Annotated in this window: 49 protein-coding genes and 10 pseudogenes (2 of these 59 cut by a window edge); 21 read left to right on the top strand and 38 right to left on the bottom strand. The window is 61.6% G+C overall.

Features of this window, described 5'->3' with window-relative positions; all coding sequences use genetic code 11:
• Window positions 1-925 carry the 5' portion of a phosphotransferase gene (locus OKW30_RS25295; RefSeq protein ID WP_429347920.1) on the bottom strand. Its footprint begins 323 nt before the window's first position, so the window shows 925 of its 1,248 coding nt (coding positions 1-925); it begins with the start codon at window positions 923-925; its stop codon lies off the left edge, out of view.
• A 237-nt stretch (window positions 926-1,162) separates the two neighbouring features.
• Between OKW30_RS25295 and OKW30_RS25290 the strand changes: the two genes are divergently transcribed.
• Complete coding sequence (locus OKW30_RS25290) at window positions 1,163-1,966, top strand: SDR family NAD(P)-dependent oxidoreductase (RefSeq protein ID WP_429347919.1); 804 nt, start codon at window positions 1,163-1,165, stop codon at window positions 1,964-1,966.
• A gap of 129 nt (window positions 1,967-2,095) precedes the next feature.
• The gene (locus OKW30_RS25285; protein ID WP_184064972.1) at window positions 2,096-2,899 is read left to right on the top strand and encodes an SDR family oxidoreductase; all 804 of its coding nucleotides are present in this window, start codon (window positions 2,096-2,098) and stop codon (window positions 2,897-2,899) included.
• Window positions 2,900-3,037: 138 nt separating this feature from the next.
• On the opposite strand, the gene OKW30_RS25280 is transcribed toward OKW30_RS25285, so the two are convergent.
• The gene (locus tag OKW30_RS25280) at window positions 3,038-3,826 is read right to left on the bottom strand and encodes a DUF72 domain-containing protein (RefSeq protein ID WP_429347918.1); all 789 of its coding nucleotides are present in this window, start codon (window positions 3,824-3,826) and stop codon (window positions 3,038-3,040) included.
• 174 nt (window positions 3,827-4,000) lie between these two features.
• On the opposite strand from OKW30_RS25280, the gene OKW30_RS25275 reads away from it, so the two are divergent.
• Entirely contained in the window at window positions 4,001-4,153 is a 153-nt protein-coding gene (locus OKW30_RS25275) for a hypothetical protein (RefSeq protein WP_429347917.1), read from the top strand.
• A 75-nt stretch (window positions 4,154-4,228) separates the two neighbouring features.
• On the opposite strand, the gene OKW30_RS25270 is transcribed toward OKW30_RS25275, so the two are convergent.
• The gene (locus OKW30_RS25270; RefSeq protein ID WP_429347916.1) at window positions 4,229-6,700 is read right to left on the bottom strand and encodes a glucose/quinate/shikimate family membrane-bound PQQ-dependent dehydrogenase; all 2,472 of its coding nucleotides are present in this window, start codon (window positions 6,698-6,700) and stop codon (window positions 4,229-4,231) included.
• Window positions 6,701-7,067: 367 nt separating this feature from the next.
• Window positions 7,068-7,223, bottom strand: a complete 156-nt coding sequence (locus tag OKW30_RS25265) for a hypothetical protein (RefSeq protein WP_184065046.1) — start codon at window positions 7,221-7,223, stop codon at window positions 7,068-7,070.
• Between the two features lie 37 nt (window positions 7,224-7,260).
• On the opposite strand from OKW30_RS25265, the pseudogene OKW30_RS25260 reads away from it, so the two are divergent.
• Window positions 7,261-8,347 (top strand): annotated as a pseudogene (locus tag OKW30_RS25260) (MFS transporter); the annotation flags it as partial.
• 67 nt (window positions 8,348-8,414) lie between these two features.
• Here OKW30_RS25260 and OKW30_RS25255 read toward each other — a convergent pair.
• A complete protein-coding gene (locus tag OKW30_RS25255) occupies window positions 8,415-8,780 on the bottom strand; it encodes a hypothetical protein (RefSeq protein ID WP_187630642.1) in 366 nt (121 codons plus the stop codon).
• Between the two features lie 55 nt (window positions 8,781-8,835).
• On the bottom strand, window positions 8,836-9,834 hold the full coding sequence (locus tag OKW30_RS25250) for a class I SAM-dependent methyltransferase (protein ID WP_187630672.1): 999 nt from the start codon (window positions 9,832-9,834) through the stop codon (window positions 8,836-8,838).
• 511 nt (window positions 9,835-10,345) lie between these two features.
• Between OKW30_RS25250 and OKW30_RS25245 the strand changes: the two genes are divergently transcribed.
• Window positions 10,346-10,534, top strand: a complete 189-nt coding sequence (locus OKW30_RS25245) for a hypothetical protein (protein WP_429347915.1) — start codon at window positions 10,346-10,348, stop codon at window positions 10,532-10,534.
• Window positions 10,535-10,541: 7 nt separating this feature from the next.
• On the opposite strand, the gene OKW30_RS25240 is transcribed toward OKW30_RS25245, so the two are convergent.
• Window positions 10,542-10,850 carry a DUF4148 domain-containing protein gene (locus OKW30_RS25240; protein ID WP_429347914.1) on the bottom strand — a complete coding sequence of 103 codons (309 nt, stop codon included), beginning with the start codon at window positions 10,848-10,850 and terminating at the stop codon, window positions 10,542-10,544.
• 365 nt (window positions 10,851-11,215) lie between these two features.
• Between OKW30_RS25240 and OKW30_RS25235 the strand changes: the two genes are divergently transcribed.
• A complete protein-coding gene (locus tag OKW30_RS25235) occupies window positions 11,216-12,943 on the top strand; it encodes a methyl-accepting chemotaxis protein (protein WP_429347913.1) in 1,728 nt (575 codons plus the stop codon).
• 13 nt (window positions 12,944-12,956) lie between these two features.
• Window positions 12,957-13,253 (top strand): hypothetical protein, encoded by a 297-nt coding sequence (locus tag OKW30_RS25230; RefSeq protein WP_184064207.1) that lies wholly within the window; start codon window positions 12,957-12,959, stop codon window positions 13,251-13,253.
• A gap of 139 nt (window positions 13,254-13,392) precedes the next feature.
• On the opposite strand, the gene OKW30_RS25225 is transcribed toward OKW30_RS25230, so the two are convergent.
• The 4 genes from OKW30_RS25225 to OKW30_RS25210 all read right to left on the bottom strand — a co-directional run bounded on the left by OKW30_RS25225 (window position 13,393) and on the right by OKW30_RS25210 (window position 16,821).
• The gene (locus OKW30_RS25225; protein WP_429292094.1) at window positions 13,393-13,797 is read right to left on the bottom strand and encodes a DUF3331 domain-containing protein; all 405 of its coding nucleotides are present in this window, start codon (window positions 13,795-13,797) and stop codon (window positions 13,393-13,395) included.
• Between the two features lie 31 nt (window positions 13,798-13,828).
• A complete protein-coding gene (locus tag OKW30_RS25220; RefSeq protein ID WP_429347912.1) occupies window positions 13,829-15,142 on the bottom strand; it encodes an NAD(P)/FAD-dependent oxidoreductase in 1,314 nt (437 codons plus the stop codon).
• Window positions 15,143-15,408: 266 nt separating this feature from the next.
• Complete coding sequence (locus OKW30_RS25215) at window positions 15,409-15,666, bottom strand: hypothetical protein (RefSeq protein ID WP_429347911.1); 258 nt, start codon at window positions 15,664-15,666, stop codon at window positions 15,409-15,411.
• 177 nt (window positions 15,667-15,843) lie between these two features.
• On the bottom strand, window positions 15,844-16,821 hold the full coding sequence (locus OKW30_RS25210; protein WP_429347910.1) for a LysR family transcriptional regulator: 978 nt from the start codon (window positions 16,819-16,821) through the stop codon (window positions 15,844-15,846).
• Between the two features lie 1,093 nt (window positions 16,822-17,914).
• On the opposite strand from OKW30_RS25210, the pseudogene OKW30_RS25205 reads away from it, so the two are divergent.
• The 4 genes and pseudogenes from OKW30_RS25205 to OKW30_RS25190 form a co-directional block, all read left to right on the top strand.
• Window positions 17,915-21,076: pseudogene (locus tag OKW30_RS25205) on the top strand (autotransporter-associated beta strand repeat-containing protein); the annotation flags it as partial.
• A gap of 682 nt (window positions 21,077-21,758) precedes the next feature.
• A complete protein-coding gene (locus OKW30_RS25200) occupies window positions 21,759-22,325 on the top strand; it encodes an autotransporter outer membrane beta-barrel domain-containing protein (protein ID WP_429347909.1) in 567 nt (188 codons plus the stop codon).
• Entirely contained in the window at window positions 22,319-22,633 is a 315-nt protein-coding gene (locus OKW30_RS25195; protein ID WP_184074544.1) for a tetratricopeptide repeat protein, read from the top strand. The genes OKW30_RS25200 and OKW30_RS25195 overlap by 7 nt, the downstream gene beginning before the upstream one ends.
• A gap of 355 nt (window positions 22,634-22,988) precedes the next feature.
• Window positions 22,989-23,459: a polymorphic toxin type 4 domain-containing protein gene (locus OKW30_RS25190; RefSeq protein ID WP_429347908.1), complete on the top strand. Its 471-nt coding sequence runs from the start codon at window positions 22,989-22,991 to the stop codon at window positions 23,457-23,459.
• Window positions 23,460-23,780: 321 nt separating this feature from the next.
• On the opposite strand, the pseudogene OKW30_RS25185 reads toward OKW30_RS25190, so the two are convergent.
• A pseudogene (locus OKW30_RS25185) lies at window positions 23,781-24,592 on the bottom strand (IS5 family transposase).
• A 297-nt stretch (window positions 24,593-24,889) separates the two neighbouring features.
• Entirely contained in the window at window positions 24,890-26,020 is a 1,131-nt protein-coding gene (locus OKW30_RS25180; RefSeq protein ID WP_429345856.1) for an IS110 family transposase, read from the bottom strand.
• A gap of 222 nt (window positions 26,021-26,242) precedes the next feature.
• On the opposite strand from OKW30_RS25180, the gene OKW30_RS25175 reads away from it, so the two are divergent.
• The gene (locus OKW30_RS25175; RefSeq protein ID WP_187631261.1) at window positions 26,243-26,614 is read left to right on the top strand and encodes a BON domain-containing protein; all 372 of its coding nucleotides are present in this window, start codon (window positions 26,243-26,245) and stop codon (window positions 26,612-26,614) included.
• Window positions 26,615-27,098: 484 nt separating this feature from the next.
• Here OKW30_RS25175 and OKW30_RS25170 read toward each other — a convergent pair.
• The 3 genes and pseudogenes from OKW30_RS25170 to OKW30_RS25160 form a co-directional block, all read right to left on the bottom strand.
• Window positions 27,099-27,284: pseudogene (locus OKW30_RS25170) on the bottom strand (IS110 family transposase); the annotation flags it as partial.
• Window positions 27,275-27,781, bottom strand: a complete 507-nt coding sequence (locus tag OKW30_RS25165; protein WP_260336721.1) for a DUF3331 domain-containing protein — start codon at window positions 27,779-27,781, stop codon at window positions 27,275-27,277. The gene OKW30_RS25165 and the pseudogene OKW30_RS25170, both read right to left, overlap by 10 nt.
• Window positions 27,782-27,824: 43 nt before the next feature.
• Complete coding sequence (locus OKW30_RS25160) at window positions 27,825-28,766, bottom strand: MBL fold metallo-hydrolase (protein WP_429349167.1); 942 nt, start codon at window positions 28,764-28,766, stop codon at window positions 27,825-27,827.
• A gap of 249 nt (window positions 28,767-29,015) precedes the next feature.
• On the opposite strand from OKW30_RS25160, the gene OKW30_RS25155 reads away from it, so the two are divergent.
• From OKW30_RS25155 to OKW30_RS25140, 4 genes are all read left to right on the top strand, one after another.
• A complete protein-coding gene (locus OKW30_RS25155; RefSeq protein WP_429347907.1) occupies window positions 29,016-30,143 on the top strand; it encodes an FAD-dependent monooxygenase in 1,128 nt (375 codons plus the stop codon).
• Between the two features lie 323 nt (window positions 30,144-30,466).
• Window positions 30,467-31,381, top strand: coding sequence for a helix-turn-helix transcriptional regulator (locus OKW30_RS25150; protein ID WP_184074445.1), 915 nt, complete (start codon window positions 30,467-30,469; stop codon window positions 31,379-31,381).
• Between the two features lie 231 nt (window positions 31,382-31,612).
• Window positions 31,613-34,162 (top strand): ATP-binding protein, encoded by a 2,550-nt coding sequence (locus tag OKW30_RS25145; protein ID WP_429347906.1) that lies wholly within the window; start codon window positions 31,613-31,615, stop codon window positions 34,160-34,162.
• A gap of 135 nt (window positions 34,163-34,297) precedes the next feature.
• Window positions 34,298-34,537, top strand: a complete 240-nt coding sequence (locus OKW30_RS25140) for a hypothetical protein (RefSeq protein WP_429347905.1) — start codon at window positions 34,298-34,300, stop codon at window positions 34,535-34,537.
• On the opposite strand, the gene OKW30_RS25135 is transcribed toward OKW30_RS25140, so the two are convergent.
• Window positions 34,528-35,349, bottom strand: a complete 822-nt coding sequence (locus OKW30_RS25135) for an alpha/beta fold hydrolase (RefSeq protein WP_184074441.1) — start codon at window positions 35,347-35,349, stop codon at window positions 34,528-34,530. The two genes, OKW30_RS25140 and OKW30_RS25135, sit on opposite strands and share 10 nt — an antisense overlap.
• Window positions 35,350-35,435: 86 nt before the next feature.
• On the bottom strand, window positions 35,436-37,157 hold the full coding sequence (locus tag OKW30_RS25130) for an FAD-dependent oxidoreductase (protein ID WP_429347904.1): 1,722 nt from the start codon (window positions 37,155-37,157) through the stop codon (window positions 35,436-35,438).
• Window positions 37,158-37,196: 39 nt separating this feature from the next.
• Here OKW30_RS25130 and OKW30_RS25125 point away from each other — a divergent pair.
• Window positions 37,197-37,677 (top strand): annotated as a pseudogene (locus OKW30_RS25125) (IS5 family transposase); the annotation flags it as partial.
• Window positions 37,678-37,807: 130 nt separating this feature from the next.
• On the opposite strand, the pseudogene OKW30_RS25120 reads toward OKW30_RS25125, so the two are convergent.
• From OKW30_RS25120 to OKW30_RS25110, 3 genes and pseudogenes are all read right to left on the bottom strand, one after another.
• A pseudogene (locus tag OKW30_RS25120) lies at window positions 37,808-37,870 on the bottom strand (DUF1427 family protein); the annotation flags it as partial.
• Between the two features lie 27 nt (window positions 37,871-37,897).
• Complete coding sequence (locus OKW30_RS25115; protein ID WP_184074437.1) at window positions 37,898-38,539, bottom strand: phosphohydrolase; 642 nt, start codon at window positions 38,537-38,539, stop codon at window positions 37,898-37,900.
• A gap of 223 nt (window positions 38,540-38,762) precedes the next feature.
• Window positions 38,763-39,009: pseudogene (locus OKW30_RS25110) on the bottom strand (glyoxalase); the annotation flags it as partial.
• Here OKW30_RS25110 and OKW30_RS25105 point away from each other — a divergent pair.
• Window positions 39,000-39,308 (top strand): annotated as a pseudogene (locus tag OKW30_RS25105) (IS30 family transposase); the annotation flags it as partial. The pseudogenes OKW30_RS25110 and OKW30_RS25105 overlap by 10 nt on opposite strands.
• A gap of 226 nt (window positions 39,309-39,534) precedes the next feature.
• Here the strand turns inward: OKW30_RS25105 and OKW30_RS25100 are convergent.
• The 4 genes from OKW30_RS25100 to OKW30_RS25085 all read right to left on the bottom strand — a co-directional run bounded on the left by OKW30_RS25100 (window position 39,535) and on the right by OKW30_RS25085 (window position 43,134).
• Window positions 39,535-40,089, bottom strand: coding sequence for a porin (locus tag OKW30_RS25100; RefSeq protein WP_429347903.1), 555 nt, complete (start codon window positions 40,087-40,089; stop codon window positions 39,535-39,537).
• Window positions 40,090-40,456: 367 nt separating this feature from the next.
• A complete protein-coding gene (locus tag OKW30_RS25095; protein WP_184073677.1) occupies window positions 40,457-40,831 on the bottom strand; it encodes a response regulator transcription factor in 375 nt (124 codons plus the stop codon).
• Window positions 40,832-40,907: 76 nt separating this feature from the next.
• Window positions 40,908-41,573: a response regulator transcription factor gene (locus OKW30_RS25090; protein WP_429347902.1), complete on the bottom strand. Its 666-nt coding sequence runs from the start codon at window positions 41,571-41,573 to the stop codon at window positions 40,908-40,910.
• Between the two features lie 55 nt (window positions 41,574-41,628).
• The gene (locus OKW30_RS25085) at window positions 41,629-43,134 is read right to left on the bottom strand and encodes an ATP-binding protein (RefSeq protein WP_184073678.1); all 1,506 of its coding nucleotides are present in this window, start codon (window positions 43,132-43,134) and stop codon (window positions 41,629-41,631) included.
• 473 nt (window positions 43,135-43,607) lie between these two features.
• Here OKW30_RS25085 and OKW30_RS25080 point away from each other — a divergent pair, with 473 nt between their 5' ends.
• Together OKW30_RS25080 and OKW30_RS25075 are read left to right on the top strand one after the other, a co-directional pair.
• Complete coding sequence (locus tag OKW30_RS25080; protein ID WP_184073680.1) at window positions 43,608-43,985, top strand: hypothetical protein; 378 nt, start codon at window positions 43,608-43,610, stop codon at window positions 43,983-43,985.
• A gap of 51 nt (window positions 43,986-44,036) precedes the next feature.
• The gene (locus tag OKW30_RS25075; RefSeq protein ID WP_184073682.1) at window positions 44,037-44,312 is read left to right on the top strand and encodes a hypothetical protein; all 276 of its coding nucleotides are present in this window, start codon (window positions 44,037-44,039) and stop codon (window positions 44,310-44,312) included.
• An 83-nt stretch (window positions 44,313-44,395) separates the two neighbouring features.
• Here OKW30_RS25075 and OKW30_RS25070 read toward each other — a convergent pair whose 3' ends face one another.
• Window positions 44,396-44,893: a hypothetical protein gene (locus OKW30_RS25070; protein WP_184073684.1), complete on the bottom strand. Its 498-nt coding sequence runs from the start codon at window positions 44,891-44,893 to the stop codon at window positions 44,396-44,398.
• A gap of 308 nt (window positions 44,894-45,201) precedes the next feature.
• On the opposite strand from OKW30_RS25070, the pseudogene OKW30_RS25065 reads away from it, so the two are divergent.
• Window positions 45,202-46,014 (top strand): annotated as a pseudogene (locus OKW30_RS25065) (molybdopterin-dependent oxidoreductase); the annotation flags it as partial.
• Window positions 46,015-46,113: 99 nt separating this feature from the next.
• Here OKW30_RS25065 and tnpC read toward each other — a convergent pair.
• The 12 genes and pseudogenes from tnpC to OKW30_RS25005 all read right to left on the bottom strand — a co-directional run.
• Window positions 46,114-47,694 (bottom strand): IS66 family transposase, encoded by a 1,581-nt coding sequence (gene tnpC / locus OKW30_RS25060; RefSeq protein WP_429346844.1) that lies wholly within the window; start codon window positions 47,692-47,694, stop codon window positions 46,114-46,116.
• Window positions 47,695-47,724: 30 nt separating this feature from the next.
• Window positions 47,725-48,081: an IS66 family insertion sequence element accessory protein TnpB gene (gene tnpB / locus OKW30_RS25055; RefSeq protein ID WP_090812713.1), complete on the bottom strand. Its 357-nt coding sequence runs from the start codon at window positions 48,079-48,081 to the stop codon at window positions 47,725-47,727.
• Window positions 48,057-48,644 carry a transposase gene (locus OKW30_RS25050; protein ID WP_429346843.1) on the bottom strand — a complete coding sequence of 196 codons (588 nt, stop codon included), beginning with the start codon at window positions 48,642-48,644 and terminating at the stop codon, window positions 48,057-48,059. Before OKW30_RS25050 ends, tnpB begins: the two co-directional genes overlap by 25 nt.
• Window positions 48,645-48,896: 252 nt before the next feature.
• On the bottom strand, window positions 48,897-49,310 hold the full coding sequence (locus OKW30_RS25045) for a DUF3331 domain-containing protein (RefSeq protein WP_429347901.1): 414 nt from the start codon (window positions 49,308-49,310) through the stop codon (window positions 48,897-48,899).
• 97 nt (window positions 49,311-49,407) lie between these two features.
• The gene (locus tag OKW30_RS25040; RefSeq protein WP_184073688.1) at window positions 49,408-49,599 is read right to left on the bottom strand and encodes a hypothetical protein; all 192 of its coding nucleotides are present in this window, start codon (window positions 49,597-49,599) and stop codon (window positions 49,408-49,410) included.
• Window positions 49,586-50,542: a helix-turn-helix transcriptional regulator gene (locus OKW30_RS25035; RefSeq protein WP_429347900.1), complete on the bottom strand. Its 957-nt coding sequence runs from the start codon at window positions 50,540-50,542 to the stop codon at window positions 49,586-49,588. The genes OKW30_RS25040 and OKW30_RS25035 overlap by 14 nt, the downstream gene beginning before the upstream one ends.
• Before the next feature lie 337 nt (window positions 50,543-50,879).
• Window positions 50,880-51,578, bottom strand: a complete 699-nt coding sequence (locus tag OKW30_RS25030) for a response regulator transcription factor (protein WP_184073691.1) — start codon at window positions 51,576-51,578, stop codon at window positions 50,880-50,882.
• Window positions 51,568-53,393: pseudogene (locus OKW30_RS25025) on the bottom strand (PAS domain-containing sensor histidine kinase). The gene OKW30_RS25030 and the pseudogene OKW30_RS25025 overlap by 11 nt, the downstream one beginning before the upstream one ends.
• Before the next feature lie 290 nt (window positions 53,394-53,683).
• Window positions 53,684-54,121 carry a PRC-barrel domain-containing protein gene (locus tag OKW30_RS25020; RefSeq protein ID WP_184073693.1) on the bottom strand — a complete coding sequence of 146 codons (438 nt, stop codon included), beginning with the start codon at window positions 54,119-54,121 and terminating at the stop codon, window positions 53,684-53,686.
• A 187-nt stretch (window positions 54,122-54,308) separates the two neighbouring features.
• A complete protein-coding gene (locus tag OKW30_RS25015; protein ID WP_184073694.1) occupies window positions 54,309-55,268 on the bottom strand; it encodes a biotin/lipoyl-binding protein in 960 nt (319 codons plus the stop codon).
• A gap of 63 nt (window positions 55,269-55,331) precedes the next feature.
• Window positions 55,332-55,532 (bottom strand): DUF1656 domain-containing protein, encoded by a 201-nt coding sequence (locus OKW30_RS25010; protein ID WP_184073695.1) that lies wholly within the window; start codon window positions 55,530-55,532, stop codon window positions 55,332-55,334.
• A protein-coding gene (locus tag OKW30_RS25005; protein ID WP_429347899.1) for an efflux transporter outer membrane subunit crosses the window boundary here: on the bottom strand, window positions 55,516-56,735 show its 3' portion. 286 nt of this gene lie beyond the right edge of the window; only the last 1,220 of its 1,506 coding nucleotides appear in the window; the start codon falls outside the window, past its right edge; it ends in the stop codon at window positions 55,516-55,518. Before OKW30_RS25005 ends, OKW30_RS25010 begins: the two co-directional genes overlap by 17 nt.

The following is a 56,735-nucleotide window of genomic DNA, read 5'->3' as shown; positions in this document are numbered from 1 at the left end:
GAAAGCCGGGCGTGCCGTCGCGGTCGAAATACAGGTTTCCGAGGTGAACATCGCCATGGAGAAACGTCATCGGCCCGATGCGGTCGAAAACGCGCAGATCGAGGAGCGCCCGCTCCATCCAGTCACGATCGTGAAACCGCTTTGGCACGGCGGCCCCGCGCGGCAACTGTGTATAGCTGGCGAACACCTCGGGTTTCAACTGGCCCCAGTGATAGGTGCCGGACTCGCCATCGGGCAGCGGGTCTTGCGACGCGAGCCACGCCAGTTCGCCATCGCTTTCGAGCGCAGGCGATTGCCAGAACTGCGCGTGCCACCGCGCTTGCGCGTCCAGGTTTGCCGCCGCCTGCGCAAACGTCAGCGTCCGCTGCACGCGACAGAATTCCACTTCCCGTGAACGTAGATCCTCGAGGATCACGATCGACTGCCCGCTTTGACTGTCGGTCTCTGCATAGAAGCAGGCAGGCACATTTGCACGCAAGCAGGGATGGACTTCCTTGAAGAACTTCGCCTCGTATTCGTATATGTAGGCGTTCAAGTTCCGGTACTCGGGTACGAAACCGCCCTTGACGATCAGAGACTCCGGCAAGCGAAGCTCGCGCCCTGTTGCGTTGTAAGCAAGACGCACCCTGACTTTGGTAGCCGTGCCGTACATCACCTCGTCGATGGCCAGTGATTCGACGGCTACCCCTTCATGGCTGCGCGCGAGCGCCGACGTCAGCCACGAAGAGGTGATGTCCTCAACCTGCAAAGGAAGCGTGCCGGTACCTGGCTGCGGTCGGTGCGATTCCATCCGGGCGGGGCTTCTTTTCGCAACATTCATCTTGGCCCCTTCCTGTGAGGTTGTATGTGCGTTCGTGCCGACATCATCATTGCCGGACCGACGTTCTCCACGCGCATGTTGTGCGGCACGTCTGAAGACCCGCAACGAGGGAAATCCCGGCTGGTATTATCGTTGCGTTTTTGGAACGATGTGCGTATTTTCGCTCACCGTTTCGACGAGGCCCGCTAGCACCGCGCTGAGTCGCTTCATTCCTGCCGTTCGTTAGAGCGCGGGATTAGTGAAACCAGCTCACTCTAATTGTTCCCCACGGTAACCATTGCGCGTCGGACGTTGTCGCTAGAATTCGTAAAAAACGACACGCAGCCCCCTGGAGATAACTCGATGACCACATCCTTGCTTGAGCGGCTATTCGGCATCAGCGGAAAAATCGCTGTCGTGACTGACAAGGGATGCAATTCCAGCATCGATATCGCCCCTGTGCTGGCCGAGGCTGGCGCACGGGTCGTAGTCGCCGATCACAGCGCAGCGCACATGCAATCGGTCGTCGACAAGATCGTTTCGGCGGGCGGCGAAGCAATCGCTATCGAGGCAGACGTGGAACGTGAAGCCTCCGTGATTGCGTTGTTCAATCAGGTCAGCGCAGCCTGGGGTAGCCCGGACATCGTGGTCAATTGCGCGGCCATGACCAATAACGGGCCGCTTACGGAGTTCTCCGAAGCCGCCTGGGACGAAGTGATGGCGATCGACCTGAAGTCTGTGTTCTTTTGCATGCGAGAAGCGATCAGGCACATGCTCGCCGCAGGCCGGGGTGGACGCATCGTGAACGTGACTACCATGGGAGCCACGCATGCCGTACTGAATGGCAATGGCGCCTACGGTGCCGCGCGAGCAGGCGTAGCGGGTTTAGTGCGCTCCGCAGCGCTGGACTATGCCCGCGACCAGATTCTCGTCAACTGCGTGCTTCCCGGTGCAGTGCCCGGCAAGGTTCAGTTTCATCCGGATATGCAGGCTCGCCTGAAAACAGGAAAGCTCACGGGACCCGGTACGGATGTGGAGCGACGTCTGCCGCCTGGATGGGGCGATCCCGCCGATATTGCCGCCGCGGTGCTGTACCTCGCAGGGCCGTCAGGCCGCTACATGACGGGCCAATCGATTACGCTCGACGGCGGATTTCTGCTTAGCTGAAGACGTCCGCACCCAATCATCTTCACTGTCTGGTGAATTCCGATGAACTACAAACGATTGGGCCAGAGCGGCAAGACTGAAGCGAACCGAACAGCGCGACCTTCATCGACACTCGAAACGGAGCATTCCATGTTTAGTGAAACCCAGATCGGCGCGCACCTCGCGCAGAGGTTCAATCTCACGGGCAAGACCGCCGTTGTTACCGGCTCTGCGCAAGGTCTCGGTCGCGAGACTGCGCGACTGCTCGCCGAGGCCGGCGCCAAGGTCGTGATTGCCGACTTGAACCCCGATGCGGCGTCTGCAACAGCGTCGGATATCGATGCGGACGGCGGCATTGCGATGCCATGCAAAGTCGACGTGGCCGACGAAGCATCCGTCAAGGCACTATTCGCAGCCGTCGATACGAAGTTTGGCGGTGTCGACATTCTGATCAACAACGCGGCGCACCGTTCGAAGGCCGAATTCTTTGAAATGTCCGTCGAACAATGGGACCAGATGCAAGACGTCACGCTGCGGGGCACGTTCCTGTGTTGCCGAGAGGCTATCACGCGCATGAAGGCGAACGGCGGCGGCTCGATCGTCAACATCTCCTCCGTTGGCGCGCTTCGACCCACGCTGTGGGGCGTCAACGCCCATTACGACGCCGCCAAGGCCGGCGTGGACAGCATCACGCGATCACTGGCCAGCGAGTTCGCGGCCGACGGAATCCGCGTCAATTCAATCCTTCCAGGCGGCATGGCCAGCGAGGGCGGCAAGAACATCAGCGCGACGTTCAAGATTCGAGGGCCGATCGTAGGCGCAGGACGGATTCCGATGGGACGAATGGCCGCCCCGATCGAAATTGCACAGAGCGTATTCTTTCTCGCAAGCCCTGCCGCAAGCTATGTCACCGGGCAGATCATCGCCGCGGACGGCGGCTTCACGGTCAGCTAGGCGGACTCCACGACCATCGCGGATCGCCCTCTATCCACGACCCGACCCATAGTTCGCTCGCGATCGACTGCTACCGATACAGATTGCTATTCGTGCGCAAAGACACGCGCTTGTCACGATCTCTTCGAAAGGCTTATCTCAGCAAGGGGTCTTCTCTAATTTTTCCATCAGTGTCAGAGCGTTAGGTACCGCCTCACCGCGCGCGGTATTGTCGAAAATACACCAGACCTCGGAGTTGGAGTTTCGAGCGTCCAAAATCCGCGCAGCCACCGCTTCGATGAACGGCTCGTCGTATGCCGAATAATAGATCTCCGGCGAGCCATGCAAACGGATGTACAGCGTACCCGGATCACTCACCGGTTCGACGCCGGCGATCGGCGACGGATGCGCGCGCACGCAAGCGATCCCCGCATTTTTCAGCGTTTGCGCGCCCTCCTCGGTAAACCACGTTGCGTGGCGCGGTTCGCAGACGATATGCGCTGCCGTGAGGCCGCGCAGCAGCGAAAAAAAATCTCGCGCCGGGACCGTATCCAACGCCAGGCGGGGCGGCATCTGAAGCAACAGGCACCCCAGTTTTTCACCCAACGGCGTGACCTCACGCACGAATTCTTTAACGGTGGCATCCGCGTCGCGCAACCTGAGCTCGTGCGAAATCCTCCGTGGAACCTTGACAGAGAACCGGAATGCATCGGGCACGCTTGCAGCCCACCGAGCATACGTCTTCGGCTGGTGCGAACGATAGAACGACGAATTGATTTCAACCGCAGAAAAGATCCGGGCATACCGCTCGAGATGGCTTCCGTGCGCAGGAAACCGCGCCGCTACCCTGGCCGACAGTCCCCATCCTGCACAACCGATTCGTATCGGCGATGCCGTGCAACGGTTCTCGCGAGGCGTCGCATGATTCGGGGGGGTTTTATCCGGCAAGGTCGGAGCCCATATTGGGTTTCTCAGTACGCGGAGTGACCGACAGATTCTCGCACTGACGTGAATTCAAGGTAGCGGGAACAGGAGATGCATAGCTCTGCAGGATAGCCCGACGAGTGCTGTCCGATTGCGTCGCAAGTATTGATCGGATGCCACCCAACCACAGGAGATGTCATGAAACCCATCCTCTACCGCCGGCTTCTCGCGAGCGCGATCACGATAGCTATCGCCGCGATGTGCGCGGGCTGCAAGCCCGCCGATAAGTCGGGTGGAACAGCCAACGCGGATTCGGCGGCGAGCAGTTCGCCGTCCGCCGCAAGTCAGTGACAAACAGATGACCGCATTGCCGTGGGTGGACGTGGCAGTCCTGTCCACGCACGTCCACCCTGCTTCACCGCTTTGCTATTGCGGCAACGCATAGGCAATCACGTAGTCGCCGAGCTTCGTACCGAATGAGCCGTGACCGCCTGCCGCAATCACCACGAACTGACGTCCGTTGACCGAATAGCTCATCGGCGTTGCCTGCCCGCCGGCGGGCAGACGCGCCTGCCAGAGCTGCCTGCCGTTGTTCACGTCGAAGCCGCGAATGTAGTTGTCGGCCGTCGCGCCGATGAACGCCACGCCGCCCGCCGTGATGATGGGGCCGCCGAGCATCGGCATCCCCATCTTGAACGGCAACGGAATCGGCGAGCTGTCCCGCACCGTTCCGATCCGCTTCTTCCATACGATCTGGTTGGTCTTCAGATCGATCGCCGAAATGAAGCCCCAGGCAGGTTGCTTGCAAGGAAGACCCAACGGTGACATGAACGCATTCAGTGTCACGCCGAACGGAACGCCGTATTGCGGCTGAATTCCGGTCTCCGTCCCCGAACCTTTCGCGCCCGGTACCGGCTGAATCGGATTGCCCGGGCCACGCGGAATCAGCCGCGAAACGAACGGCAGCGCAATCGGATTGGCGATCGCAATCTGGCGATCCGTATCGACCGCCATGCCGCCCCACTCGAACATGCCGAGATTGCCGGGAAAGACCAGCGTCCCCTGCACCGACGGAGGTGTGAAGGTGCCTTCATAGCGCAGCTTGTGGAACATGATCCGGCATACCAGCTGGTCGTACATCGTGGCGCCCCACATGTCGGCATCGGTGAGATCCTTCGATGGCCGGAATGTCAGTCCGGAGAACGGCTGGGTAGGCGAAACATGGTCGCCGGGCGCCGCACCCTGCGGCACCGGACGCTCCGGAGCCGGCACCACCGGCACGCCCGTGCGCCGGTCGAGCACGAACAGGTTGCCGGTTTTGGCCGGCGCATACACGACAGGCACGGTATTGCCCTTGACGTCGGTAATGTCCGCGAGCGTGGGCTGCGATGGCAGGTCCATGTCCCACAGGTCGTGGTGGACCGTCTGATAGAACCACGCGAGCTTGCCCGTCGACGCGTGCAGCGCGAGCAGGCCGCTCGCGAAACGCTCCTGCTCCGCCGTCCGGTTGCCGCCCCAGATGTCCGGTGTGGTCACGCCCATCGGCAGATAGACGATGTCCAGCTTGGGATCGTATGCAGCGGGCGCCCACGAGTTCGGGGACGTGAGCGTGTAGTGACCGCCGGCGGGAGGATTCTGATTCGGGTCCTTCGCGCCCGGGTCGAACACCCACAGCAGTTCGCCGGAACGCACATCGAAGCCGCGGATCACGCCCGACGGCTCGCGCGTCGAATAGTTGTCCTCGACCGCGCCCGCGACGACGATCACGTCGTTCGTGATGACCGACGGCGAGGTCGGCTCATACATGCCGGGGGTCGTCACCGGCTGGTTGTGCTGGAGATCGAGATCGCCGCCGTTGGCAAAGGTTTTGCACAGCGCCCCTGTCTCCGCGTCGAGCGCATACAGGTGGCCATCGTTGACGGGCAGATAGATGCGGCGCATGCAGGCCCCGGCGGTCGCGGCAGTCGCAGCGGGCGCAGACGCTGGTTGCTGCTGAGCGGGCGCCGCGGCCGATGCTGCCTGCTGATCCGGCGCAGCGGCCGATGCGCCCGAGGGCTGATCAGCCGTCGGCGCGGGACCGGCCGCGGAAAGATCGACGTAAGACACACCACGGCAGGTCACGTGCTGGAACGACGGATCGGCCTTCAGTTGCGGATCGAATTTCCATTTCAACTTGCCGGTCCGCGCATCCAACGCCCATAGGATCTGATGCGGCGAGCATAGAAACAAGGTCTCGCCGATCTTGATCGGCGTGACTTCGTCCGTAATCTCGACGGGGTCGTTGGGGCCTTTGCTATCCCCGGTCCGGAAGGTCCACGCGACCTGTAAGTCCTTGACGTTTGCAGGCGTGATTTGAGTCAGCGGGGAATAGCGGGTACCGGCCTGGGTGCGCGCGTAGGCCGGCCAGTCGGCGGCGCTATCACCGGTCTCTGCGGGGGCCGCCGATGCCGCACTGAAGCTCCCGTTGACCGTTTGCGGGTCGTTGAAGTTCGCGTAGATGAGCACGCCTGCCCAGACAGCCAATGCAACGACGAGCGAACCAATGCCGAGCCCGCGTGCGCCCTCCATCCGCCAGCTCACGAGCAGCAGTAGCCACACGCCGAAAATGACCAGCACCCCGGAGCGCGGAGCCAATGCCCAGAAGTCCGTGCCGGACTCCCACAGCGCCCAGACCGCCGTCGCAATCATCACGAGCGCATAGAGAACGAGCGCAGCGGGCTTGCGCCGGTAAAGCAACCACGTCACTACTGCGAGCAGCAGGCCCGTGATCAGGTAGTACCACGACCCGCCTACGGCAATCAGCCATGCTCCGCCGATCACGAGGTAAAGCGAAGTGAGCGCGAGAAACACAAGTGTGATGGCACCGATGACGACTGACCAACCGGGCTGTCTCGACATGATGATCTTCCACCCTAATCAAGAACGACGTGCGCGCGCAGACCGCAAAAGATGGGCCTGGTCTGTCCTGTTGTTCGATGCAGGCGCTTGACTTCTCGCGGGTTATCGCGCGTGCAGCGATGAGATCGAACCTGCCGCGGACATGCAACCGATACCTCGCTATCTGACCTGTTGGCCCAGGTGGTCGAGAGCGTAGCGTCGGCAATGCTCAAGATATGCCGCTTCGTTGGCGACGGTCAATTGAATCATGCTGCGCCACAGCGATGATGACGCATCGAGCGATCCGGGCCCCTTGCCTGTCAGCCCCGCATAAAAGCCCTTGGCGCCCGCTGGGCAGGAGGCGGGAGATCTTTTGAGGGCGCCTTTTTCACCCTTCGAATACGGCGCCGATGATCGCCAGACTGCTGGGCACGAAGAGCGCCGCGCCAATGCCCTGCACCGCGCGGGCGGCGATCAGCGAACCCGCGTTCGGCGCAAGCCCGCAAGCGGCCGACGCCAGCGTGAAGACCCCGATGTCTCGCACGGGCTCGCTTGCGCAGCGACGATGTGCGCGGTCTTCGCTGTCGTGGCGCGCGATCTTCTTCCTCAACGTCCCGCTTGCAGCGGTGACGATTGCGCTCGCGATTTTGTCGGTGCCGAACAGCCACAAGCTCGATGCGCCTCAACAGTCGGACTGGCCCGGCGCGCTGAGCGCGGCAGCGGGGCTCGCCGCTCTCACCGATGGCCTGACCCAGGCGTTGGCGCATGGCTTCGGGCATCCGCTCGTACTGTGCGCGATCGGCGTCGGCGTGTTTGTGCTGGCCGCATTCGTGATGATCGAAGCGAACAGCCGTCACCCCATGATGCCGCTCGACGTGTTCCGCTCGCGCGATTTCACCAGCGCCAGCCTCGTGACGTTGCTGCTCCACTTCGGTCTGGGCGGCGTACTGTTCTTCCTGCCGTTCACGCTGATCCGCGCACATGGCTACACCGCAACCGAAGCGGGCGCGGCGCTGCTGCCAGTGCCGGTCATCATCGGCTCGTTGTCGCGCTTCACCGGCAACCTGACGAGCCGCTTCGGTTCACGGGCGCTGTTGAGCGCTGCCCCGGGCGTCGCCGGAATCGGGTTCGTGATGCTCGCGCTGCCTTTCGTGCGCGGTAGCTAGTGGGCCGGATTCCCCTGCGCTTGCCGTGCTCGGACTCGGCATGACCATCACGGTCGTGCCACTCACGACGACAGTGATGGAGTCGGTGCCGGCCGACCGCGCAGGCGTCGCATCCGGCATCAACAACGCGGTTGCACGCGTAGCCAGCCTGCTGGCGATCGCGGTGCTCGGCATCGTGTTCGTGTGGTCACACCACGCGGAACTGTCGGCGCGGCTCGACGAACTGCACGTTCCTCAGGGCGCACGCCAGACCGGGCGGTTGCTGGAGCCGGACGCGCAAACCGGGGCGGCAGCCGGCGATGCTCATACGGCGCCGCAGACACCCGTGGCGCAGGCGGAAGCCGACGCCATCACTGACGCGCTGCGCGCCGTCGCGCTGGTGTCCGCCGCGTGCGCATTCGCAGGAGCGGGTCTCGCGGTGGCGACCATCCAGCCCGCAAGTGATGTGCTTGGCGTCGCCGGACGCGCCTGCTTTCGGCATCCATACTTCGATGTCCGCTGAAACGTACCGCCTTCAGGCAGGCAACGATTATGCGCGGCCCGCTGACGGATCGCCGTGTACACGTTTGCTACCAATCGCGCCGCAACCATGTGCAGGGACTGAGCCGTGGACAAGGTGCGGAACCCTTCCTGAAAATCCCGTAAAGCAATGAGGGGGGTGGCCGAGTCCTGACGAATGCTCTGCGCATTCTTTCGGTATCGCCAAATCCGGTCTCTCTGGCGATCACTGCAAGTGAGAGTTCTCCGGTATCGACGAGGCTGCGAGCGGCATCGACCCGCAGGATGAGCAAGATCGACCAGGTTTTGTACGCCAGCAAGACGCGTACGTCGTCGGGCGGCCGCGACGGCGAAAGATAGCCGCCCACGCCCGTGCCGAGCTCCAGCTCGGCGTCGACCGTCAGGTCGGCCGGCAGCGCAACCTTCAACATTGACATCGTCTGAACGCCGTCTCCATGACGAAATGCGGTGCCTGGAGCGCGCGGGTTTGCGCTACTCGAATGCAACGAGGGCTTGCGGCGAAGGTGGCAGCGGCGTCACCGTTACGTTGGAAAAGCCGGCTTCGCGGCCCATTTGCTCGAGTTCGCGCGCGGTGTACGCGTCGCCTTGCGGCGTGGACGCAAGCATCATAAAGGAAAACGCGGCTGCGAACGGCGGCGACACGCGATCCTCGTCGGGAACAAATTCCACCGCGAGCGCTCGCCCTGCGGGACTGAGGCTCCTGCGGACTTTGGAGAGTAATTCCACGCAGGTTGGCGGATCGAAGTGGTGCAGGAAGTTCGTGACCAGCGCCAGATCGAAATTCGTACCCCAATCGACTTCGAACGCACTGCCGGCGACCGTGCGGTAACGCGAACTGACACCGGCCGCTGCGGCGTTCTCCGTCGCGACCTCGAGAACCGGTTGCCAGTCGGTCGCCACGATTTCCGCGCCGGGGATCGCTTCGGCGATCGCGATTCCGAACAGCCCATGCCCGGCTGCAATGTCCAGCACGCGCTTCGGTGCCTGAGGCCGCGCACTCACGTGTTGCGCGATGCTCTGTGCGGTTTGTGTCACGAACGGTGCCATCGCACGCGCGAACTTCACCCAGACGGGATGCTCGGGCGCGATGTTGCCCAGCCCCACGGCTCCTCCGTTGCGAACGAACGCGGCGGGGTCGTCCAGCCACAGTGCCGTCATTTCAGGAGCCGCCAGGAAATCCACGATGCTCCCCATCCAGGCCGGCGAGGAAGTCGTCAGGAATGCGGTGGTCGACGGCGTCAATCGGTACTGTCCCGTTTCCTTCTGCAGAAACCCGTGCACGGTCAGAAAGTCGCAGAGTATGCGCACACCGCGCTCGGCGGCCTTTACCCGCTCGGCTATACGCTTAACGTCGCCGTGCTCGTCCGCTATCGCGGTGAACAGATCGAGCTCGACGGCGGCTTTCACCGCGGCAGTCTTCTGATAGGCGATCGCGGCATCGACGAAGGCCTGCGGAGAAATGTCGTCCATGGGTCGGTAGCTTATCGTGAGATAGCCTGCAATCAGGTGTTTGAATCGAATCTTTCCTGGCGGGTTTTCAACGCGTTTGTGCAGCATGGGGCTTCTGATAAGCCTAGTCGAATAATGGCTACGTGTCGAACCTCTGGTTGGAGCGGGGGCGAGCGGCCACTCCGCAGGCCTGCTCGCACTCGGCGGAATCCCGAATTGGTGGCGCTGGCGCGCTCCGTTACTCTCGGCCGGAACCCGAATTTCCGGGTTGGGCCGCAGCGGTCTTCTGCAAACGCATGACGAACGTCTCTTGATGAGACGCGACCCGCCATTCGGCCAAGGGACCTCGAAAAACGATTCCTAAGTCGAGGCAGTTTATTTTTCAAGCGTCGTGTTAGGCGGCTTAGACTTCGATTGCCAGGCTGATCTATGACGCCTTCGGGCAATTCGTCCCCTGTGCTGCTCGCCCAATTTCTGGCGCATGCGTTCGATGTAGTCGTTAGCACCGCTGAAACCCTCGGCGTTCAGTGCGTTGGTCGACGCCATCAACGATGAAGCCGCCAGCTTCTACAAAAAGTACGGCTTCGTGCCGCTTACCGATGAATCGCTCGCGCTGTTCCTGCCGGTAACGGGCCGCATCGGCGAACCCACAAGCCGCGACGATGCCGCTCGCCGTGTGTCACCGGGCCGGGCGGTTGAAAGCGCCCGGCCACCCGGCTGATCGCCAATCAACTTCCTTTGTAGATCGCTTGATCCGAGGCCCACTGGGTCGGTCGCCCCGAAGCGGCCGAACCCGATTTCACGCCACCGTAGCCACTGGACGCCTGCTGCTGGCCCGCCACGCTCGCCAGCGCTGCCTGGATGTTTGCCGGGTAGTGCGCGTCACTGTGGTTGCGGTCGTAGCCCGCTTTCTGCAGCTGGACGAGTTCCGCGCGCACCTGCTCGCGCGTCAGGGGACCGTTGTTGTGAGCGGACGCAACCGTGGGCAGAGCGAGGACCGACACGAGCGCGAGAACGGGGATGAGTGCTTTAGCCATGATGAAATCTCCAATTGTGAGCGTCAGAAACAGAAAGAAAAGACTGGTTAGCGAAACAACGACCGCCGGGGCGGAAGCCTGTGCTAAGTCGTTGAAGCCAGTTTATCTGCTTACTATCTCATTACACTCACCTTTCACCCAACAGAGCGTTTCCGCGTCTGCAACGTCGCTAGGCTTCTATCCGCACAAAAAACGCTTGAACGGAATGGCGGTTAGCAGTTCGGCATCAAGTTTGACGGCTTAATGCCGTATACAAACATCATGTGTGATTTGTTTATCAACCGTGTGTTGGCGCTTGCGCTGCCCGCTTCCTTCGTCTTGCGCCTTGCGCACGCCTCGTCATCGGCTTCCCATTTAATTTATCCATGTTCAAGAATCTAAGTATCCGTGCTCGCCTAGCGCTGGTAATGGCTTTTCTCGCCGTGCTGCTGATCCTCGGCGGCGTCATGGGGATCGTCGGCGTGTCGATGGCCAACAACGATGTGCAAGAGCTTTATTCCAACAACCTGGCCTCTTCGGAGGCGCTCGGTCGGGCGAGCGTTTCACTAGCGAGAGCGCGCATCTGGACGTTCTGCATCGCACTGGATCCGACCGCTTCCGTCGTACCGCAACAAGCGCAGGACGCGCGGGATCTGCTCGCCGCGTCGAAGCAGGCGTGGGACGCGTATCGCGCGCTGCCGTTCTCCGGACCCGAGGAGGCGAGCCGCGCGGCTGACGTGAATTCGAAGCTTGAAAAGCTCCTCGCGGATGGCTTCGAGCCGATGTTCAGCGCGATTGCCGCTCACGATGTGGCGAAGCTCTCCGACCTTACCTTGCACCAACCACCATCCCTGTTCACCGATGTGACCAACGGCATGGACGCACTTGGCCAGACCCAGGTCACGGCTGCCCGCGCGACGTTTGAGGCTGCGCGGGCCCGCTTCCACGCGTTCGTCTGGGTAGCCCTCGCCGGTATGCTGATGGCGCTCGGTGCGGCGGCACTGGCCTGGCGGTCGCTGCAGCGGGCAATCGGCACGCCCCTTGCCCAGGCACTGGGCCATTTCAGGGCGATTGCCGACGGCGACCTGACGACGCAGGTCGAGGTCCGCACGCGCGACGAGATGGGGCAGCTGATGAGCGGCCTGCAGGCGATGCAAGGCAAGCTGGTGCAGACCATCAGTGTCGTGCGGGACGGCTCCCGGTCGATCGACACCGCCGCGCAGGAAATCTCGGCCGGCAACCTGGACCTATCGCAACGGACCGAAGAGCAGGCCGCGTCGCTGGAGGAAACCGCCTCGTCCATGGAGGAACTGACCTCGACGGTGCGCCAGAACGCCGACAACGCGAGGCAGGCGACCACGCTGGCCAGTACGGCTTCGGGCGTCGCGCAACGCGGCGGGGAAGTGATCGGACGCGTGGTCGAGACGATGCACGGAATCTCCGATAGCTCAGCCAGGGTGGCCGAGATCATCAGCGTGATTGAAGGCATCGCGTTCCAGACCAACATCCTCGCGCTCAATGCCGCGGTCGAGGCGGCCCGCGCTGGTGAACAGGGTCGCGGCTTCGCGGTCGTGGCGGGCGAGGTCCGCACGCTCGCCCAGCGCAGCGCCACGGCGGCCAAAGAGATCAAGGACCTGATTGGCGAGTCGGTGACCCGGGTTGACGCCGGCTCGAAGCTGGTCGAGGAAGCCGGCAGCACGATTAGCGAAATTGTCCAGTCGGTGAAGCGCGTGACCGACATCATGAGCGAGATCGCTGCAGCATCGCAAGAGCAGAGCATCGGCATCGGACAGGTCAACACGGCCGTCACCCAGATGGACGAGGTGACCCAGCAGAATGCGGCGCTGGTCGAGCAAGCCTCGGCGGCAGCACAGTCGCTGGCCCAGCAGGCCCAGGGATTGCGTGACGCGGTGGCCGTCTTCAAGGTCGACAACCGGGGCACTTCCCCGTCACGGGTGATTGCCGCGAGGAGCGAACCGCAGCGGCCTGCACCGAAAGCCCGCACGTCCCGTCCCGCCACGTTGACAAGGCTAGAGACGGCGCCCCTGGTTACCCCGGACAGGCCTGCAGTGGTTGCGGCCGGCACCGGTGCTGCAGACTGGCAGTCATTCTGAGCGGAACTGAAAATTGAACCAAACCAACGACGCACTTGAACAGATGGCCAAGCTCGTGACCGCCAACACGAAGGCAATGAGCGCGCTTGGCGCGCGGGCGATGGTGCTGGGCAAGTTTCGTGATGCCGCCTTGCCCCACCTGACGGCGTTACAGCGCGCCGGGATTGCCAGAGCATTCCGGCAGGGCATTGAAGAAACCATGTCACTGATGGACGACGTGCCCCTGCCCGCGGAATATCATTCGGCGATGCTCGAACTCACCAATGTCATCCTCGCCACACTCGGCCCAAGCCGGGCCTCGCCCCTTTGAGCGAGCCGGAACGGCCGCTTTTGAATGGCGGATTCAACCGGTCGATGCAATAGTTTGCTGGAATCGGTCGCGGGCAGCAACTGCGCTGTCGCACAGTGTTGATCCGGGAAGGATCAACAGCGAAACACGCCCGCGAAAATCAACAGGATGGATCGCTAAAGGCGAGCTCGACTAATGGTGCGAGCATCATGGCAGCCGCGTTTGCGGGAGGCGGCTCGACCTTTGCGGGGCGGTAGATTACATCGCCTGCGGCGATGCCTTGTCCGCTCAAAGCGCATATACCCGATCGTTTCGCTGTAGCAAGGCGCCAAAGCTGCTCGCCGTACTTGCAACCTCGAGGGTCGCTCCACGATACGGTGGCTGTTCGTGGACTGGGTCGATCGAGCAGCGCGATCGCAACGTCGCCATTCTTGACCGGCAGACTGCTCGATCCACGCGAATCGACTATATGCCTGACCCGAGCCGCCAATTGTTGCGCGCATCCCCAATCGAGTTGGCCCACTGCGCGCTGCCATGCAGTGTCGGCCGTCACGCATTGATCCATGGCAGTACTCCCGTCAAAAGTGAGGTGGCGTTCAGCTCAGCCGTATCTTTGGCTGCACGAAGCCGTTAATCCGTTCGGCAGTCCACAGCATCATGGCCTTGCCGAAACCGTGCAAAGCCTGCTGATGTTGTCGATAGAGCATGGCGTGACTGAGCTGCGCGAATCGGCCCTTGATAAACCCGCCGCGGAAGAATCCGAACTGCCCGAGCGTCCCAAAAGCGTTGTAGTCGCTCAGCGACACGAGCGCGCCGAAGTCGTGAAATGCAAAGTCGGGCAATGAACCACCGCCGAGCCAGTCCGGCAAGTGCTTTGCGAGGTGTTGTGCCTGTTGCGTGGCGACCTGCGCCGTGGGCGCGAGAGGACGTTCACTGCCGGCGAGCGTCAACGTCGAGCAGTCGCCGAGGGCGAATAGTGCGTCGTCGTCCTGCGCCTGCAGGGTTGGCCTGACGATGATCTGGTTGGAACGATTGCTCCCGATGCCATCCAGTTTGCCTAGAAAATCAGAGGCCTTGACGCCCGCCGCCCATACCATCAGATCCGCCGGTTGCTTGCTGCCGTCGGCCAGCCGGAATCCATCGGGTTCGGCGGCGGTCACTCGCGTGCCCGTTCGTACCGTGAAACCGATATGCCGTAACTGTGCCTCGCTGGACTCCGACACCGCCGGCGGAAATGCCGCCAGTACGCGCGGTGCGCTTTCATAAAGGGTGAGGTTCAGACGTGAGCGGATGCCGGGGTCGCCGTAACTCGACGCCACTTCGAGTAAGCGGCTCAATTCCGCTGCCAGTTCGACGCCGGTCGCTCCGGCGCCGACGATAGACACGCGCAACGGGCTATTCGTCACAACGCTCCGGAATATACGGATTCGCAATGCTTCGTTGAAGACTTCAGCCTGTGCCTGGCTGTCAATGAAATGGCAATGATCAAGTACGCCTGGTGTGCCGAAGTCGTTGGCGCGACTGCCTAACGCAAGAATCAGCACATCGTATTCGACCGTGCGCGGCCCGATCACGACCTCCCCCGACGGCGAACGCAGCGCAGCCAGCTTGACGATACGCGCATTGCGGTCCAGGCCTTCCATTTCGCCCGGCTGATAGTTGAAGCCGTGGTCGCGGGCGTGGGCGAGATAGATGACCTGCTGTTGCTGGACATCGCGAGTGCCTGCCGCGATGGTGTGCAGCATGGGCTTCCAGATATGGGTTGCACTTTTGTCGATCAACGTGACCTGACCGCGGCCGCTGCGGCCAAGCGTGTTGCCCAGCCTGGTCGCGAGCAGAAGTCCAGCGATGCCGCCGCCGACGATGACGATCCGGGTGGTCTGGCGCGTTGTCAAATATCTCTCTTGCATGATCTCCTACTCCCTTTCGCGTTTTACAATACTGGTCCGTATAGTTATCAAGGTCACCGCCCACGTCAACGAAAATAAACTGTACGGTTTATGTATGGCAAGATCGCAGCATTGAGAGTCGTAGGCCAGCGGCTTGGACGGGATGCTCATCGACATGGCTTGTTCGTGCGTGATCGTCATCGGGGCGAGTCTCCACCTCAGAAATTCAGCCCGATCGCGACCGCTTGTGTATCGATGAGAACGGGTGAATGAAGTGCGCGGTGAGTCTACGTCCAGTACTTGAAACTGGTGACGCTTCGCTCGTAGCCGGTCATGCTACGGCGCTCGCGTCGAATGCGCACGGGAGAGTTGTATTCTTCTAGCATTTGCGTGGCGGGGCGGCCTTGCGTCGGGACATGCGCCTTCCGTTCGGAACGGTCGGCGACGGTAGCAACAGGCGAGGGCTCGGCGTTCTCTGGACTCTCTGCGGCCAGGCTTTCGAGCGGCAATTGCGCATTCGCACCGACGACGAGAATGGCCTGCATCAGACCGGGCGTTCGAGACTCACACATTGCGGCAATTGCCACAATACACGCGGCAACGACATACCTTGCCCGAATGCGAGGTAGTCTGATCGTATACATCTTGCGTTCTCCATCACGCGCGAAAGAAAGTCACACAGCGCGTTTTTAATTGACCAACGACGATAAATATCTGACGGTTCAGGTTGTATTGCGTACATCAGAAAGGCCCGAAGCCAATCGAATCTGCGCAACGCGATTGAGCGCTTCACTGGCGGGCACGCTCCCGAAACTGCTATCGAGCGTTTCCCTCAGGTGCGACGTCATAAAGTCGACGTAGGTTTTGATCTTCGCGTCGATATGATGTCTACATGAATAGACGACGAACACTCTCGTGCGTTGAAGACGACACTCAGGGAATAACTGAATGAGCTTTCCATTCCGGATGTCGTCAATCACGCAATGGACCGGCAATGCCGCGATGCCTGCGCCTGCCAGCGTCGCGAGACGGGTCGCCTCGGTGTCGTTGATGACGAACTGGCTGCCCGCTTCAGGTTCCGCGGACCTGACGAGGCTCAACCTGATGGGATGGTCATCGGGTTTGGCGTTGAAGGGGATCGGCGTCAGCGCATGATCTTCGAGGTCGCTCGCTCTTTCGATCCGATGCGTCTGAAGAAAAGCGGACGCGGCCACCAGTACACGTTCGCATTGCCAGATCAGCTTGCATACGTTGCGCGAGTCGGGCAGCGTCGGCGCGGACACGATGGAGACGTCCACCTCGTCTGCGATCAGGTTCGCCATAGGCGGCAGGAACTTAAGATGCACTGAAACGGCAGGAAAACGCCTGCGATATTCGATGATCGAGTGCGTCAACTGTCCGAGGCCGAGATCGGTTACGCAGTGAACGCAGAGTTTTCCGCGCGCGCGGGTGTGGGCGTCGCGTGCTTCGGCTTCGGCATCGTCGAGGTCGGCCAGGATCCTCTTGCACTTCTGGTAGTAGCGCTTGCCGGGTTCCGTCAGCGATACCCGAGGTGTCGTGCGTTGCAGGAGCCGCGCCTGCAGCTGGTCTTCGAGTGACAAGACGGCACGCGATACGTTCCCCTTGCTGCAACTCATATGCTCCGCAACGACGCTGAAGCTTCCCGCCTCGACTACTCGGGAGAAGATGCGCATGCTCATGAACTTGTCCATGGAACCGTTCACCTCGTGCTGTCTGATTCGGGTCGCTCTTCAGCGGAATGAGACTTTCCCGCTTGGAAGAACGATAGACCGAGGCGAACGATTGAACCATCCCTACATTGGGATCGTCGCTTAATCCATGTGGTCAGCCGGCGATACGTTGGTATAGGTGTCGATCTTGCTGCGCAGACTGTCGCCAGCCAGCGGCATTTCGCCGGCTCGGTAGCCTGTCGCGTCGAACAGGTCCAGTCATGGCAGAGAGAGGATATCAATGCCACCGCGCCTTTCCGACCATGCGGCGCGTTTATCAACCGAGGATCAAACATGACTGTCAAACACTACGTCATTGCCTTGCAACAGGCGTTCGTGACTGGAGAAGGGCCCGCAGAAGCCGGCACGGTCATTTCGTCGCGTAGCGAGCGTTGCGGAACAGCGGGCTCGCGTCGACGCGGAGCGCAACGACCTCGTCGCTCATGCGACGTTCATTGTGTTGCATCGACCGGTTGAATCCGCCAATGGGGAACGGACGGTCGCAGGTTGGGTTCCGGCGGCTGCTTATGGCCGACAGTACTCATCCACAGAAGCCGCCCGAAAGCGGCCGTCGACGATTTTCAACGGTCGCTCTACAGGACCTTCATTGAACTGGTGCTCTCGGCCACCTTCTGCCATTCGCCGGCGTGTCCCCCAGACACTCAAACGCCCGCTCCGGTCAGGGTAGCCGACATTCACGGCTATGTGGCAGGCGCGACGGTATGACGTTAAAGCCGTTCACGGGCTGCAGTTCCTGGAAACATGGCAGGCACACCTGCAAGCGTGTCGCTGATTAATCGCAGCTTGCTCGGTGCGTCTTGCCGATCCCTCCATAGCGGAAGGCATTTTAATGTTCGCTAACCTTGGGACCAGCGAGAATTTGCGTCCCGATAGTTTCACGATGGGTCTCACGTCGCAATCACATATTCGCGCCCCGCTCCCCGTTGAAAGTGTCTATATTTGTTGAGTGATTTTTTCGCCAGCTTTTCGAACTGTCGGTGGCATATCGCCGACGTCCCGCGCATTCCCGTTTCGACAGAAGTCGACCTGGTCTAAGGGGGAAATGGTGAAGCATAGGCAACTGAAAAGAATCCCGTTCGTACCGAGCAGGCGAATCCGGTGCACAGGCGCTTCGTCAGATATTCCAGTCCTATTGCCAATAACATCGTTCCTGAATGTCGCGATAAGGCAACCCGGCCAGTTGCCGGGACTGGCTGCGCTGCCTCTCGCTACATGGCTTGCGCTGGAAGCCCCCCATTGCGCGCCCTCCTGCGATCTGGCTAGCCGACCTGGCCCGGCGCGCCGTGGCAGGCCGGTCGCTCCAGGCCGGAGGCTTCACGCATCCGCGCTCATTCTGCTGAACCTCGCCGTGCTCGCCGCCCTGCAACCGTCGGAACGCGCGATGGCGCAGCCTCCCTGCATTGACTCAACCGGCGCCTTTGTTGCGGAGGAGATCGACGGCTGCGGTGGCTATGGCGGGGGTGCCACGACGGGTAATACGCCAAGCACCGGCGGTGCCAGCAATCCGCTTGGAGCAGGCACGAACGGCTCTGGTGCTGCGACCACGAGCGGCGGTTCCGGAGGCGGAGGCGGCGCCGGCGCCGGAACCGCCGGTGCCACTGGTGCCACTGGTGCCACTGGTGCCACTGGTGGCGCTGGTGGCGCTGGTGGCGGAACTGCCGGCGGCAGCGGCGGAAGCCAGGGTGCCAACGGCAACAACGGCGGCCCCAACAGTGGTGGCGGCGGCGGTGGCGCCGGCGCCCATGGGGTCCTGCCGTCGTCACTGGAGAACCCCGCAGGCGGCGTGATCGCCGGTGGAAACGGCGGTAATGGTGGCGTGCCGAGCGGGGCAGCGTCGATCGGCGGCGGCGGCGCCGGCGCTGGCGGTTATGGCCTCGTGATCAACAGCGGAGTCAGTCTCACCAACAACGGGCAGATCAACGGCGGAGCCGGCGGGACCGGCGGAAACGGCGGGGTGACCGGAAGCGGCAGCATTCAGGGATCGGCTGGCGAAGGCGGCGACGGCGGTTTTGGCGTTTTCGTCAATCTCAACGCCACCGGGGTCGGGCTAACCAATACCGGCACGATCCAGGGAGGCCGCGGCGGAAACAGCGGAAACGGAAATTTTACGGAGGGCGGTAACGGCAGCGCCGGCATCAGGGCAACCGCGGTGAACGCCACCCCGATCAATACCTTCAGCATCGAGAACAGCGGCACGATTCGCGGCGGCAATGGCGGCGACGCATCCCTGCCGACGCCAGGCGCTATCACCATTGGCGGCAATGGCGGCGCTGGCATCAGCGGCTCCAGTCTCACCATCACCAACAACAGCGGCGGCACGATTCAAGGCGGCAACGGCGGCGCCACGTTACGTGCCGGCAGCAGCGCGACGAGCAGCGGTGGGGTTGGGATCGTCGGCGACAATCTGACGATCTATAACAGCGGGAATATTATTGGCGGGTTCACCGGAGGGAACGTGCCGGGCGGTGTCAGCCCGTCGCAGGTCAATGCCATCACCTTCACCGGCGGCGCCAATTATCTGGAGCTACGTCAGGGTTTCGTTATCGGCGGAAATGTGGTCGTCCAATCGAGCGCATCAGGCACGCTGGCGCTTGGCGGCAGCAACAATGGAAGCTTCAGTGCGTCGAGCGTTGGCGCCCCTGCGCAGTACCAGGGCTTCACCGAGTTCGTGAAAACTGGCTCCAGCGTCTGGACGCTTACCGGCACGCCTGTGCAGGCTGGTACACCGTGGACATTGCTCGGCGGTGAGCTGTCGGTCGCAAGCGGCGTTAGTCTCGGCACCCCAGCGAACAGCGGACTGACTTTCAACGGCGGCATCCTCCAGGTTACAGGCACAGGCTACATAGCGATCGAGCCTACGCGAGGGATTACCTGGGCCGCGAACGGTGGCGGGTTCGACGTCGCAGACGGTGCCAATGTATTCACGGTCTCCCAGAACCTCGAGAATGGCGGCCAGCTAACCAAGCTCGGCCTCGGCACACTGGTTTTGACCGGCAGCAACACCTATGTTGGCGATACGCTTCTTGGCGAAGGAACGATCAGCGTCGGCAACGACTCGGCGCTCGGCAATGCATCTCAGTCCACCTTAAGGATGGCCAACGGGACGACGCTGTCCTTCACCAACGGCAACTTCACGGTCGCCAACAACATTGCTATCACCGGCACTGGCAACTTCACGCCACCCTCGGGCACAGTGCAGACGCTGTCAGGCACCATCTCCGACGGCACCTCGGCTGGCACGCTCGCGATGCAGGCCCCAGGTACGTTGGTGCTGGCTGCGGACAACAGCTACTCCGGTGGCACGACGATCTCCGCCGGCACGCTACAGGTTGGCGATGGTGGCTCGACCGGCAGCGTCGGCAGCGGCGCGATTCTCGACAACGGTGCGCTGGTCTTCCATCGCAGCGATACGGTGCTTGTTCCAGGAGCGATCACTGGCAGAGGAAACCTCACGCAGGACGGCGTGGATGGCGGCACGATAGTGCTCACAGGCGGCAACACTTACACCGGCGGCACCACGATCAGCGCCGGTACGCTGCAACTCGGTAACGGGGGCACCAGTGGTGGCATCGTGGGCAACGTCACCGACAACGGCACATTGGCCTTCAACCGCAGCGATACGGTCACCTTTGCCGGCAAGATTTCGGGCACCGGTGACCTCGCGCAGATCGGCTCCGGCACGACAATCCTGACCAACAGCAATCCCTACGCAGGTGGCACCACGGTCAACGCCGGCACGCTCGTCGTCGGCGACCCCGCACATCCGTCTGCGGCGCTGTCGGGGGGCGGGCCGGTCGTGGTGGAATCGGGCGCCACGCTGGGCGGTTTCGGTACTGTCACCGGGGCGGTGACCAATGACGGTATGGTAGCGGCCGGCAACGGCACGCCAGGGTTTGGCACGTCACCGGCGGGCACCTTCACCGTCATCGGCAACCTGCTCAATCGAGGAACGGTCAACCTGGCTTCGGATCCGATCGTCGGCAACGTACTGTCAGTGTCGAATGGCAACTATGCCGGGGCTGGCGGCAGGATGAACATCAATACGGTGCTCGCGGGCGATAATTCTCCGTCGGACAAGCTGGTGATCATAGGTGGCACCGCGACCGGCAATACACTGGTGCATGTCACCAACGCCGGCGGCGCCGGTGCGCTGACCGTCGCGAACGGCATTCCGGTGGTGGAAGCGATCGATGGGGGAACCACCGCGGCCGGGGCCTTCGGGCTAGCTGGCGAGGTGCGCGGCGGGGCATTTACTTACGACCTGTTCCGGGGCGGACACAACGGCAGCAACCCCGATGACTGGTTCCTGCGCTCGGATTTCCAGGTCGGGCCGTCGGAGGAGCCGGACCTCCCCCCCGGCGAAGTCCCGCCATCGGAGGAGCCAGGCATCCCCAATGGTGACGTCCTGCCCTTAGATCCGCCTCCGGCCGAACTGCCCCCGGGCGAATACCCGATTATCGGGCCGGAAATTGCCACCTACTCGGTGGTGCAGCCGCTCGCGAGACAACTGGGCCTCACCATGCTCGGCACGATGCACGAGCGCATCGGCGATACGCTCACCGATACCGGGGGCGGCACCAGCAGCGCAGGCATAGCCAACTCGGCCTGGGTGCGGGTGTTCGGACAGCAGATCGACAATCACTACGAGACCTACACCGATTCGCGTGCCAATGGCCGGATGGTCGGCGTACAGGCCGGCGTCGATCTCTGGCGCGGCAGCTTTCTGCCCGGCCATCACGATGCAACCGGCGTCTATTTCGCGTACGGCAACAGCAACGTCGACGTGGACGGTCTCATCACCAATGCGGACGCGACGGCCTATGTGCTGAGTCACACCGGCTCGGTCAACCTCAACGCGTATTCGGGCGGCGCGTACTGGACTCACTATGGCCCCCGGCGGGTGGTATATCGACGCGATCCTGCAGGGCACCCACTACGACGGCGACGCGACGACACAGTTTGCACGGTTGCCCATCTCCGGTTCAGGGTTTGCCACTTCGCTGGAAGTGGGCTATCCGTTTCACCTGCCGCTTGGACCAGGCTTCGTGCTCGAGCCTCAGGCGCAGGTCATCTGGCAGCATATCGGGTTGAGTGAGAACAATGACGGGCTGGGTTCGGTCGATCCTGGTTCGACGTCAGGCGTGACTGGGCGGCTCGGGGTGCGTGGGCAGTGGAGCATCGAGCGCGCGAATGGGGAAGTGTGGCAGCCGTACCTTCGCGCCAACATCTGGCGGGATTGGGGCGCGCAAGCAACGACGACTTACTCTGGCGTGGAGCAGGTACCACTCGCGCAGCAATTCACGCGCATGGACTTTGCTGCCGGCGTGACCGCAAAGCTCGACGCACGCATGAGCCTGTACGGCCAGTTCGGCTATCAGTTCTCGATCAACAGTTCGGCGACCGGCAGCCGCAAGGGGGTCTGGGGCGACATTGGGCTGCGCTACTTGTGGTAACGCATTCTTCGCCAATTCTCACAACGGGCACGGAAAAGGAACAGGGCGACACGCATGGCCGCGTCGATCACGGCAGCCTCGGCACGAGCCTGCACTTTCTCGGCTCCTGCCTGTGGAGCGTCGGCAAGTACGACGAGGCGCGGCCGTGGTTCGAGCGCGCGGTCACGGAAGCGGAACAGGGCGACACGCATGGCCGCGTCGATCACGGCAGCCTGAAGTCTAGCTTGAGAACCCTCGCCGTCTGCTACCGAAGACTTGGCCGACTCGACGACACGATGAAATTAGAGGAACGGATCTCGCGAATCTGAAAATCGCTTCGCCGGTGGTAACACGTGCGGCATCTCCGAACATGCCACCTTGCGCTCGCCGCTGCTACCGCTGATGGCCGTGGCTGCGAGCGCTGACGAGCGTCCGCAAACGGATGTTCAAAGGTCGTAGGAGTGACGTTAGGAGCCGGTGAGGGATCGGCCGCAGATGGCCGACTTTTGCCGATCGCCGCTGATCGATGTCAGCGGCGCCGCCGAGGGCAGAACGCAACCCATAGCGGCCATTTTCAGGGTAATTTCGTTGGTTCGCGACTCGCTATCTTGCTTACGTCCGTAGAATTGCATGAGGCAGGTCGTTTACCTACATTACCAACCACCGGACGGCGAAGAGGAAAACATGCACTTCAGTGAGCGAACTTTCAAGGACGCACTTGGAGCGACAGTTATACAGAGCCGCCTAGGACTTCCACAAGGCAGGCAGGGATACGAGAAGCTCTTGTTTCCGGGTATCGAAGTGGGATTAGCCGGCTGGCAGAGATCGCACAGTCAAGGTGGTGGCACGGGATTTGAAAGCCCGCATGCTATTCGCTACGCCCCGGAAGAAGTGAATCAGCAGTTTCAGCGCCTAGGTATAGAACGATATCTCAGAGAGCTTGTTGAATTGAAACCATCGGACACCGAGCTTTGGCTCACAACAGTGACAATGAGTCATCCTCGGACGCTTCGGCTAAAGGAAATTCAGTACCGCGTGGATGCTGTGAAGAATGGACTGTCCCGAAAATTTTTTGAAGCAAGTATCGAGGTCTCGGATCAGCGGATTAACCCGAAAGTGATCATCCATGCCACCCCCTTCGTGAAGACATTTTGAGTCTCGGAGGAAGCAAATCGTTACGGCTCATAGTTGTCGCAGACATCGTACCGGTGCCGCAAGGACATATCGCTAATTTGCGTTGGCTCCCGAGATGATTTCGTGATGTCGAGGTAACTGCCTCCTCCGCGTTTAGCCACGAAGACACTGACCGCTGTTCGATCCGGAACAGACGCCTGAACGTCCGGCCATACATGGATGCTGCCGCCCGCTCCTGGCCGTACTGAGTCCCACGGCCTGCGACGTCGGATCGCCTCACGTGCCTCGCTCCATGCAGAAGGCATAGCCGACCCCTTGAGTCATTCACCGATAACGACGAACCTAGACGGAACTTCGAAGTACTGGGATTGCATGGACAAGCATAAGTATGGCGAAGACGACAAAATGCAGACCTGCGAGTGTTTCGGGCAAGCGTTCGTAGTCACGTGCGAGGCGTCGAAAGCGGTTGAGCCATCCGAAGCTGCGCTCGACTACCCATCGACGTGGCAACAGCACGAAACCCTTTTTCGCTTCATCGAGCTTGACCACCTGGAGATCAATTCCCTGAGCGCGCGCGGCCTGCGCAGGATCTTCGCCCCTGTAACCCTGATCTGCAAAGGCCACTTTCACGGTTTCTCCCGTTGCCTGCTGCACCTGGCGCGCTAGTTCTGCAACCAGTGCCCGTTCCTGCTCGTTGGCCGGTGTCACGTGTACGGCGAGCAACTGACCCAGCGTGTCGACCGCCATATGCACCTTGCTGCCACGCTTGCGCTTGTAGCCGTCATAACCTGCGCGTGGACCGCTCTCACATGTCGATTGCAACGTACGGCCATCAAGGATCACCGCGCTGGGCTGCCCCTGCCGCCCCTGCGCGACACGGATGATCGAACGAAGATCACTCACCATGCACTCGAAACAGCCGGCCGCCAGCCATCGTTGCGTCTGCCGTACACGAGTTCCCACGGCGGAAAGTTGGTCGGCAGCATTCGCCACGCAGCCCCAGCGCGAGCCATCCAGCGCAACGCATTGAACATCTCGCGCAACTCGTATTTACGCTGTGGTGCACTCTCATCCATCAACGTCAGATACGCTGCCACGAAGCTCCATTCTTCGTCTGACACGTCTGTCGGGTAGACTTTACGTTTCTCTCTCATGCCTCCAGGGTGATATGACTTCTCGTGTCAATATGATCGGTTCTGTGTTTTCGGTGTTTGAATTTCCTGAGGGCGACGTAGCAGTAAATCTCGACGGTGGATCAAGCTGATATCCGCGGATTGGCTACCGCATTACAGATGTCCGCCCAATGAGCCTTCCGCTACCTACCACCGCAAGTCGGATGAGATCCGTTGCCTACCCTGGTCGCGGGTTACTCGTGTGCCGGGCTACGCCGCCTTCAGGAAACTCCTGCACGTGTGGTTACGGTGGATGCAGACGCAGGGCATTGCTGTACATCATGGCATCTGTGTCTCGCGCGGTATGGCCAGCGACAAGGAAAGCCGGCAGATGTCCCAGATGAATCCGCTGAGTTCACGGGCAACTGCGACTACGGCGATATTCTTCTGCTTGCCGCGCGCGACGAGTTTGCGATAGCGTCGGCACAAGCGCACCTGTGCGTCCCATGCTCGATCTACAATCGGTTTAGGCAGACCTTCGTGGCGACGCTGAATATCGGGGCTCACACGCGCAGGGTGGCGATAGCTCCATGCAGCTTCAACTAGCAGCTTTCTTGCATAACTGTTGCCGCTTTTAGTGATGCTGCCCTGACGACGCTTGCCGCCAGATGAGTGCTCGGAGGGCGTCACCCCGAGCCACGCCATCAACTGGCGTGGGTGCACGAAGCGTGAGAGATCGCCCAGCTCGGCGAGCATGCCCACTGCCGTGGTGAACTGGACACCGCGCATTGCCTGCAGGCCCAGGACGGCGGGATAGAAGCGCCAGTTGACGACTGCCTCACGCAGCGCAGACTCCAGCCGGTCACATTGGGCGAGCCGGTCTTCGATCGCGCGACGTAGCTCTTCAAACGCAAACTGCTGCCACGCACTGTCGAAGCTGTGTGCGCTCAGCCAGCGTCGGTGCGCCGGCCCCCAGTCGGCAGAGCGGGTGTAGCGCACGCCGTGCGACAGCAGAAAGGCTTTTACCCTTTGCCGTGCACGCTTGAGGTCGTCCTTGGCAATCACCCATGCGCGGGCCAGATCCCGGAATGCTTCATCGTCGACGCTGGGGACGTATACGGCCGACAGGTCGCCGGCACGCAGCGATCGGACGAGCTTGACGGCATCACGTCTGTCAGTCTTGATGTGCTCACCTGGCTTGCGGGGAATCAGCGAGGGCGCGCAGACCATGCACTGGAATTCTTTCTGGACAAGCTGCCGGTAAAGCCCATATCCGCACGGACCGGCTTCGTAGACGATGCTGACGCATCGCGCTTTAGATTGCAGTCGCTTGCACAACCGTTCCACGTCGGCCTGCGTAGTACCGATCTTGCCGAGCAGTTCAACCTCGCCCGTACCAATGGCATAGGCGACCGTGATCGAATCCTTATGAACATCAAGACCCACGTAAAGAGTGCTATCGTGCTCCATGCTGGCCTCCGCGTCGGAAATCGCCGGGTGCGGCACGTCCGCACCGTGCGGCTCTGACAGCAATGCTAACCCGCGTTTGATTCCGTTGCGGCAGGCCAGCCTCTGTCCCGCAGGAAGTCATACTGCCTACCAGGTCCGACCGGAAGTTCTAACACCGCCTAAACGAAGACCGCCCGCAAAGCTGCGGACTTGCGGGTCTACCGTCTTTTGCTGCAGGGGAGAATGAATGTGAGTGGTGCAAGCGTCAAAATCTGCGCGATCCTGGTTATGGTCCCCATGAGTTGCGGCTCGATCCAGGCTGGCGCACACACGGGTGAGAACACGGGTGCTGGCGCGACAGCGCGGGTGGCGTACTCGACGTCGCGGCTTCAGAACAGGCCGGATAGTGCGGTGAGTCGTGACGTCCGCAGCGCCCTCAGGCGGACACCGAGCCTGGATGCTTCAGGGATTCGGGTCAGGGCGCGCCTCGGCGTCGTGACGCTCACGGGATGGGTGCCTGAGCACAGGCAGATCGCGCTCGCCGGCAACACGGCAGGATCGGTGCGCGGAGTTAGGTCGGTGGCGAATCACTTGACCTTGCGGAACAGCCGTTAGCCAGCGATTCGAGAAAATGAAGTGAGTACATCACGGGTAGGCCACGCGATGAACGCCACATAGCGGCAGTGACCGGCGGGCGCTTCGCGACCGCAAAATGAAACCTTAGGACGGCGTCGCTAAGCGACATGAGCGTTCCTGCCGTTCGGGCGCACGCAACCGGTACGGCCGCTTGCAAGCGGATCGGTCATTCGGGTGACCCGCAAATGCGCGGGCCGATGACCGTACATGGACTCCTCCTCGTTTGCAAACATGTCGCCTATCAAGCCTCATTGTCGATCGCTCACGTATATCCGGTCTCGTACAAATGTGCCTCTGCGAGGCAACGGACCCTGATGGGCTATTCGCGCGCTGACTCCCAATCGCTCCTACGGGCTCGAGGCCTCGGTCCTTCGCGGGTTTGATCAGCGCCGGTTCGACCTGTTGGCCATCGTGCGGCTTGTTTTGCAATCGTGGATGAAGGTACAGCTGGTTGCTCTCGGTTTCAGTGCGCAGCAAGCTCCGGCTGATAGTCGGTTTCCCTTGTGATCATCGCCCAGGCAATTCGAGCCGTCTTGTTTGCCAGCGCCACGGCTGCAATATTCGGGTGCCGCTCTCCCGCTATGCGCATAACCCACAGACTTAGTGCATCAGTCCGTCGTCTGGCCATCTGGATCACATCTAGCGCACCCCACCCTCTCCAACCATGGAGGTCATTTGCTCGATCACAGAGGCAAGAATCATGGCGGTGGCATTAGCCGGGGGAGTGGGTCGCACTCTCGGCTTGTAGATCGAATCCTCGCGACGGACGACCGCGCCGCTCACCGCACAGCGCCCTTTCACGCGGGCGCGGCAACTGATCCACACCTGATCGACGTAGCGGCACCGCGTCGCGTCCTGCCAAAGCACGGCAATCGACGTGTCGGAAAGGCGCTCGATCACTTCGACCTGAATGTGCGACGACGGCGCATAAGTGGCGCGGCGAGACGCCGGCCGCGCAAGGTATGCGTCGCCCAGGCCCTCGCTCCGATATCCGGGCAGAAGCGCATGGATCACGTGGTCCCATACGGACGCCCCAATGTCGTTTATCGTGGCGTTTGTTTTTTCGCACGAAGCACGACGCGCTTCGTGACGGATGCCGTTCGCGCGATGCGTGTGAGGCATGAGCGCAATCGCTTCTGTTTCCATATGCCGTTCCTCGATGGGGTGAGAGGCAAACCAGGCGCCGACATCATTGCGCGGGTGAGGCGTCGTAATTGACCGGCACCCAGTCATACGCACTGCCATCTTTCCTGATGTGCCCCAATCCGGGAAAAGCGATATGCGCGGCGCCGACGGGATAATGTTTGTCCGCGGCGAGCTTGAGCGCGTAGCGGCGGTAGCGCCGCGCCGCTACCGCGTCGGAGTCGTACTCGACGGACGCCGTAGGGTTGCGCAACTGGATCGCCGCGACATGAATGACATCGCCCCACACAAGCAGATCTTTGGAATCGCTCTCTACGAGATATGCCGTATGGCCCGGCGTATCGCCGGGAAGCGCTGCGGCGCGAATCCCGGGATCGAGTTCGAGGTCCCCGCTGAAGGGCTTGAAGCGGTCGGCCGCCACATAGGGGGCGACGGATGCGATTGCCGCATCGAAAAATGTGCTGAGAAAAGCGGGCGCTTTCGTTTTGTTCGCCGGATTCAGCCAATAGTCCGCTTCGGTCCGGCTGGTCCGCACAACCGCATTCGGAAACACCATCGCACCGTTGGCGACGATGCCACCAACATGGTCTTTATGCAGATGCGTGAGCAATACCTCGTCGATCTGCCCGGGCTGATAGCCCGCGGCGCGCAGATTGGCCAGCAGGCGTCCGCAGCAGTCGCCATAGAGCACGCCCGCGCCAGTGTCGATAAGAATCAGCTTCGAACCGGTATTGATCAGAAAGGCGTTGATCGATCCTTGAACCGGTGCCTGCAAAAAATCGCGCGCGAGGTCACGTTCGACTTCAGCCTTCGGTACACCTTCAATTACCGTGTCGATCGGAAACGGATGCGTGCCGTCGAGCAATGCGGTCACTTCGAACTGACCGACCATCATCCGATAAAAACCTGGGCCCTGCGTTTTGACCTGCGGCGCAGCGGCAAACGCACTGTTCCCATCCCCGCTACGATGCTCAGTATCACGATGCACCACGCACCGACATTCGTGGATAATCCGCGCCGAATCAGCTTCATTACTTTGTTCCTCGTGGTTGGCTCCAGCATGGAAAAAGCATACGACGGCACGTTCGAAACCGTTGCTAATTTTTATTAATAGTCCTGAGCCAACGCGGTGATCAATGGCCGGCGGCAAGCACAACTGCTGATGCAGCGCTAGAGTGCGATATCGCAAGAGTCAGAAACCTAGACTGAATCATTGAATGGACACTGCACCACGAACATGAAAATAGCCATTGCCGGCGGTTCAATAGCAGGACTCGCATGCGCGTTGACGCTGACGTGCACGGGTCACGACGTGCACGTCTACGAGCGTGCCACGGCGCCGCTTCGCGGTCGCGGCGGCGGCGTCGTGGTGTTGCGGCAAATGCTGCGGTTTCTCGAACAGCACGGCCATCGGGTCCGCGCCATGTTGTCGGTACCCACGCACCACCGGCGCTGGATCGATCGGAACGGTAACGTGATTCGCGAGGACCCCGAATTGCTGCCGTTTTCTTCCTGGGACGCCGTCTACCGGTCGCTATGCAGCATGCTGCCGCCCACCGCGATTCTCTACGGGCACACCGTCGAGAGTGTCGCTGAAGTTGCGGACAGCGTCGATATCCGATTCGCAGATGGCGCGGCACCGGTTCGCGCCGACATCCTGATCGCCGCGGACGGCACCGGTTCGCGGCTTCGCTCGATGCTGTTTCCCGATAGCGCTTCGTCGTATGCGGGCTACATCGCGTGGCGCGGCGTGGTGGATGAAAGCACGTTCAACCGCGCCGACATCGCGGATCTGGTCGAGAACATGACGCTCTTCCGTGCGGCAGGCGAACTGTTCATGACGTTCCTGATTCCCGCGCTGGACGGCTCCCTCGAACCGGGCACGCGCCGCTTCAATTGGCTCTGGTACAGGAACGAAACCCATGCGGCGTCAATCGGGGCGTTTCTCACCGGCCGCGACGGTCTGCGTCACCATGCGTCGGTGGCGCCCGGCGAACTGTCGGAGCGATCGCTGGCGCACCTGCATCAGGCGGCGCTGGAGCGCCTTCCACGCACGCTGTCGCAACTGGTGGCCGCAACCGGAGCCCCCTTCCTGCAGGCGATCTCCGATGCGCTGAGTCCGTCGTTCGCCAAAGGCCGCATCGCGTTGGTCGGCGACGCCGCGTGCACGCTGCGGCCCCATACCGGCTCGGGCACGTCGAAAGCCGCCGATGACGCCGTGAGCCTCGCGCAAGCGCTCGCGGAGCCGGGTCCTGATGTCGCCCGGATACTCGCGGAGTGGGCCACGGTTCGACGTGCAGCCGTCGAACCCCTGCTTCTCAAGGGGCCGCGGCTCGCCCAATCGTTCGGCCTTGGTTCGCCATAATGCACGCACCGCCATTGCAGCAGACGCCTTCGCATAAGGCGTTGAGCATGCGCACCGCGTCCGACATCGGACTGAAATAGTCGACGTCCACAATCGCCGACTACCGGCACGCCTTGTTCATCGTTCGATTCCGCCAGTCATGTCGTCGACGCGAAAATAAACACGCTCGTTCGCCCCCGAAATACCGAAAGCTAAACAAAAATTAATATTTGACCTCGATTATTTTCGAGATAATTGCGCATCCCGCCGATTATCACCATCTCCTGATCTTGGCAACGCGAACCGGCAAGCGGCTGTAGCGAGACGAACAGAGGTGACGGATCATGCTTGACCATTCAGAAGCTTTCACTGCGACGGCATTCCGGCACAAGGACTCGCTGGGATGCGTTTCGAATCAACTGCACAAAGACCTTGAACTCGATACGGGCGAATTCGCGTTTTATCGCAAATGCAGGCGTCGCGAACAAACCAGCGAGGTAGCGACGCCCGCCTCGGATCGCGGGTTCCTGATCGGTGTTTCGCTGACAGCCGGCCATCGTAGGCGAATCATCTCGGGCAGTCGGTCGGCATTGCACGACTTCGAGAAGGACTCGGTCTACATTCGCAATTTCGAAGAGGACTACCGCGCGGACTTGCACGGCGCATTCGATTTCGTGCTGGTGGAACTCTCGCGCGCCTTTATCACGAATACCTGCTACGAGCGCAGCGGGTCCGCCATCGCGGGCTTCTCATCGCTGCCGGGCCGCAAAGACCCGATCTTCGGTCATCTGGCACAGGTATTGGCGCTCACGCTCGACAGCCCGGATAACGTCAGTCCGCTCTTCGTCGAGCAACTGGGCGTGACCATCGGCACGCATCTGATCGACCGGTATGGCAACGCGCCGGCTCAATCGAACAAGAAGAGCCGGCGGTTGTCGAGCCTGCATGAAACGCGCGCCAAAGATATGCTCCTCGCGAAGGCACAAGGGAGCGTTTCGCTCGAAAAAATCGCGAGCGCGTGCAATCTGTCGCGCAGCTACTTCATCCGCGCATTTCGCGAGACCACGGATCGCACGCCGCATCAATGGCTGTTGGAGCAGCGCATCGATCGCGCCCGGGATCTGCTGCGGCATTCCGACGGATCGTTGTCGGATATCGCGATTGCGTGCGGCTTCTCGGATCAAAGCCACTTCACGCGAACCTTCTCGCAATTGGTCGGTATGCCCCCGGGTACCTGGCGCCGCCACGCACGCAACTGAATCGCGTGGCTCCCAAGTTCTGCCGCAAAGTGTTTTGATCAGACATTAGGCAAGCAGGGCGTGGCACGCCCTTCCCGCGGCACCGGACTTTCCTACAAAGCATCGCACTAACGTGCAAGACGCGCGGCCGTCGCCACGGTATGTTCGCTCATGCCCGAACCCGGCATCCGCGAATGCCTTCCCGCCCCTGGCATTCTTTCGTATCTGGCTCATTCTGAATCTGATAACGCGATGATCGAAATCGGCAGCTTTCTGATCGATCTGGAAATGCGCACTTTGCGGCAAAACGGCGAAGTCGTGCATGTCGGATCCCGCGCGTTCGACATTCTTGCCGTGGTCGCTTCCGCCGGTGGGCGCCTCGTCACGAAAGACGAGCTGATGAATGCAGTCTGGCCCGACACCGTTGTCGAAGAGAACAACGTACAGGTGCATCTCTCCGCACTGCGAAAGATACTCGGCCCGGACCGCGATCTGATTCTTACTGTACCGGGCCGCGGTTATCAGCTTCTCCAGCGGCAGAAGAGTCCCGCTTTCAACGAATCCGGTTCGCAGGCGGCCGGCGGAGGCGGTCTGCCGGCATCCAGCTCCGTGCTGCTGGGGCGTGACGCCTCGGTCGGCCTGATCCGCGCGATGCTGGCGCAAACGCATGTGCTCACGCTGGTCGGCGCCGGCGGCATCGGCAAAACAAGTCTCGCCATCCAAGCGGCTCGCCATACCTCGCCCGACTTCGCCGAACCCGTCTGTTTCATCGAACTGGCCGCGTTGAGTACGCCAGAGGCAGTGCTTGGCGCCATCGCCGAAAGCTTGGGAATAAACCTGTCCGGCCCGCATCCGGACATTGCGCAGGTGGCGTCCGCGCTTGGCCGGCGACGTAAGCTGCTGGTGCTCGATAACGCGGAGCATGTCATCAGCGCGGTAGCGCAAATCGTCGATGCACTCGTTCTCGGCAACGACATGCTGCGCATACTGGTCACGAGCAGAGAATCGCTTCGCATCATGCCCGAGATGGTGTTCAAAGTTGATCCGCTGGCTGTGCCGCTGCCTCATTCCACCGATGTGGAGATTCTGCGGTGTTCCGCGGTAAGCCTGTTCCTCCAGCGTGCTAATTCGCTGCAAGGAACCGTATGCGCCGACAGCGCGGAAATCCGGCTAGTCGGCGAGATTTGCCGCCGGCTGGACGGCATTCCACTGGCGATCGAACTCGCGGCGGCCCGCGTCGTGGCACTCGGCGTCGAAGGCGTTTATCGCCGGCTCGACGACCGCATGGCGATACTCGGAGGCGGTTACCGGACCGCGCTGCCGCGCCATCAGACCTTGCGCGCGACGTTCGACTGGAGTTTCGCCATACTCGACCTGGCCACTCAGGCGCTCTTCCGGCGTCTCGCGGTCTTCAGCGGCAGTTTCACTTTCGAGGCGATGTGCGCGATCGCGTGCGACGAGGAGCACTCGATGGCGAACGCGATCGGCGGCATCACCGAGCTGATAGCGAAGTCACTGGTCAACGTGGAGTTCGAGGGGCCGGTGGCGAAATACCGCCTATCCGAATCGACCCGCGCGTATGCCAGGGAAAAACTGCAGGCCGAAGGCGAGTTGCAGGAAATGACCTCGCGCAATGCGCGCTATCTCTCCTGCCCCTTTCAGGCGCAAACGGGCGGCGAATTGCGCGGCGACAACAGCAATCAGCCCGAGCTCCAACAGACGCTCGACGATGCGCGCGTTGCCTTCGACTGGGCCTTCTCCCCCGATGGAGATCTGCGAGTCGGTGTCGAACTGGCGTCGAACCTGGTCAGTGCGCTGCTCCATTCAGGCCTGATCGAGGAGTGCTGCACGCGCGCCGCGCAAGCCGTCGAGGCACTCGACCACCTGCCCCCCGGATCGGTGGACGCCGCACGCGAAATGCGCGTGCGCGCGGCGCTGGCGTCGGCCTTGCCCTATGTGCGCGGTCCGGTTTCACGGCCGGCGGAACTGTGGCGTGACGTCCTCGCGCTCGCGGTCGAGTCCGACGACAACACCTTTCGCATTCACGCGCTATGGGGCCTGTGGAACACGATGTTCTCCTTCGGCGACATCAATCAATCGATGACCTTCGCGAAGCAGTTTCACCAACTGGCAATGCAGCAAGGCACGCCGTGGCAGAAGATCGTCGCCGACCAGATCATCGCGATTTCGCAGCACTATCTCGGCCAGCACACGGAGGCGAAGCGAGGCCTGATGAGCGCCAGGCAGCGCCTTGCGCAGCTGCGCGGCGAAGCGCTGCGCGAGGGCCGCTTTGCCGTCGACCCGGTCGTCTTTTGCAGCGGCGTGCTTGCCCGGATCGCATGGCTCCAGGGCGACCCAGATGAGGCGACGGCGCTGGTCGATACGCTCGTCGACTCGGTTCGCTCGGAGACGATGGAACCTTCACTCACGCACGTGCTGGGTGCCGCCGTGATTCCGCTTGCGCTCATGTCCGGCGATTTACGGCGCGGCTCGCACTACATCGACATCATGCGATCTCAAGCCGCGCTCCACGGCTTCGCAATCTGGCTGGACTATTGCGACTGCCTGGCGGCCTACCGCGACATTCTCGACGGACGTACGGAACAGGCGTTGCCGGTCCTCGAAGCCAAGCTCGACGCGCTGATGTCACGCGGTTTCCGGCGCATGATCACGCCGTTTATCGTCGCGCACGCCGAGGCGCTGATCAAACAGAAGCGCGTGCCGGAGGCGGAGAACCGGCTCGGCGAAGCGCTGGATTTTTGCCAGAACAACGGCGAACTGTTCTTTCTGCCGGAGGTCTGACGAGCACTGGGTGTCGCGGCACACGCCGAAGCGGAACTGCACGCTCGAACGAGCGAGACTCGCGCCAGTGGAATCGCCATCGCGTCCTGCCGATTTTCCAATGCGATCCAGCTTGCCCGCCAGCAGGACGCGAAAATGTGGCAACTGCGCGCGTCCATGGGTATGGCGCGTCTTCTGGACGTGCAAGGTCGGTCGGAAGAAGCCGCTGAACTGCTGGCTCCGCTGGCAGACGAACTGGAAAGCGCTTCCTGCACGTCCGACATGCAGGCACTGCTCGAACTGCTCGCGTACCTGCGCGCGCGCCGTGGCCCGCGGCGCTCGTCGACCGCCGCCGGACGCGCGAACCGCGCCGTCGGCGTACTGCTTTACGACTGAATGAACGCCAGCAGATCCGCATTCACGCGGTCCGCGTGCGTCGTGCACAGACCATGCGAGGCGCCTTCGTAAATCTTCAGCTCGGCGTTCGGCAGGAGCTTCGCCGAACGCATTCCGGAAATTTCGAGCGGCACCATCTGATCATCGTCGCCCTGCAACACGAGCGCCGGCACCGTGACCTGCTTGAGGTCGCCGGTGAAATCCGTTTCCGAGAATGCCTTGATGCAATCGTACGAGGCTTTGATCGAGCCTTGCATTCCGGCCAGCCAGAACGCGTCGATCGTGCCTTGCGACACCTGCGCATCCGGACGATTGAAGCCGTAGAGCGGCAACGCCACGTCCTTGAAGAACTGCGAGCGGTTATTGCGCACGCCCTCGCGCATGCCGTCGAATATCGACATCGGCAGGCCGCCCGGATTCGCTTCCGTCTTCAGCAGGAACGGCGGCGCCGAAGCGATCAGCACGGCCTTGGCGACACGCTTCGCGCCATGGCGAGCGATATAGCGCACCACTTCGCCGCCCCCCATCGAATGGCCGACCATCACGACATTGTTCAGATCGAGCGTGTCGATCAGAACGGCGAGATCGTCCGCAAAGGTGTTCATGTCGTTGCCGTTCCACGGCTGCGACGAACGTCCGTGACCGCGGCGGTCATGCGCAATCACGCGATAGCCGCGCTCCGCGAGAAACACCATCTGCGCGTCCCATGCATCCGCGTTGAGCGGCCACCCATGGGAGAAGAGAACCGCTTGGCCCGCACCCCAATCCTTGTAATAGATTTGCGTGCCGTCCCGGGTGGTGAAAGATGCCATTGCGATTGCTCCATTCAATGTGGTTTGTCGGCATACACCGTTGTGCCATGCGCCATACGAGTACTCGGGTAAAAGGACGGATATGCCTACGCGGCAGCCGCCGTCAGCCGGCTCAGGTACCCATGGATCTGACTCACCACCGCAGCGCCGTCGCCCACGGCTGCTGCCACGCGCTTCGCGGACTCCGAGCGCACGTCGCCAACTGCGAACATGCCTGGCACGCTGGTTTCGAGCGGGTAGCGCGCGCTTGCTTCAGGCGAGCCATGTTCGCTGAGCGCGAATCCGGTGACGACAAACCCGCGGTTATCAAGCTCCACGCCGCTCGAGTTGAGCCAATCCGTCTTCGGATCCGCGCCGATAAAGAGAAACAGATGGCGCGTGGCGATCGCCTCATCGGTCTGTTCGTTTTCCTTACGGATATGAACCTTGACGAGTCCGGCTTCATCGCCTTCGAGCGCGCTTAGCGCGCAGCGCGTGCACAGCGTGACGTTGGGCAGCGAACCGATACGGTCGATCAGGTATTTCGACATACTCGCGTTCAGGTCGTTGCCGCGAATCAGCACCCGAATGCTGCGAGCAAAATTCGCCAGAAAGACGACCGCCTGTCCCGCCGAGTTGCCCCCGCCCATCAGCACGATATCCTGCCCCCTCACCAGCTTGGCCTCGATCGTCGATGCCCAGTAGTAGGTACCCCGCCCTTCGAAGCGCTGGAAATCCGGCACCGTCGGCTTTCGATAGGCGGCGCCGCTCGCCACGACGATGGTCCTGGCGCTGATGCGCTGACCGTCGAGCAGCGACAGCAGGAAGATGCCATCTTGCCGCCGCACGTCCATGACCTTGCCGGGAATCGCCAGATGCGCGCCGAACTTCAACGCCTGCTGGAACGCTCGCGCCGCGAGCGCCTGGCCGGAAATGCCGGTGGGAAAGCCGAGGTAATTCTCGATCCGGGAACTGGCGCCCGCCTGGCCGCCTGGCGCGCGCTGGTCGAACACCGCGACCGACAAACCTTCCGTGGCGGCATAGACGGATGCAGCCAGCCCGGCTGGCCCGGCGCCGACAATTGCGACGTCGTAGGTATGCGATTGCTCGAAGATCGGCACGAGTCCGAGGCATGAAGCAAGCTGCGCCTCGTCAGGCGCGCGCAGCACATAACCGTTCGGGCAGAACACCAGTGGGAAATCGGCCGGGCCGGTGGTCATGCCGCCTAGCAGCGTGATCGCCTCGGGATCGCTGCGCGCGTCGATCACCGTGGCCGGGTACGCATTGCGGCGCAGGAACCCTTGCAGTCCGACGAGCCGCGCGTCGTCGCCATTGCCGACGATGATCGGGCCGAGCCCTTGCTCGATCAGTCCGAGCCGCCGCAATATCAGCGCGCGCATGATGTGCTCGCCCAGTTGCGCGTCGGCAACGATCAACGCGCGCAGGCGGTCCGGTTCGATCACGAGCGTTTCCACGTCCGTCAACGCGACGCCGTCGATCAACGCGGGCTTACCGGATAGTTGCGCCATCTCCGCCATGAAGTGCCCGTCTTCATGTTCGGTGACGAGCGTCGAGCGTCCGAAGCTGTCGCGCGAATAGATGCGCACACGCCCATGCAGCAGCACGAACAGGCCCAGTGCAACCTGCCCGGTCTCGAAGATCAGCTCGCCCGCCTTGAACGACATCGGCCGTGCGAAGCGTCGCAGGCTTTGAATCTCCGCCGCGGACAGACGTGGAAACATCTGATGCTGACGGTACTCCAGCGAAGAAAAGGGAATCTCGAGTTCCGACGGCGCCACGGCGTCGGAAGATAAGTCCGGTGTGCTCATAACATGGCCTCCTCTGGCACGTCGTCGTGATGACGGTATGGCAACGAATGGCATTTGGCATGAAGGCGCATATCGGCGCCGATGCCGACTCGGGTCTGGTGCATAGCCTGGTGGGTACATCGGCCAACGTATCGGACGTATCGCAAGCCCATGCTTTGCTGCACGGGCATGAGCAGGAAGCGTTCGGCGATTCCGGCTACACGAACGTTGAAAAGCGCGACGAGATGCACGGCAATCCTGTGCAGTGGCGTGTGGCTGTCAAGCGCGGAAAATCAAGGCAATGCGTGACGGTGCGCTGAAGGATCTGCTGATCCAGGTCGAGCGAACCAAGGCGCAGATTCGCGCATGGGTCGAGCATCCGTTTCATGTCGTCAAGAATCTGTTCCGCCATCGCAAGGTCCGCTACAAAGGTCTAGCCAAGAACACGGCGCAACTGTTCAGTCTGTTCGCCTTGGCCAATCTGGTGATCGCGAAGAACCGACTGCGCTCGACACATGGGGAAAGTCCGTCATGTGTATGAATAACGCGAGCAGTTGGCCCGTATTCGAGCAAAACTCATCCCGGTCACAACAAAAATTCGTTCGCCGTTCTGACGCTTTCAAACTGACTCGTCGACAACGGTGGCGGCGAACCCATTGATCAGCGTTTCCCTTGAGTAGCCAATAGAGGAGCCCGACGCCGAAGCCGACTCCCAGTGAAATGATGTAACCCATGCTGTCCGTCCTCTGAATAACAATCTGTCAATTTGACCAGTCACATCCCAACACCAGTCCGCAGAAATTCAGACGGCGATAATTCGGATCCCACCGGTCCAGCACATCGGCATTCACCGTCCCGAATGTCGTGGCAGGACGATGCTCAATGCCGCGCGCGTAAGCTTCGATCAGCTTCTTCTTGAAGCCCGATTCGCGGGGATAGGCTTGCACGATTTCGTCCCGCTGCTGCGCGGTAAATTCGTCGTAACGGGCCCCCCGAACATCCATCTGCACGCCGGCGCTGACCATTGCGATCAAGGGCGACAAATGTTCCGGAATGCCAGGTGTCGTGTGCAATGCGATCGCCACCCAGACTTCATCGATCCGCTGATCGGCGACGGCGTACTGCCGCAGGAATTCGCGCGCCGCGTTCGCGCTGTCCACCTCGAACCGGTATGGCGAGTCTTGATACTTCGCGTTCAGCCCGGCGTTGTGAAACATCGCGCCGACATACAGCAGGTCGGCGTCGAAGGCCAGATTCTCGCGATACCCGGTCAGCGCACCGAACAGAAATGTCCTGAGCGCGTGGTGAAACATCAACTCGGACTCCGTGCCTCGCGTCAGATCAGTCGCCGCGCGGGCCATGGCACCGTCGGGAATATCAACGCCGGCAATGGTTTTCTTCATGTCAACTCCTCCGTGTCAGACATCCTTGCTCCGGCGCGCCTGCGCACGCGTGCCGGCCTGGCCTCGCAGCCGGGCGCGGGCCCATTCGAAGTCTTTGGCAGATCCTGTCCACGGCAGCGTAACGAATAAAACCTATAAAGACTTTGGCGGATTCTTAAGAAGACTTAAGCGACACAACGGTTATGCGAAATCCGTCAAATCGCCAGTTCATGGAAGCGCTTCACGGCCATTGGATCACCGCGTCCTTGCCGATCGGGTCGTCGAACGAATCGACGAGGACATCGGCGCCGGCCGCACGCGCCGCCTTGACCGGCCTGATCGATATCGGTGACCAGATAGCTGGTTCGCTCATTGCCGAACGGATACGGAATCGGCGTTTCGAAGCCGAACACCGACAGCATGCCGACCGGCGTTTGCACGTACTGCGACGCGGTCTTGCTCGGCGTGGGCGTCACCGTGAAGCCTGACCTACGATCAGGGCAAGGAAATGGCGCGACATACCGAACTCACTGCCGCCACCGGCGTGCGCGTGTACTTCTGCGACCCGCACAGTCCGTGCCAACGCGGCACCTGCGAGAACACCAACGGGTTGCTGCGTCAGTACCTGCCCAAAGGTACGGATTTGTCCGTGTGCAGCCAGGATGAACTTGACGCCATCGCTGACAGCATGAATAGCAGGCCACGTGCTACGCACGCATTTCACTCGCCTCTGGAGGTCTTCGCACGCATGCTCGAAGCCGCTTCACTGCCTCCGCCTGCGTTTCATTAACCCCGTTGCGCTTCACCCTTGAAACCGCCATGGGAGGACATGCCGCACTCGCTTGAAGTGCGAGAAAAACTGAGATCCAGTCTATCGACGGTTTTGCCCAGAGTCCTTGTTGAACTCCTTAATCGTTCTTAAAAAATAACAACCAGGAAATTCGCGACACGGCGCGTGGCGAACGGTCGCTCAGAGCATTTCATATTTTCTGCAGGACTTTATTTGTGCGACGTTCCTACACTTCAGGTGCCGGATTCGGAAACACCCGTTTCACCGGCTGACAACTCAAAAGGAAAAGCCATGAAAGACGAACTGAAAGCAGCAGCACATCGCGCGGCGCCGCTAAAAACACCGAGTCGCCTGACGGAAGACGCGACACGTGACATCGCCCGGCCGTGAGCTTGCCGTAATCGTCGTTGTCCATTGACAGGTAGGTCTGGCGACCAAATGCATTCTTGTTCGAATTGCTGAAGGCACCCGTTCCCAAACTGACACCGCTCTCAATCCGGCATTCCATCCGGGTGTCACCGCCGAGATCCTCCACGCCGCGCAACCCGAATGAAGTGGCCCACGTGCCACTGTCGTTGAACGCATAGATATGTCCGGCATTACTTCCGTTTGCCGCGGGGTAGTGCGACGCATAGAGCAGCCCCGCATCCAGCACACCATAGAGCGTGACGCTGGATTGCGCATAAGCGACCCCGCCGCAAAGTAATGCGCCGCCAGCCAGCGCGCAAAGATACGGTATCTTCCGAATAGAAAAAGAGCACGGCACGATATTTGTCTCCATTTGTATTTATTTTCGATCGCGAAAAGCCTCAGCGATTAGGAAAGCGTTTGTCCGATTCGCGCTGCACAGCCATGCGTTCGGCAATCAGCCGATGCAGCAAGCGCGACCGTGCATATAACAGGGTGCCGTGCCGCAATAACCGAAAGGATTTAACCACAGTTACCGCGGCTAGTAGAGCGCTACCCAACGGCATGCCGTGCCGTAAGCTGGCGGACGGTACGGCCACGGTGGTGGGGTATGGGAGCAGCAGATCAGAAAACCCCTTTTAGCTTTGAAATTATATAAATCTGCGAAGGTGCCTTTGAGACGTATCTAATTTCAAGACTTACTACACAGGATGGTTAAATGAACTGTAGCGGTTTCGGGCTCAGTGCGCCCCGCTCTTGCGCCCAATAGCAAGCTCGATGGAATCGAGCAGAACTTCTTCCTCAAAAGGTTTGCGCAGGAAACTGACCGCGCCGTGCTCCATCGCCCGCCGCACCGTCTCGTCGTCGCCATGTGCGGACATGAACACGACAGGGATACGCCGGTGTTCCGCGTTCAGTTGCCGCTGCACTTCGAGACCCTGCATGCCTTGCATTCTAATGTCGAGCAAAACACACAAAGCATCGTCGACCATCGGGGAGGCGAGGAATTCCTCTCCCGATGAAAATGTCACAGTCGCGTAACCCACTGCTTTAAGAAGGTTTCCGACGCCACTTCGTACCGAGGCATCATCGTCGACGATGCAAACAAAGCTCATAGCTGCCAATACTCCAGTTGCGCCGACGTAGTAGCAGAGAAAAATATCCGGCGCGATATTTACTGCATCAGGATGCTCATCGCGTCCGGCGTATCACTTCCCACATCTGGGCGAGATCGATGAGCGTCTTCGCCTGCATCTTGCTCATCACCCGCCGCTTGTGAACCTTGACCGTGACCTCCTGCGTGCCGAGTTCATGCGCCATCTGCTTGATCATCATGCCTTTCACCGCCAGTTCGAACACGTCCATCTCGCGGGGCGTAAGCGAGGCGGCACGCTGTATGACGTCTGCGTTGAACGCACGCTCGGCGAGGTTGGTCTCGTCTTGGGCCAGCGCTCGCCGGACCGCCTCGATCAGTTCTTCATCGTCGATCGGTTTGGTCAGGAATTCATGCGCACCTGCCTTGATCGCACGCACCGACATCGGAATCGAGCCGTAGCCGGTCAGGAAAATAACGGGCACCTGGATGCCCTTTTGCGCGAGCTGGCTTTGCACATCGAAGCCACTCGTCGTTTTCAGGTTCATGTCGAGCAGGATGCACATCGGCACACTCGGCCATTCCTGCGACAACACCTCTGCGGGCGACGCAAAACTTCGGGCGCCGAAACCCGCTGATCGCAACAGCCGAATCAGCGCATTGCGCACCATTTCTTCGTCGTCAATCACATACACCAACGGTTCGAGTTCCGCAGGAACAGGCATTCCAGATTCCAGAATAAATTGGGTTTTGAGTGCCGTCATGGTACCTGAGACCCAACGCCGAACGCACCTGTCCAGTCCGCGGACAACACCATTTTCATCGCGATGCGACGGCTACCATCGCGAGCCTGCCGCTAGACGCCGGTGCGCCGAAAATGCGTCCATAAGGCTGCTCGTCAGCGGGCGCCAGACAGGTCGCTTTTCTCGTCAGCACTTCGTCTGCTTCATCCGATTCGTACAGCTTGAGCAATGCGTATTCCCGCGTCGTCTCCAGCAGGAAGTATTCCTTGGTCTTGCTATCGAAGGTCGTCATCAGAAAACACTTCGAAGCGAGGCCGACGATCGCCTCCGTCACGTCGTTGTGCGTCAGGCGTCCGCACGCGGCGACAGCACACGCGGCTTCGAGTGAAAACCGAGCCGGGAACACGCTGAGCCGGTGCAGCACCACGCGCTCCGTTGCGCTCAAAAGCTGGTAACTCCAGTCGAGCGCGGCCTCGAGAGTCTGCTGCCGCGGCGGCGCTGTCCGGCGGCCGCCGGTCAGGGACTGGAAGCGGTCGTCGAGTTCGGCGAGCAGCTTTCGAATGCCGAACACGGCCGCACGAGACGCCGCCAGTTCGAGCGCGAGCGGCACGCCGTCCAGCCGGCGGCAGATCGTCGCGACCATCTCGAGACTACTGCGGTCGTTCTCGACCGACGAGTTGAGCGCGTTCATCTGTGCAAGGAACATGCGCACCGAACTGCAGGCGAGTATCGCTTGCGGACTTGCGCCTTCGCCGGGCGTTTCGAGCGGTGCGACCCAGTAGAACTTCTCGTCGCGTGTACGCAGCGGCTCGCGGCTCGTCGCCAGAATCCTCAGATCCGCGCTGGCCTGCACGAGCAGTTCGCAAATGGTGGCCGCCGACTCGATCACATGCTCGCAGTTGTCCAGCAGCACCAGCAGCTTCCGCCCGCGGATCGCATCGACCAGCGCCTGCAGCGGCACGTCGCCGCCGGTATGCGGCACGCCCAGTGCTTCCGCAACCGTATTGACGACACTCTGCGCGCTGTTCACCGAGGCCAGCGTGATAAAGCACACTTCCCGCTCCGATGCAGCCGCAATCGACCTCGCCACTGCAATGCCGAGTTGCGTCTTGCCGATGCCACCCGATCCAAGCAAGGTGACGATCGGCGTTCGCTTTAGTGCGCGGGTGGCGTCGGCAACCGCCTCTCCACGGCCGATCAACGGCGTGTGGCAAACCGGCAAACCGCTTGGCCGCACAAGGCTTGCATGAGGCGCTGCTGCCGCGCCACAAGGATCAGCCGGCTCGGCCGCTTCGACCGGAATCGTCAGGCGGTAGCCGCGGCCGGAGAACGTGCGAATGACCTGCCTATCGGCGCCGAAGATCTTCCGCAGCGCCGATAGCTGCACGTGGATATTGTTTTCCTCCACCACCGAGTTCGGCCAGACGTGCTGAAGAATCTCGTCTTTCGTGACCGTCTTTCCCGCCGCGCGGATCAGTAGTTCGAGAATATCGAATGCGCGCGAGCCGACCTGAAGCAGCCGGTCCTCCTGGTACACTTCGCGCATTTCCAGCGACACTACGACTCGACCGATCTTGATCATGCTGCTCTCACGCGTGGTTGATTAGCGGGACGGGCACGTTCCGGCGATGGACCCATTGCAGCGACGAAGCCTATGCGTGGCTTGCGTCGTTAGAACCATACTAATTGGGAAAGTCATCCGAAACTATTATCCATAGGGATACGATGAGCGCCGCCGCCATCGCCCCCCAGCGCCGCCGACACCGGCCCCGGCCCTGCTGGTGGCGGCTTCCAGCGCGTTCGAAGCGGCTCGCCGCCGTCCTGGCATCAGACCAAGGTATGACCCCGTCATGCGTCCGGCTGAACGCAATCAGGGCGGCGGTCCGGGCCGTTCGCGCAGTCTCGTGCCGAACTCGCCTGCTGCGTGCGAATCGGCAAGCCATCGTGCAGCCGTGAAAGATCGGGACGGGCCGGACCACGATACTGGGTCCATCAACGCCTCGCCCATCGATTCAATTGCGCAGCCCGTCGCGGTCGGCGCCCGGAGAACACATCATGCTCGCCGTGAAAGCCACATGGTTTCGTCCCGCTTGCGGCTACGCGGCCGCTACCGTCTGTGTCGCGCTCGCAGCCTGGGGGGGCGCAAGCCCGCCGCCCACGCTCGGCATCATGCGCGCGCTCGACCAGACGGAGCGCGACACGCAGTTGCCGCTCGAACGGTTTGCGATCAAAGCAGGCAATGTGGCCGCCTCGTCCTCGCTGGCACCGCGGCCGCAGCGGCAACAGCCGCAGCAGACCGCGCAGCCGTCGCGGCCCAATCGACGCATCAGCGAGTATCTGCGCGGTCGGGCGATCAAGGCAGACACATCGCAACGGGAAAGCGGCGCGCACGGCTATTACCGGAAGATCGACAACTGGAAGAACTGGACGTAACGCGTCTTTTCATTGCTCAATCGATCTCACACGAATCGTCGGAGGTATCCCATGATCGCCCCATCGCAGCAACCAGCCATGCTCACGCGACTCAATACAGCAACGAGAGCCACGCCGACCGCCGCTATCGCGGACCCGAAAATCTGGCGCTGGTATGCGGATCTGATGGCCGACCGGCGGCTCGTCTGCGAACACGATGGCGCACGCTGGGTCGTCGCCGTCGACGGAAGGCGCCTTGCCGACGAGCGCGCGTTCGAGGCCGCGGTCCACAGCGCCTATGCGATGGCGCGCGCGCTGTTGGCGCTGGACAGAACAAGAGCGGCCTGAGCCGCTCGCAAAAAAACACGGGAAGGAAGACGCCCTCTCTCAGACAGGCAATGAACGGCGCCGCCGCAGCGGCGCCTTCCGGCTCATTCCTCGTCGGGATAGACACCTGCCGACACGAGGCAAACAAAGGCAGTCGCTTTCAATACGCATTCCACCGAAGACAGCACGAATCCCAGCGGGAACACCCGATACTCGGCCGGCAATCCAAAGGCCACCGCCATCAGACCGATCGTACAAAGAAATGCGTAGGCAATCCGCGCCACCCGGCTGCCGACGAGCACGAAGCCGACCAGCGCGACCCACAATACCTTGGCCGTGACGCAGGCCACCGCGTCACGCGTGGATATGCTGACCCACATTTCGAACGGCAACTCGAACACCGACCAGACCGCGGTCGCAACGACGATCCGGCGCGTCCAGCGTCCGAGCACGGCCGGCGCAGCCGGTTCAGTTGCCCTTTCTGACACATCCTGCAGCGCTGCATGCACGCGCCAGTCCGCTGCGTCGGCGCGCTCGGTGGCCGACATAAAGCCAGAATTGCTGCTGTTCATGTCGCGGTGTGACTCGTCCAGATATCGCATGGGGATGCTCCGGTGGTGCTCAGCGGTCTGCGCGCGGTGAGACGCGAGGAATGCGGCTTCGCTGCGTCGAGATCACGCGGCCTCGCCGGGTGGAAACCATTATTGGCCGACGTGGCGCGCCAATCTTTTCAGAACGCCTGTGACGTTTAGAAAATGCACTGCGCTGCCGGTACGCCGTGACCGTGTGCCTGACGCGCGCCGCATCGGGCGTGCGAATCTGAAACGGACGGGCATTTGAACAAGTGCCGTGCGCGACGCCAGCCCATCCTTCGACCGTATGTTCCTCAACGAAACACCAGGATACGGTCATGGCCAAAGGAAAAGCGATACGCATCTATAGCGAGCCTGCGGGCGGCTGGGGTGCGCTGAAGGCAACCGGCGAGGCGCTCGCGCTGCAAGGCGTGGCCGTGTCGGGCGCGAAGACGTTGCTGCGGATGAACCAGCCCGAAGGCTTCGACTGTCCCGGCTGCGCGTGGCCGGATGCGAAGCACACGTCCTCATTCGAGTTCTGCGAGAACGGCGCCAAAGCCGTGGCCTGGGAGGCAACCGCCTTTCGCTGCACGCCTGATTTCTTTGCCGCGCATAGTGTCTCGGAGCTGACTGCCTGGGACGACTACGACCTCGAAATGGCCGGCCGCCTGACTCACCCGATGGCTTACGACAAAGCCACCAACCGATATCTGCCGATCGAATGGGACGACGCCTTCGCACTCGTCGCGAAGCATTTGAAGGGTCTCGACAGCCCGAATCAGGCCGACTTCTATGCGTCGGGGCGCGCCTCCAACGAAGCCGCGTTTCTCTACCAGATCTTCGTGCGCGAGTTCGGCTCAAACAACTTTCCCGATTGCTCGAACATGCGCCATGAAGCGACCAGCGTTGGCCTGCCCGAATCGATCGGCGTGGGCAAAGGCACAGTGCTTCTCGATGATTTCGAGAAAGCCGACGCGATTTTCATCTTCGGCCAGAATCCTGGGACCAACAGCCCGCGCATGATGAGCGATCTGCATAGCGCTTCACGGCGCGGCGCGAAGATCGTGTCGTTCAACCCGTTTCGCGAACGCGCGCTGGAACGCTTTGCTTCGCCGCAGAATCCGGTGGAAATGGCGACGCTGGGCTTCACGCGGATGCCCCGGGGCCACTGCGGATAACGGTACGCGATCCATTGACGACACCCCTCAGAGTAAGGGCGCGGTTGTCATGAGATGTGGTACAGGGCTCAGTCAGCGGAGATCGATGGGCATCTTCCAGGGCAAGAGCGCGTCGTAGTCGTCGACGGTCTGTGCCAGCGGGAGACGCTGTAACAGCCAGGTGAGATAGCGATACGGATCAATGCTGTTCGCCTTGCAGGTTTCGACCAGTGAGTAGAGATTGGCGCTCGCGTTTGCGCCATCGACGGTGTCAGCAAACAACCAGCCGCGGCGTCCCAGGCAGAACGGGCGAATGGAATTTTCGCAAGGGTTGTTCGATATGGGCCAGTTGCCGTCTTCAACGTAACGGATCAGCTTCGGCCACTGCCCGTGCAGATAGGTCAGCGCCTTGCCGAGCAGACTGTTGGGGACGACGCCAGGCGAGTGCTCAAGCATCAGCTTTTCGATAACATCGAGTACGCACGCGCTGTATCGTCGTCGCAATCGCTGTCGTCGCCCAGCCGTCCACGTCTGGCTTCGCGCTTCGGCCGCGAACAGTTTTCCGATCAGGCTGATGAAGCGTGTCGCGAGCAGATCGGGCGGGCGCGCTGCTTTGGGGACATTGTCTTCCGCCTTCACAAAGTACCGTCTTGCGTGCGTCCAGCATCCGAGGTGCACGAGCTGGTACTGTTCAGCGATGCCGTTGTAGGGTTCGTATCCATCGGTCATCAGGGCGGCACCTTTACGGACACCGGCAAACAGCCTGTCAGCCAGCCTGGCGCCACGACCTGGCGTATAGGTGAAGCAACGGATGGGGATGCCCGAACCGGTCATCTGCGCCCACAGATAGCTTTTCGTTTGCGGCTTTCGCCCTTGCTCCTTCAGGACCTGGAACGTCGTCTCGTCGCCGTAGATCAGTTCGGCATCGAGCAGCGCATCGCGCATCAGGTTGATGACGGGTTGCGTCGCAAGACCGACGCGGACCATGCTCGCGGCAATCGTGTTCGACGAGATGTCGCCGCCGAAGCGACGCAGCAGACCGGCCTGGCGATAGAGCGGCATGCCGAACTGGTACTTGCCGGTGGCGATCCACGCGAGCGCCGATTCACTCAGCAGCCCCCGCGGGATGATACGGGGCGGTGCCGGCGTAACCTTGATGCCGAGATCGCAACATAGGCAGGCGTACTTGATACGCTGATGCTGGGTGACTCGCAACTGCTCGGGAATGACATTGAGCTGCTCACTGATCTCGACGCCGATCTCGACGAGCGCGTGTCCGTCGTGATCGCAGAAGCGCTCTGCCTCAGGGAGTTCGTGTCGCACGACATCACGCGGCAGATTGGGATCGAGAGGCTTGCGGTGGCCGCGCTTCTTGCGCTTGTGGGCCGCGACCTCGGTTCCGGGGGTATCTTCCTGCGCGGGAGTGGCGTTCGCGCCGAGCGCTTCGGCTTCGTTGAACAGGCCGAACTGGTCCGAGGCGCGCGCTTCGCTTTTCGCGCCAAACAGTTCGCGACGGTAAGCGCGCAGTCGTTCCTCGGCGAGATCGCGCTCAGCTGTCACGAGGCGCAGTGCGCTGCGAACCTCCTCATGATCGCGCTGAAGCGAACCATAGGCCTCTCGCATCGCGAGCAGTGCCTTGAGTTCGTCGGCGTCGATGATCACGTTGATCGGCATACCGCTTAGACCGGCACGCCGGTGACGTGTTCAGCTCACGCGTGCATAATTTCGACTGGGATGTCGCTGGACTGCGGCAATGTCGATGCCCTCGATAAGCCAGTGCAACTGCTCGACGCTCAGTGTCGCGACCCGGTTCGCGCTGTCAGGCCACACGAAGCGATCGTTTGCCTCGAGTCTCTTGAGCATGAGCCAGAAACCGTTGCCCTGCCAGCCCAGGATCTTGATGCGATCGCATCTCCGGTTGGTAAACACATAGAGCGAGGAATCCATCGGGTTCAAATGCATGGCCTGCTCCACGAGAATCGACAGGCTGTTCATGCCATAGCGGAAGTCGACTGGTTCCCGATGCAGGTAGACCTTCAGGCCTTCGTCGAACCGGAACACGGCATCCTCCCCAGCATCTGGACCACGGCGGTCAGTTCGTCGATGCTCGCCTCGCCGAGATCAAACTCGACGCCGTTGGACAGTCGCACATGCAGTGCGAGCGTCAGCGATGGCGATGGCGATGGCGATGGTGACGGTGACGGCGACAGCGACGGCGGTGCGGTTGGCAGTGCTGGTGGTGCTGCAACGACAGGCACGAATGCCGTGGGCGAGGCGACAGGTGGGGAGCGTTTGCGCGAACCCGGGATGTCAATGGGCGCGCCATCAATCACCGCGAGCGCGCCCTCCAGTACGATTTCCTCCGGGGCATGCGGACGTTCCTGTTCGCCGGTAGCATCATCCTGCGATGCCGGCGATATGCCTTTCTCGCGCTCCAGCAGGTACTTCGTGATCCACTTGCGTAGCAGGTTGGCGTTGATCCCGTGCTCCTGCGCCAGGCGGGCAACCGACACGCCAGAACGCAGCGCTTCCTCAACTAGCGCACGCTTGCCTTTATCGTCGTAACGACGGCGACCGTCGCTGCTGCGTCGAACTACTCTTAACTCTGGATCTTTGTCAGCCATAGGTGTCCACCTCCGAATAGGTGGACACCTATGCTCCTCGCTCCTGTCCCCAGCGGCTAGACGCCGAAAATGGATCGCTTACGGATAACGCGCCGCTGATCACTCATAGCACCGGCGGTTCAAGCGGCTTTCTTTGCCGCGGCAAAGAAAGTAAGTGCCCGCACAGGGGCAACGCTAATACAGCTAATAGACCACCAAGAATTCAAGAAAAGCCAACAACACCAAACCAACCCAAAGCCCACGGCAAAAACATCAAACCGAAACCGCCTCATTAACAACACACCGCAAAATCATAGCTCCAGCATTAAGCGGCGCCGGCCTGCAAGGCCTGGGCCTATAAATAGCATCACCAGCCCGAATGGCCCTCCCACTCATAGCACAAACCCCAGCCACACGCGCCCGGGTCGCGTGCCAAACCTGATCGCCATACGAGCACTGCGTCGGATCCCTCCACACTACAGTGGCAGTCGACTGCGTAGGCCGGTCGATAACATGCACCTGAACATCGAACCGTTCACCCATGACAGGCAAATGCGCGCCTTTGCACCCACCACGCGCCGCAACAGCGGTCACATCGACTGCACCCGCATCGACATCGCCGGACAAAATCGATAACAACCCAAGGGTCTGCAGCCACGGATCGGTAAAACTCGCCTTCGTCAGCATGATGGCACTCCTGTATTAGTAAAACCCGTTGATCATCGAGACGGTCCCGCCAGAAATGGTCAGCACCGTTTGCCTCTATCCGCGCATTCGATTGCGCTCATGCACCGTCCTGTCTGTACGCCGGCATGGCATTGCCGCTCTGATTGCCATTGCCGTTGTTTTCCGTATTGCCCACCACACCCAATCCATCGAGCGGCGACCATCCATCGCTCATCACCCCGGCTCCGGTCTGCCGGAGAAAGCTTTCGCTCACTTCGAGAAACGCGTGAATCTGTTTAACGATCGACATTCGTCTTCATCCTCCAGCAATGCGGCGTCTCGCCGACCAGGCGCTTGAACACCGTCGTAAAGTGAGCCTGTGAACGGAAGCCGCAGCTCAACGCAACGTCGAGCACGTTATGCTTCGACTCGCGCAAAAGGTGTTGCGCATGTTCGATCCGGCGACGCAGCAGATATTCATGCGGACGCATGCCAGTCGCACGACGGAACTGCGACGCGAAATGCATCCGCGTGAGCCCTGTGCTGTTGGCGATATCCGCGAGTCCGATCGATTCGGACAGGTGCGCGTCGACAAACTCAATCGCACGGCTGAGGCGCCATGACGGCAACGCGCTCGCCTCGCGGATCTGCCGATCGACCACGGTGAAATGCCGTGCGATCACGCGCGACACGATCGCGAGACTCACGCTGTCGGTGAAAACCTTGCCGAGCGCGGCGTCGTCCGACTGCGTGACGGCAAGCGCCTGGCCAAGACGTTCGAGCGCGGGGTCACGCACGAGTTTGGGATTGTCGATCCGGATATCGCCCGCGTGCGGGCGGCCGAACATATCTTCGAAGCATTCGCCGAGCACCTGCTGCGAAACAAACAGGTGCAACACATCGCCCGCCGACTCGAACACGGCACTGCACGCCACGTTCGGCGCGGTGATCTGCACGGCACCCGCCGTCATCCTGCCGCGCACGAGCGTACGGCCAGCATGGGAGAACGTCAGGGACGTGCACTTGAGATTCATCGCGATGCAATGATGCGCAGTGCTGCCAGGATTGACGACCTCCAGCGGCTGCGTGTCGTTGCGAGTCCAGCGCGACACGAGGATATCGCCGCGTTCGCGCGCCTCGCCATCTTCGGCACAGGGAAAACGCCATTGATGCTCCGTGCCGATCCGGCTCACCCGACTCTTCTGGACAACACCCACTGCGGGTTCGGCATATAACGTCGACGAGCTGATCATGATCTGGTCATCCGGGTTAAGTGGTGAATCAGTGCGGGTTAAGAGCGGCGCTGCATTGACTCCAAGGTATCGCACGGCAATGCGTCCAACTAGCCCTACATACGGTTGCCTGAAATGACCAATGGTTGGGTCGTCTCATATCCAGGTTTAGTCGTATCCCGAAGCGTGCAGCCGACGCTGCGCCGCGCCGGGCGGGGGTATGCCCCGGCGCGTGTCGGAATGATTGGAGAGCTGCCGTGTTCCTTGAACAGAAACGGTGAATTACCGATACCTGCGTATGACGTCAGGGCTGAGGAGGCTGCGCTTATGCAGCGATTTCACACACGACCCAACGCGATCAGGCACGCGAACTGCGCGCCGGCGTCGTCGTGACTTGTGGCGCCTTGATGCCGAGCGCTTCCGCCTTCAGCACAAAATCGGCAAGCGAGCGCGCGCCCATTTTGCGCATCGCCTGGCCGCGATGAATCTTCACCGTGATTTCACTCAGGTTCATTTCGCCCGCGATCTGCTTGTTCATCAGACCGGTGGCGACAAAAGCCATGACCTCACGTTCACGCGTCGTCAACGAGTCATAGCAACGACGTAGATCCGCCACCGAACGGCTTGTCGCAAGTCGCTTCTCGTCGCTCGCCAATGCGTGCGCGACGGCGTCCAGCATGTCCTGATCGCGAAACGGCTTGGCGAGAAAGTCTTTCGCGCCGGCCTTCATCGCCTTGACCGTCATCGCAATATCGCCATGCGCGGTCATGAAAACGATTGGCATACCCAACTGACTCGCGGACATCTGCTCCTGCACGGCGAGCCCGCTTTGTCCTTTGAGGCGCACATCGAGGATCAGACAGCTCGGCACGTCTGGCACGTCGAACGCAAGAAATTCCTGCGCGGAACCGAAGGTTTCGACGCTCAGGCCCACCGAGCGTAACAGGTTGCTGACGGCGTCGCGCATCGACTCGTCGTCGTCCACGACATACACCATCGCGGCGCTCGCATTGCTGCCGGCGTCGGCGTTTGCCTCGCTGTGCGAATTACTGCTCATGACAACTCCCTCCATCAATGGGCAGAACGAACTGAAGCACCGCGCCACCCGTTGCCGGCGACTCCGCACAGATGCGGCCGCCATGCGCTTCGACTATCGAGCGGCAGATCGACAAGCCCATGCCCATGCCGTCGGCCTTGGTCGTAAAGAACGTACTGAACAGACGTCCTGCGTCTTCTTCGCTGATGCCCGTGCCCGAGTCCTGCACGATCACCTGTGCCTGCCTTTCGTCGAAACTGCGCGTGGCGATCCGCAGCGTGCGTGGCCCGGCGACCTCCGCCATGGCCTGCACGCTATTCATGATCAGGTTGATCAGGACTTGCTGCAGTTGCACCCGATCGCACCATACCGTGAGCGACGGCAGCGCGAGGTCAAGCCGCAACTCGACGCGATGACGCTCGAGATCGCGGCGCACCAGTGCGATCGACTCGCCGACGATGCCGTTCAGGTCCACTGTCGCCGGCAGACGTTCGTGCTTTCTCGCCATCGAACGGATTCGCTGAATCACCTCGTCCCCGCGTTTGGCGTCGCGAATCATCTGCGCGACCGACTGTACCGCCTCATTGATTTCCGGCGCGGGGCGGTTCAGCCAACGCAACGCCGCGCCGCCGCACGTGACGATCGCCGCGATCGGCTGCGTCACCTCATGTGCGATCGAAGCAGCCAGTTCGCCGAGCATGGTGATCCGCGCGTGACGTGGGCGAGTTCGTCGTTGGAACGCGCCAGCGCTTCCTGGGCCCGCTTGGTCTTGGTGATGTCCATCAGCGCGCCGACGTACTCAGTGTGGCCGGACTCCGTCGTGGCGGGACGGGCGACGAAGTGCACGTACTTGGTCTTGCCGTCGGGCATGACGAGCCGATGCTCGATGTCGACTAGCGATTCGCCGGCAGCAGCCTGTTCGAATACGCCACGCACGAGCGCGAGATCGTCGGGATGTGTGCGCGCAAAAATCACCTCTGGCGACGGCACGGTGTCGCGTGCGTAGTCGAAAATGCGATAAGCCTCATCGGACCACCACATCTCGCCATCTGGAAAGCGCACCGCGATACTGCCGGTGGCGCTCAGCCGCTGCGCGTCGCGCAGGAAGGCTTCGCTGCGCTCGAGCGCCTGCTCCGCGTGCTTGCGGCCGGTGATGTCGTCGTTGGTCGCAAGTACGGCACGTGGATTGCCCTTTGAGTCGCGCCACAACGCGGCCCGGCTCGAAATCACGACAACGCTGCCGTCACGCCGTACGCGCCGCAGCTCGCCATGCCAACGGTCAGAGCGCAGCAGTTCGGCGCGGATCTGTTCGGACGGAACCGGAAAGGACGTCTGCGTCATTTCCTGCAGCGACTGCCCGAGCGCCTGTTGCGCGGTCCAGCCATAGAGCGCCTCGGCGCCACGGTTCCAGAAGGTGATGCGATCGTTCATGTCATGCACGACGATCGCGTCGTGGGCGAGATTGAGCAGTTCGACCTGCTCCTGCAAGGTCGTGGTCGCAGTCAGGTTTCGCAAGGCGAGCATCGAGGTGGCGGCGATTGCCAGCAGGCTCACCGCGCAGCGCGCGACCGCGCCGCTCGAATACGCATCGTCGTGCGACATCACGAAGCCGAGCAATGTCAGCACGACGCAGCCCCACGCGGCCGTGACCGTGGTCGAACGGTTGCCACTCGAGGCAACCATCAGCACGACCACGACGTAGAAGACGGCAACCGCGATATCGAGCGGCGTCAGCGCGTCGATCGCAAAGACGACGAGCGCGATGACGGCGGCCAGCATCGACACGACATTCGCCTCGCGTGGCAGCGTTGGGAAGGCTCGGCGATAGGCTTTCATGACGGCCCGGGTCAATGGGCCGCCAGACGGCAGCGGAGCGTAGCAAATAACGGGAGCGTGGACATGGCGTTCGAAGCGGGCATTCGTTGACGAATACCGGCGGCCGGTCCGTCACGATGACAGCCAAAGCGGCTGTCAAAGCAGATGACATTCAGCCCTACCGGCGAGCGATAGCTTGCTATCTGAATAGCATCATGCGCGAGCCCGCGTCAATGGCGGTACTTATTTTTCCTTAAACCTTCCAAAATCATATCGGCGGCGGCCCCGCGCCGCCGCGAAAAGCCCATCTATCAATGGTGGCCGAAATCCTTACGGGCGATCGGAACCGCGCGGACCTTTGCGTACTGGAATACGGGCAACGCCTTGACCACGTCGCGCGTCGCGCCGGCCCAGACGAGCTTGCCGTTCACATAGTCCAGTTGCGACATCGGAATCGCCACGTCGTGCTGCGACACGCCGAGGAACTGGTGAGCCGCCACGATCCCGAACGAAACAGCGTCATCCGGCGCAATGATGATGTCGTGCAGCACGCCGACCTTCTCGCCGCTGTCGTTATAGATGCTGTTGCCGAGCAGGCTCTTCTTGACGCTCCAGCCTTCGATCACGAGTTGCGCCTGCTCGACGCTGATGCCGATCGGCTGCGCGCCCGCGATCTGCGCGTTTGCCTGCTGGCACACCGTGCCGAACGCCGACGCCGCCAGGAATACCAGTGCCCACTTTGCTTTCATGATGATTTTCCCCATGAGATGCGTTGATTGAAAACGGCTGATCGCAATGCGGTGACTGCTTCTAACGTGCTGCTTGCCGCGCTTGCTGACCGATATTCTCAACCCGTTTCGCTCGACATGTTTTCGAATTCGCACGATGGCGTGCATACCTTTTGCATACGCACTGCGATCGGGCGCCGCGCCCGGCTCAGTGGGCACCCTGCGGCCGCAGCGTGACCGTGCAGGTCATGCCCATCGCGAGCTTGACGCCGGCGGGAATCTCGTCGAGGTGAATGCGCACCGGCACGCGCTGGGCGAGCCGCACCCACGTGAAGATCGGATTGACGTCCGCCAGCAGATCGCCGTTGCTGGTCGGGTTGTCGCGGTCGGCAATCCCGCTTGCCAGACTGTCGACGTGCCCCTGAATGTCCTTGCCGCCCGACATCAAGCGCACTACCGCGTGGTCGCCGACATGCACGTGCGGCAGCTTCGTCTCTTCAAAATAGCCGTAAACCCAGAACGAATGCGAGTCGATCAGCGCCATGCGTGCGGTGCCGGCCGTGGCGAAATCGCCGGGATACAGGTTCAGGTTGGTGATGAAACCGTCGGACGGTGCCCGCACTTCGCTGCGCGTGAGATTCAGCACGGCCGTCTGCTGCGCCACCACAGCCGCTTTGACGGCGGCTTCTGCGGCGCCGTAGGCCGCAACGTCGGCGGAATAGTCGGATGCGGACTGTTTGGCGACCGAGGCCGAATCCAGCCGAGTTTCGTCCGAGATCACGTCGCCCGCGAGGTTGGCGCGACGCGCTGCCTCAGCGCGCTTCATGGCGAAGCTGGATTCGCTCGCCGCCATCCGCGCCCTGGCCTGAGCCATTTGCGCCTGAGCACGCAGCAGATCGGCGTCGGCCTGCGCGACCGCGTAGTGAAAGCGCGCCGGGTCGAGCAGGAACAGAATGTCGCCTTTACGCACCAGCTGGTTGTCCTTGACCCGCACTTCGCTCACCAGCCCCGACACGTCGGTGGCGACCTGCACGACCTGTGCGCGCACGCGCCCGTCGCGCGTCCACGGCGCAAACATATAGTCGAGCCACAGCATGCGAACCAGCACGATCGCCACCACGAGAAGCGTGAGCGTGAAACCTGCGCGCAGGATGGATTGCGTTTTCATCTTGGTGACCTGGCGTGAGCGTGAGCAGTCAGTGGATTCATGGGAATGGATGTCCGTCGGGGTTCATCGCCACAACAGCAGCGACGCGCCGCTGAACAGCGCAGCGAACATCGCGGCCCGGAACAGGCTCGGGTGCCACGTCAAGCGATAGAAGCCGAGCCTCGCCAGCACGAGGTCGAGGACGACAAAAAACAGCACGCAGCCCGCGAGAATCGGCAGCAGGCCGGGCACGAGCAATGAAAAGAGGTCAATTTCCCCCGGCATTGGCCACTCCCTGCGCTGCATGATCGGGCGGCGTCGACACGTAGCCGCCGCCCAGATCCTTCATCAGCAGCGCCCATGCATCGAGCCGTTTGGCCTGAATCGCCGCGAGGCTTTCTTCCTGTTGCAACTGTTCGTTCTGCGCCGCCAGCACGTTCAGGAATTCGGTGATGCCGCTGCGATAACCGGTGTCAGCAAGCTGGAAAGATTTGCGCGCCGAATCCAGCGTGTTCTCAACCGATGCCTGCTGCTGCTCGAGCGAGCGCAACGACACCACCTGCGCCGCGACGCCCTGCATCGCGTTCACGATGCTCTGGTTGTACGCGTCCACGGCGGCATCGCGGGAGGCCACCGCGACGCCGTAATTGCCGCGCCGCCGGCCGCCGTCGAAGATCGGCAGCGAGATCGCCGCGCCCACACCGTGGCCCATGCCGTCGCTATTGAGAAAGTTAAAGAAGCCGCCGAAGGTCGCCGCCGACCCCAGCGACGCAGTCGCCAGCAAGTTGATGTCGGGATAGAAATCCGCGTGCGCCGCGTCGATGCCCTTGTCCGCTTCGAGCACGCGCCAGCGCCGCGCCACCACGTCCGCGCGATGCCCGATCAGCTCGGCCGGCAACGATGCCGGCAAAGTCACCGGCACGCTCAGCGCGAGGCTGGGACGGCGCAGCGAATCGCCGTAACCCGGCCCCTTGCTGGCGAGCCCGGCAATGCAGATGCGCTCGAGCGCAAGTTGCTGTTGCGCCTGCTGCACCCGCGTCGTGCTCATCGCGAGTTGCGTCTGCGCCTGGCTGACCTCAAGTCCGCTGCCGACGCCCGCGTGCCAGCGGCGCATCGCGATGTCGAGGATGCGCTGCTGTTCGGTTTGCACGGCACGGTAGACGTCGAGCAGTGAATACTGCAGCGACAACTGGACATAGCTGCGCACCACGGCTGTCTGCAATTCGACCTCCGCGAAACGCGCGTCCGCGGCCGTCGCGTGCACATTGTCCAGCGCGCCTTCGCGAATCGCGCGCGACTTGCCCCACAGATCGAGATCATAGGAAAGGTCCGCCTGGATGCTGTTGCTCCACACCGTCGCGCCGCCCGGCGGCGCCGGGGTCGTGTAGCGCGCATAGCGCCGGCGCTCGAAGCTGCCGCTTGCATCGAGTTGCGGCAACTCGGCGGCGCCGGCGATCTGCGCCTGGAAACGCGCCGCATCGATCCGCA

The organism is Paraburkholderia sp. Clong3 (assembly GCF_050436485.1).
Lineage (GTDB): Bacteria > Pseudomonadota > Gammaproteobacteria > Burkholderiales > Burkholderiaceae > Paraburkholderia > Paraburkholderia tuberum.
Note: the sequence above shows the minus strand (reverse complement) of the source record. Positions and strands in the feature narration are given on the sequence as shown.

What these genes read in the sequence shown, in the direction of transcription:
- OKW30_RS25290 (WP_429347919.1), top strand. Translation starts at nt 1,163, where the DNA reads ATGACCACATCCTTGCTTGAGCGGCTATTCGGCATCAGCGGAAAAATC.
- OKW30_RS25285 (WP_184064972.1), top strand. Translation starts at nt 2,096, where the DNA reads ATGTTTAGTGAAACCCAGATCGGCGCGCACCTCGCGCAGAGGTTCAAT.
- OKW30_RS25275 (WP_429347917.1), top strand. Translation starts at nt 4,001, where the DNA reads ATGAAACCCATCCTCTACCGCCGGCTTCTCGCGAGCGCGATCACGATA.
- OKW30_RS25270 (WP_429347916.1), bottom strand. Translation starts at nt 6,700, where the DNA reads ATGTCGAGACAGCCCGGTTGGTCAGTCGTCATCGGTGCCATCACACTT.
- OKW30_RS25255 (WP_187630642.1), bottom strand. Translation starts at nt 8,780, where the DNA reads ATGTCAATGTTGAAGGTTGCGCTGCCGGCCGACCTGACGGTCGACGCC.
- OKW30_RS25250 (WP_187630672.1), bottom strand. Translation starts at nt 9,834, where the DNA reads ATGGACGACATTTCTCCGCAGGCCTTCGTCGATGCCGCGATCGCCTAT.
- OKW30_RS25240 (WP_429347914.1), bottom strand. Translation starts at nt 10,850, where the DNA reads ATGGCTAAAGCACTCATCCCCGTTCTCGCGCTCGTGTCGGTCCTCGCT.
- OKW30_RS25235 (WP_429347913.1), top strand. Translation starts at nt 11,216, where the DNA reads ATGTTCAAGAATCTAAGTATCCGTGCTCGCCTAGCGCTGGTAATGGCT.
- OKW30_RS25225 (WP_429292094.1), bottom strand. Translation starts at nt 13,797, where the DNA reads ATGGATCAATGCGTGACGGCCGACACTGCATGGCAGCGCGCAGTGGGC.
- OKW30_RS25220 (WP_429347912.1), bottom strand. Translation starts at nt 15,142, where the DNA reads ATGCAAGAGAGATATTTGACAACGCGCCAGACCACCCGGATCGTCATC.
- OKW30_RS25215 (WP_429347911.1), bottom strand. Translation starts at nt 15,666, where the DNA reads ATGCAGGCCATTCTCGTCGTCGGTGCGAATGCGCAATTGCCGCTCGAA.
- OKW30_RS25210 (WP_429347910.1), bottom strand. Translation starts at nt 16,821, where the DNA reads ATGAGCATGCGCATCTTCTCCCGAGTAGTCGAGGCGGGAAGCTTCAGC.
- OKW30_RS25200 (WP_429347909.1), top strand. Translation starts at nt 21,759, where the DNA reads ATGGCCCCCGGCGGGTGGTATATCGACGCGATCCTGCAGGGCACCCAC.
- OKW30_RS25190 (WP_429347908.1), top strand. Translation starts at nt 22,989, where the DNA reads ATGCACTTCAGTGAGCGAACTTTCAAGGACGCACTTGGAGCGACAGTT.
- OKW30_RS25180 (WP_429345856.1), bottom strand. Translation starts at nt 26,020, where the DNA reads ATGGAGCACGATAGCACTCTTTACGTGGGTCTTGATGTTCATAAGGAT.
- OKW30_RS25175 (WP_187631261.1), top strand. Translation starts at nt 26,243, where the DNA reads ATGAATGTGAGTGGTGCAAGCGTCAAAATCTGCGCGATCCTGGTTATG.
- OKW30_RS25165 (WP_260336721.1), bottom strand. Translation starts at nt 27,781, where the DNA reads ATGGAAACAGAAGCGATTGCGCTCATGCCTCACACGCATCGCGCGAAC.
- OKW30_RS25155 (WP_429347907.1), top strand. Translation starts at nt 29,016, where the DNA reads ATGAAAATAGCCATTGCCGGCGGTTCAATAGCAGGACTCGCATGCGCG.
- OKW30_RS25150 (WP_184074445.1), top strand. Translation starts at nt 30,467, where the DNA reads ATGCTTGACCATTCAGAAGCTTTCACTGCGACGGCATTCCGGCACAAG.
- OKW30_RS25145 (WP_429347906.1), top strand. Translation starts at nt 31,613, where the DNA reads ATGATCGAAATCGGCAGCTTTCTGATCGATCTGGAAATGCGCACTTTG.
- OKW30_RS25140 (WP_429347905.1), top strand. Translation starts at nt 34,298, where the DNA reads ATGTGGCAACTGCGCGCGTCCATGGGTATGGCGCGTCTTCTGGACGTG.
- OKW30_RS25135 (WP_184074441.1), bottom strand. Translation starts at nt 35,349, where the DNA reads ATGGCATCTTTCACCACCCGGGACGGCACGCAAATCTATTACAAGGAT.
- OKW30_RS25130 (WP_429347904.1), bottom strand. Translation starts at nt 37,157, where the DNA reads ATGAGCACACCGGACTTATCTTCCGACGCCGTGGCGCCGTCGGAACTC.
- OKW30_RS25115 (WP_184074437.1), bottom strand. Translation starts at nt 38,539, where the DNA reads ATGAAGAAAACCATTGCCGGCGTTGATATTCCCGACGGTGCCATGGCC.
- OKW30_RS25100 (WP_429347903.1), bottom strand. Translation starts at nt 40,089, where the DNA reads ATGGAGACAAATATCGTGCCGTGCTCTTTTTCTATTCGGAAGATACCG.
- OKW30_RS25095 (WP_184073677.1), bottom strand. Translation starts at nt 40,831, where the DNA reads ATGAGCTTTGTTTGCATCGTCGACGATGATGCCTCGGTACGAAGTGGC.
- OKW30_RS25090 (WP_429347902.1), bottom strand. Translation starts at nt 41,573, where the DNA reads ATGACGGCACTCAAAACCCAATTTATTCTGGAATCTGGAATGCCTGTT.
- OKW30_RS25085 (WP_184073678.1), bottom strand. Translation starts at nt 43,134, where the DNA reads ATGATCAAGATCGGTCGAGTCGTAGTGTCGCTGGAAATGCGCGAAGTG.
- OKW30_RS25080 (WP_184073680.1), top strand. Translation starts at nt 43,608, where the DNA reads ATGCTCGCCGTGAAAGCCACATGGTTTCGTCCCGCTTGCGGCTACGCG.
- OKW30_RS25075 (WP_184073682.1), top strand. Translation starts at nt 44,037, where the DNA reads ATGATCGCCCCATCGCAGCAACCAGCCATGCTCACGCGACTCAATACA.
- OKW30_RS25070 (WP_184073684.1), bottom strand. Translation starts at nt 44,893, where the DNA reads ATGCGATATCTGGACGAGTCACACCGCGACATGAACAGCAGCAATTCT.
- tnpC (WP_429346844.1), bottom strand. Translation starts at nt 47,694, where the DNA reads ATGCCGATCAACGTGATCATCGACGCCGACGAACTCAAGGCACTGCTC.
- OKW30_RS25050 (WP_429346843.1), bottom strand. Translation starts at nt 48,644, where the DNA reads ATGGCTGACAAAGATCCAGAGTTAAGAGTAGTTCGACGCAGCAGCGAC.
- OKW30_RS25045 (WP_429347901.1), bottom strand. Translation starts at nt 49,310, where the DNA reads ATGCTGACGAAGGCGAGTTTTACCGATCCGTGGCTGCAGACCCTTGGG.
- OKW30_RS25040 (WP_184073688.1), bottom strand. Translation starts at nt 49,599, where the DNA reads ATGTCGATCGTTAAACAGATTCACGCGTTTCTCGAAGTGAGCGAAAGC.
- OKW30_RS25035 (WP_429347900.1), bottom strand. Translation starts at nt 50,542, where the DNA reads ATGATCAGCTCGTCGACGTTATATGCCGAACCCGCAGTGGGTGTTGTC.
- OKW30_RS25030 (WP_184073691.1), bottom strand. Translation starts at nt 51,578, where the DNA reads ATGAGCAGTAATTCGCACAGCGAGGCAAACGCCGACGCCGGCAGCAAT.
- OKW30_RS25020 (WP_184073693.1), bottom strand. Translation starts at nt 54,121, where the DNA reads ATGAAAGCAAAGTGGGCACTGGTATTCCTGGCGGCGTCGGCGTTCGGC.
- OKW30_RS25015 (WP_184073694.1), bottom strand. Translation starts at nt 55,268, where the DNA reads ATGAAAACGCAATCCATCCTGCGCGCAGGTTTCACGCTCACGCTTCTC.
- OKW30_RS25010 (WP_184073695.1), bottom strand. Translation starts at nt 55,532, where the DNA reads ATGCCGGGGGAAATTGACCTCTTTTCATTGCTCGTGCCCGGCCTGCTG.